General features: G+C 62.0%; 48 protein-coding genes, 1 tRNA gene and 2 pseudogenes (2 of these 51 cut by a window edge). 37 read left to right on the top strand and 14 right to left on the bottom strand.

Annotated elements, in window-relative coordinates; all coding sequences use genetic code 11:
• From NKJ28_RS16680 to NKJ28_RS16650, 7 genes are all read left to right on the top strand, one after another.
• Positions 1-1,146: the 3' portion of a nucleotide sugar dehydrogenase gene (locus NKJ28_RS16680; RefSeq protein ID WP_352636482.1), read on the top strand. Its footprint begins 198 nt before the window's first position; the window shows 1,146 of its 1,344 coding nt (coding positions 199-1,344); its start codon lies off the left edge, out of view; it ends in the stop codon at positions 1,144-1,146.
• A gap of 45 nt (positions 1,147-1,191) precedes the next feature.
• Positions 1,192-2,532 carry an adenylate/guanylate cyclase domain-containing protein gene (locus tag NKJ28_RS16675; protein WP_352636481.1) on the top strand — a complete coding sequence of 447 codons (1,341 nt, stop codon included), beginning with the start codon at positions 1,192-1,194 and terminating at the stop codon, positions 2,530-2,532.
• A 149-nt stretch (positions 2,533-2,681) separates the two neighbouring features.
• Positions 2,682-4,577: an ABC transporter ATP-binding protein gene (locus NKJ28_RS16670; RefSeq protein WP_352577375.1), complete on the top strand. Its 1,896-nt coding sequence runs from the start codon at positions 2,682-2,684 to the stop codon at positions 4,575-4,577.
• The gene (locus tag NKJ28_RS16665) at positions 4,574-6,472 is read left to right on the top strand and encodes an ABC transporter substrate-binding protein (protein WP_352577338.1); all 1,899 of its coding nucleotides are present in this window, start codon (positions 4,574-4,576) and stop codon (positions 6,470-6,472) included. The genes NKJ28_RS16670 and NKJ28_RS16665 overlap by 4 nt, the downstream gene beginning before the upstream one ends.
• A gap of 2 nt (positions 6,473-6,474) precedes the next feature.
• Positions 6,475-7,473: an ABC transporter permease gene (locus tag NKJ28_RS16660; protein WP_352570080.1), complete on the top strand. Its 999-nt coding sequence runs from the start codon at positions 6,475-6,477 to the stop codon at positions 7,471-7,473.
• Complete coding sequence (locus NKJ28_RS16655) at positions 7,470-8,651, top strand: ABC transporter permease (RefSeq protein ID WP_352577336.1); 1,182 nt, start codon at positions 7,470-7,472, stop codon at positions 8,649-8,651. The genes NKJ28_RS16660 and NKJ28_RS16655 overlap by 4 nt, the downstream gene beginning before the upstream one ends.
• 207 nt (positions 8,652-8,858) lie before the next feature.
• Positions 8,859-9,338, top strand: a complete 480-nt coding sequence (locus NKJ28_RS16650; RefSeq protein ID WP_023675968.1) for a class I SAM-dependent methyltransferase — start codon at positions 8,859-8,861, stop codon at positions 9,336-9,338.
• Between the two features lie 37 nt (positions 9,339-9,375).
• Here the strand turns inward: NKJ28_RS16650 and NKJ28_RS16645 are convergent, their stop codons facing one another.
• Entirely contained in the window at positions 9,376-10,791 is a 1,416-nt protein-coding gene (locus tag NKJ28_RS16645) for an adenylate/guanylate cyclase domain-containing protein (protein ID WP_023675969.1), read from the bottom strand.
• Between the two features lie 204 nt (positions 10,792-10,995).
• On the opposite strand from NKJ28_RS16645, the gene NKJ28_RS16640 reads away from it, so the two are divergent.
• From NKJ28_RS16640 to NKJ28_RS16630, 3 genes are all read left to right on the top strand, one after another.
• On the top strand, positions 10,996-11,802 hold the full coding sequence (locus NKJ28_RS16640; RefSeq protein WP_352577334.1) for a hypothetical protein: 807 nt from the start codon (positions 10,996-10,998) through the stop codon (positions 11,800-11,802).
• 91 nt (positions 11,803-11,893) lie between these two features.
• A complete protein-coding gene (locus NKJ28_RS16635; protein WP_023675972.1) occupies positions 11,894-12,418 on the top strand; it encodes a GNAT family N-acetyltransferase in 525 nt (174 codons plus the stop codon).
• A 203-nt stretch (positions 12,419-12,621) separates the two neighbouring features.
• Complete coding sequence (locus tag NKJ28_RS16630; protein ID WP_023675973.1) at positions 12,622-14,007, top strand: hypothetical protein; 1,386 nt, start codon at positions 12,622-12,624, stop codon at positions 14,005-14,007.
• A 64-nt stretch (positions 14,008-14,071) separates the two neighbouring features.
• Here NKJ28_RS16630 and NKJ28_RS16625 read toward each other — a convergent pair.
• Positions 14,072-14,330 (bottom strand): annotated as a pseudogene (locus tag NKJ28_RS16625) (tetratricopeptide repeat protein); the annotation flags it as partial.
• Between the two features lie 216 nt (positions 14,331-14,546).
• On the opposite strand from NKJ28_RS16625, the gene NKJ28_RS16620 reads away from it, so the two are divergent.
• Positions 14,547-17,846 (top strand): adenylate/guanylate cyclase domain-containing protein, encoded by a 3,300-nt coding sequence (locus NKJ28_RS16620; RefSeq protein WP_352636480.1) that lies wholly within the window; start codon positions 14,547-14,549, stop codon positions 17,844-17,846.
• A gap of 19 nt (positions 17,847-17,865) precedes the next feature.
• Positions 17,866-18,546 carry a redoxin domain-containing protein gene (locus NKJ28_RS16615; RefSeq protein ID WP_023675975.1) on the top strand — a complete coding sequence of 227 codons (681 nt, stop codon included), beginning with the start codon at positions 17,866-17,868 and terminating at the stop codon, positions 18,544-18,546.
• An 85-nt stretch (positions 18,547-18,631) separates the two neighbouring features.
• Here NKJ28_RS16615 and NKJ28_RS16610 read toward each other — a convergent pair whose 3' ends face one another.
• Positions 18,632-21,604, bottom strand: a complete 2,973-nt coding sequence (locus NKJ28_RS16610; protein ID WP_352594341.1) for a trifunctional glycosyltransferase/class I SAM-dependent methyltransferase/polysaccharide deacetylase — start codon at positions 21,602-21,604, stop codon at positions 18,632-18,634.
• A gap of 161 nt (positions 21,605-21,765) precedes the next feature.
• On the opposite strand from NKJ28_RS16610, the pseudogene NKJ28_RS16605 reads away from it, so the two are divergent.
• From NKJ28_RS16605 to NKJ28_RS16580, 6 genes and pseudogenes are all read left to right on the top strand, one after another.
• Positions 21,766-21,911: pseudogene (locus NKJ28_RS16605) on the top strand (IS110 family transposase); the annotation flags it as partial.
• A gap of 613 nt (positions 21,912-22,524) precedes the next feature.
• Positions 22,525-23,190, top strand: a complete 666-nt coding sequence (locus NKJ28_RS16600; protein WP_031211579.1) for a DUF3450 domain-containing protein — start codon at positions 22,525-22,527, stop codon at positions 23,188-23,190.
• 169 nt (positions 23,191-23,359) lie between these two features.
• On the top strand, positions 23,360-25,855 hold the full coding sequence (locus NKJ28_RS16595) for an OmpA family protein (RefSeq protein ID WP_352636479.1): 2,496 nt from the start codon (positions 23,360-23,362) through the stop codon (positions 25,853-25,855).
• A 15-nt stretch (positions 25,856-25,870) separates the two neighbouring features.
• Positions 25,871-26,362 (top strand): Rab family GTPase, encoded by a 492-nt coding sequence (locus tag NKJ28_RS16590; RefSeq protein WP_245274668.1) that lies wholly within the window; start codon positions 25,871-25,873, stop codon positions 26,360-26,362.
• 3 nt (positions 26,363-26,365) lie between these two features.
• Positions 26,366-27,436: an adenylate/guanylate cyclase domain-containing protein gene (locus NKJ28_RS16585; protein ID WP_352636478.1), complete on the top strand. Its 1,071-nt coding sequence runs from the start codon at positions 26,366-26,368 to the stop codon at positions 27,434-27,436.
• Between the two features lie 439 nt (positions 27,437-27,875).
• Positions 27,876-30,101 (top strand): mechanosensitive ion channel family protein, encoded by a 2,226-nt coding sequence (locus tag NKJ28_RS16580; protein WP_023675982.1) that lies wholly within the window; start codon positions 27,876-27,878, stop codon positions 30,099-30,101.
• Positions 30,102-30,237: 136 nt separating this feature from the next.
• Here the strand turns inward: NKJ28_RS16580 and NKJ28_RS16575 are convergent.
• Positions 30,238-30,312 (bottom strand) — tRNA-Gly (locus tag NKJ28_RS16575).
• Positions 30,313-30,540: 228 nt separating this feature from the next.
• Here NKJ28_RS16575 and NKJ28_RS16570 point away from each other — a divergent pair.
• From NKJ28_RS16570 to NKJ28_RS16555, 4 genes are all read left to right on the top strand, one after another.
• The gene (locus NKJ28_RS16570; RefSeq protein ID WP_352636477.1) at positions 30,541-31,038 is read left to right on the top strand and encodes a prolyl-tRNA synthetase associated domain-containing protein; all 498 of its coding nucleotides are present in this window, start codon (positions 30,541-30,543) and stop codon (positions 31,036-31,038) included.
• Between the two features lie 85 nt (positions 31,039-31,123).
• Entirely contained in the window at positions 31,124-32,116 is a 993-nt protein-coding gene (gene trxA, locus NKJ28_RS16565; RefSeq protein WP_352458335.1) for a thioredoxin, read from the top strand.
• A 163-nt stretch (positions 32,117-32,279) separates the two neighbouring features.
• The gene (locus NKJ28_RS16560; RefSeq protein WP_023675985.1) at positions 32,280-32,951 is read left to right on the top strand and encodes an LON peptidase substrate-binding domain-containing protein; all 672 of its coding nucleotides are present in this window, start codon (positions 32,280-32,282) and stop codon (positions 32,949-32,951) included.
• 204 nt (positions 32,952-33,155) lie between these two features.
• The gene (locus NKJ28_RS16555) at positions 33,156-33,395 is read left to right on the top strand and encodes a Trm112 family protein (RefSeq protein ID WP_023675986.1); all 240 of its coding nucleotides are present in this window, start codon (positions 33,156-33,158) and stop codon (positions 33,393-33,395) included.
• A 42-nt stretch (positions 33,396-33,437) separates the two neighbouring features.
• On the opposite strand, the gene NKJ28_RS16550 is transcribed toward NKJ28_RS16555, so the two are convergent.
• Genes NKJ28_RS16550 through NKJ28_RS16540 form a run of 3 tightly spaced genes read right to left on the bottom strand, consistent with a single transcriptional unit; the run spans position 33,438 to position 39,236 of the window.
• Entirely contained in the window at positions 33,438-36,746 is a 3,309-nt protein-coding gene (locus NKJ28_RS16550; RefSeq protein WP_352636476.1) for an error-prone DNA polymerase, read from the bottom strand.
• Entirely contained in the window at positions 36,743-38,221 is a 1,479-nt protein-coding gene (locus NKJ28_RS16545) for a DUF6504 family protein (RefSeq protein ID WP_352636475.1), read from the bottom strand. The genes NKJ28_RS16550 and NKJ28_RS16545 overlap by 4 nt, the downstream gene beginning before the upstream one ends.
• A complete protein-coding gene (locus NKJ28_RS16540) occupies positions 38,154-39,236 on the bottom strand; it encodes an ImuA family protein (protein WP_352636474.1) in 1,083 nt (360 codons plus the stop codon). The genes NKJ28_RS16545 and NKJ28_RS16540 overlap by 68 nt, the downstream gene beginning before the upstream one ends.
• A gap of 183 nt (positions 39,237-39,419) precedes the next feature.
• Between NKJ28_RS16540 and NKJ28_RS16535 the strand changes: the two genes are divergently transcribed.
• A complete protein-coding gene (locus NKJ28_RS16535) occupies positions 39,420-39,842 on the top strand; it encodes a metallopeptidase family protein (protein ID WP_023680515.1) in 423 nt (140 codons plus the stop codon).
• A 191-nt stretch (positions 39,843-40,033) separates the two neighbouring features.
• Here the strand turns inward: NKJ28_RS16535 and NKJ28_RS16530 are convergent, their stop codons facing one another.
• Together NKJ28_RS16530 and NKJ28_RS16525 are read right to left on the bottom strand one after the other, a co-directional pair.
• On the bottom strand, positions 40,034-40,240 hold the full coding sequence (locus NKJ28_RS16530; RefSeq protein WP_352458330.1) for a DUF1737 domain-containing protein: 207 nt from the start codon (positions 40,238-40,240) through the stop codon (positions 40,034-40,036).
• Positions 40,241-40,268: 28 nt separating this feature from the next.
• On the bottom strand, positions 40,269-41,150 hold the full coding sequence (locus tag NKJ28_RS16525; RefSeq protein WP_352636473.1) for an HpcH/HpaI aldolase/citrate lyase family protein: 882 nt from the start codon (positions 41,148-41,150) through the stop codon (positions 40,269-40,271).
• 278 nt (positions 41,151-41,428) lie between these two features.
• Between NKJ28_RS16525 and NKJ28_RS16520 the strand changes: the two genes are divergently transcribed.
• Genes NKJ28_RS16520 through NKJ28_RS16505 form a run of 4 tightly spaced genes read left to right on the top strand, consistent with a single transcriptional unit; the run spans position 41,429 to position 46,441 of the window.
• The gene (locus tag NKJ28_RS16520; RefSeq protein ID WP_352577309.1) at positions 41,429-42,973 is read left to right on the top strand and encodes a DUF4153 domain-containing protein; all 1,545 of its coding nucleotides are present in this window, start codon (positions 41,429-41,431) and stop codon (positions 42,971-42,973) included.
• 4 nt (positions 42,974-42,977) lie between these two features.
• Entirely contained in the window at positions 42,978-43,670 is a 693-nt protein-coding gene (locus NKJ28_RS16515) for a response regulator transcription factor (protein WP_352636472.1), read from the top strand.
• Complete coding sequence (locus tag NKJ28_RS16510; protein ID WP_352636471.1) at positions 43,658-45,244, top strand: ATP-binding protein; 1,587 nt, start codon at positions 43,658-43,660, stop codon at positions 45,242-45,244. The genes NKJ28_RS16515 and NKJ28_RS16510 overlap by 13 nt, the downstream gene beginning before the upstream one ends.
• A gap of 30 nt (positions 45,245-45,274) precedes the next feature.
• Positions 45,275-46,441 carry an NAD(P)/FAD-dependent oxidoreductase gene (locus NKJ28_RS16505; protein ID WP_352636470.1) on the top strand — a complete coding sequence of 389 codons (1,167 nt, stop codon included), beginning with the start codon at positions 45,275-45,277 and terminating at the stop codon, positions 46,439-46,441.
• 17 nt (positions 46,442-46,458) lie between these two features.
• On the opposite strand, the gene NKJ28_RS16500 is transcribed toward NKJ28_RS16505, so the two are convergent.
• Complete coding sequence (locus NKJ28_RS16500) at positions 46,459-46,884, bottom strand: GNAT family N-acetyltransferase (protein ID WP_352636469.1); 426 nt, start codon at positions 46,882-46,884, stop codon at positions 46,459-46,461.
• Between the two features lie 167 nt (positions 46,885-47,051).
• Between NKJ28_RS16500 and leuD the strand changes: the two genes are divergently transcribed.
• The 6 genes from leuD (at position 47,052) to NKJ28_RS16470 (ending at position 51,279) form a co-directional block, all read left to right on the top strand.
• Entirely contained in the window at positions 47,052-47,657 is a 606-nt protein-coding gene (gene leuD, locus NKJ28_RS16495; RefSeq protein WP_292663076.1) for a 3-isopropylmalate dehydratase small subunit, read from the top strand.
• A gap of 61 nt (positions 47,658-47,718) precedes the next feature.
• Positions 47,719-48,648 (top strand): Ivy family c-type lysozyme inhibitor, encoded by a 930-nt coding sequence (locus NKJ28_RS16490; RefSeq protein WP_352636468.1) that lies wholly within the window; start codon positions 47,719-47,721, stop codon positions 48,646-48,648.
• Between the two features lie 113 nt (positions 48,649-48,761).
• The gene (locus tag NKJ28_RS16485; RefSeq protein ID WP_352636467.1) at positions 48,762-49,145 is read left to right on the top strand and encodes a RidA family protein; all 384 of its coding nucleotides are present in this window, start codon (positions 48,762-48,764) and stop codon (positions 49,143-49,145) included.
• A gap of 51 nt (positions 49,146-49,196) precedes the next feature.
• Positions 49,197-49,547, top strand: coding sequence for a VOC family protein (locus NKJ28_RS16480; RefSeq protein WP_031213189.1), 351 nt, complete (start codon positions 49,197-49,199; stop codon positions 49,545-49,547).
• A gap of 138 nt (positions 49,548-49,685) precedes the next feature.
• Positions 49,686-50,789, top strand: coding sequence for a 3-isopropylmalate dehydrogenase (gene leuB, locus NKJ28_RS16475; RefSeq protein ID WP_352636466.1), 1,104 nt, complete (start codon positions 49,686-49,688; stop codon positions 50,787-50,789).
• A 4-nt stretch (positions 50,790-50,793) separates the two neighbouring features.
• On the top strand, positions 50,794-51,279 hold the full coding sequence (locus NKJ28_RS16470) for a GNAT family N-acetyltransferase (protein ID WP_352636465.1): 486 nt from the start codon (positions 50,794-50,796) through the stop codon (positions 51,277-51,279).
• On the opposite strand, the gene NKJ28_RS16465 is transcribed toward NKJ28_RS16470, so the two are convergent.
• Together NKJ28_RS16465 and NKJ28_RS16460 are read right to left on the bottom strand one after the other, a co-directional pair.
• Complete coding sequence (locus NKJ28_RS16465) at positions 51,269-51,976, bottom strand: DUF805 domain-containing protein (RefSeq protein WP_352636464.1); 708 nt, start codon at positions 51,974-51,976, stop codon at positions 51,269-51,271. The two genes, NKJ28_RS16470 and NKJ28_RS16465, sit on opposite strands and share 11 nt — an antisense overlap.
• 88 nt (positions 51,977-52,064) lie before the next feature.
• Positions 52,065-53,897: a DEAD/DEAH box helicase gene (locus NKJ28_RS16460; RefSeq protein ID WP_352636463.1), complete on the bottom strand. Its 1,833-nt coding sequence runs from the start codon at positions 53,895-53,897 to the stop codon at positions 52,065-52,067.
• 201 nt (positions 53,898-54,098) lie between these two features.
• Here NKJ28_RS16460 and NKJ28_RS16455 point away from each other — a divergent pair, with 201 nt between their 5' ends.
• Complete coding sequence (locus NKJ28_RS16455) at positions 54,099-54,248, top strand: hypothetical protein (RefSeq protein ID WP_352624814.1); 150 nt, start codon at positions 54,099-54,101, stop codon at positions 54,246-54,248.
• A gap of 106 nt (positions 54,249-54,354) precedes the next feature.
• Complete coding sequence (locus NKJ28_RS16450; RefSeq protein WP_023680535.1) at positions 54,355-55,389, top strand: aspartate-semialdehyde dehydrogenase; 1,035 nt, start codon at positions 54,355-54,357, stop codon at positions 55,387-55,389.
• A 279-nt stretch (positions 55,390-55,668) separates the two neighbouring features.
• Here the strand turns inward: NKJ28_RS16450 and NKJ28_RS16445 are convergent, their stop codons facing one another.
• A complete protein-coding gene (locus NKJ28_RS16445) occupies positions 55,669-56,076 on the bottom strand; it encodes an ACT domain-containing protein (RefSeq protein ID WP_352577286.1) in 408 nt (135 codons plus the stop codon).
• 266 nt (positions 56,077-56,342) lie between these two features.
• Here NKJ28_RS16445 and NKJ28_RS16440 point away from each other — a divergent pair, with 266 nt between their 5' ends.
• Positions 56,343-56,747: a DoxX family protein gene (locus tag NKJ28_RS16440; protein WP_502898229.1), complete on the top strand. Its 405-nt coding sequence runs from the start codon at positions 56,343-56,345 to the stop codon at positions 56,745-56,747.
• Between the two features lie 191 nt (positions 56,748-56,938).
• The gene (locus NKJ28_RS16435) at positions 56,939-57,202 is read left to right on the top strand and encodes a YMGG-like glycine zipper-containing protein (protein WP_352636461.1); all 264 of its coding nucleotides are present in this window, start codon (positions 56,939-56,941) and stop codon (positions 57,200-57,202) included.
• A gap of 72 nt (positions 57,203-57,274) precedes the next feature.
• Here the strand turns inward: NKJ28_RS16435 and rpsP are convergent, their stop codons facing one another.
• Positions 57,275-57,671 carry the 3' portion of a 30S ribosomal protein S16 gene (gene rpsP, locus NKJ28_RS16430; RefSeq protein ID WP_352636460.1) on the bottom strand. Its footprint extends 5 nt past the window's final position, so the window shows 397 of its 402 coding nt (coding positions 6-402); its start codon lies off the right edge, out of view; its stop codon occupies positions 57,275-57,277.

Here is a 57,671-nt window from a genome sequence, read left to right as displayed (position 1 = left end):
GCGGTGACGTCGACAGCCCTTGCCGGCCAGGTGGCGAGCGGACGGTTCCGCGCCACTGCGGATTTTGCCGAACTGGCCGTCTGCGATGTCATCATCATCTGCGTTCCGACACCACTGACGAAACACCGCGAGCCGGATCTCTCCTTTGTCAGGAACACCGCAGGCACCATCGCGAAGCATCTGCGTCTCGGCCAGCTGATCGTGCTGGAATCGACCACCTATCCCGGCACCACCGACGACGTGATCAAGCCCATCCTGGAAAAAATCGGCTTGCAGTCGAGGATAGACTTCTTCCTCGGCTTCTCGCCCGAACGCGAGGATCCCGGCAACCGCAGCTTTGAAGTCGCGACGATCCCCAAGGTCGTGGCAGGTGACGGCATTGAAGCGGCGACGCTCGTGCAGGCTTTCTACCATGGCGTGGTCAAGACCGTCGTTCCGGTTTCCACCACGGCGACCGCCGAGGCGGTCAAGCTGACGGAAAACATCTTCCGCTCGGTCAACATAGCCCTCGTCAACGAGTTGAAGATCGTGCTCGGTGCGATGGGAATCGACGTCTGGGAGGTGATCGAGGCGGCAAAGACCAAGCCCTTCGGCTACATGCCTTTCTATCCTGGCCCTGGACTTGGCGGGCACTGCGTTCCGATCGATCCCTTCTACCTGACGTGGAAGGCTCGCGAATACGAACTGCCGACCCGCTTCATCGAGCTGGCGGCAGAGATCAACACGGCCATGCCGCGTCATGTGGTCGATGAACTGGCGAAGGCGCTGGACCGGCGCTGCGGCAAGGCGCTCAGCCGCTCGCGCATTCTCATCATCGGGCTCGCCTATAAGAAGAATGTGCCCGACATCCGCGAAAGCCCCTCATTGCGGCTCATTGAACTCATCGAGGAATGGGGCGGCAAGGCGGAATTCCACGATCCGCATGTTACCGAAATCCCGGCCACACGGGAGCATATGGCGATCAAGGGGCGTCGCTCGGTCGAATTGACCGAGGTGACCTTGAAGGATTTCGACGCTGTCGTCGTTGCAACCGACCACGACGCGATCGACTATCAGGCGATCGCGGATCACGCTCTACTGATCGTCGACACACGCAATATTTTTGGCCGCCTCGGGCTAGCCCGAGAGACGGTGGTGAAGGCCTGACGGCGTCCGAGCCGGCGAATTTGTGCAAGGAGATTTCGAGATAGCATGAGCACAGCGCAAGCAGAAATTTCTGCCATTCTCATGGATAAGGTTGCCGATTGGCTGACCCAATCGGCGTTGGCGGGCGACGACCTGGAAACATTGGTAAGGGGCTTTTGTGAACGGCTGGCTGCTGCCGGCCTGCCGTTGAAGCGGGTGCATTTGAGCTTTTCGATGCTTCATCCGCTTTATGACGCGCTCGGCTTCACCTGGCTCCGCGGCCAGGGCCTGGAAGTGGAAGGCTTCCGCAAGGAGAACGGCGTTCATTCCGACAGATTCCTGACCAGCCCATACTACCATCTGCTCAGCCACAAGCTCGACCATCTGCGGCGCCGGCTCGACCCGTCGGTGCCGTCGGAATTTCCTGTTTTCGATGACCTCAAGCTGATGGGCGTCACCGATTACATGGCTTTCGTCCATCCCTTCAGCGGCAACACCAGTCAGGGCATGATCGGGTCTTGGTCCACCGACAGTGGTGCAGGCTTCAGCGACAGCATGATTTCGGCGCTGCTGCGCATCCAGAACCATCTCGCTATCGCAACCAAGATGGCGGTGCTCACCAAGCTTGCCGACAACATGATGACCACTTATCTCGGCGGCGACGCCGGCAGGCGCGTGCTCGACGGCCAGATCAAGCGCGGCGAGGGTGATACAATCCGGGCGGCACTGGTCATGGGCGACATGCGCGGGTCGTCAAGACTTGCCGAAACCTCCGGCCGCGAAGTCTATATCGATACGCTGAACCAGTTTTTCGACGCCGCTGCTGCACCTTTCAATCGCAAGGGCGGGCAGATCATGAGTTTCATAGGTGATGGCTTCATTGCCGTCTACCCTTGCGCAAGACACCGTTCACAGTCCGAGATCGCCTGCCAGGCTGCTCTTGCAGCAGCGCACAAGGCCACCGCGCGCATGATGGATCTCAATCTGCGCAGAAAGCAGCAGGGATTGAGCGACATAAACTATGGTATCGGCCTGCATGTCGGCAATGTGATGTTCGGCAATGTCGGGCTTACCGACCGGCTCACATTCTCTGTCTTCGGCTCGGCTGTAAACGAGGTCCAGCGCCTCCAGACCCTGACCAAGAAATATCCGCACAGCGTTCTCGCCAGCAAAGACTTCGCCAGCTATTGCGGCGCCAACAACTGGCTGGCGCTCGGCATGGAGGAACTGGCGGGCATCAGGCAGAAGCTAACGGTGCTTTCACCCGATTTGTCGGGTGCTCTCTCGCTCGACGAAGACGGTGCGCTGGAGCCGATTTACGACCGCATATCGGACGCCGAGCAGGTCATGCTGCTTCATCGCAATGCCGCGCGGCCGTCCGCGGGCGACCCGAGGAAGCTCCAGTAACCGCCACGCTCTGATCCGAACGCGTTTGGTATGCAGTCCGGTCGCCGGTTCCGCCAGGGAACTGGCGACTGTTCGAATCCAAGTTGCTCTAGGCTGGCAATGCGATAGTCTCGCCTTCTGGACCTGCCAGAGTGGGGGCTGGTGTGAGAATGAATTTGGGCGTTGATCTGCTGCGGATCGAGGATGTTGGCATCTCTTTTGCCATTATAGGGGGACCGTTGCATGCCGTCAGGCGTGCAAATCTTCGCGTCCTGCCCGGCAAGGTTACCGCGCTTGTGGGCGAGTCCGGTTCCGGAAAATCGGTTCTCAGCCAGGCAGTGATGGGCATTTTGCCGAACACAGCCCATGTTCGCGGCCGTATCCTGTTTTCCGATCCTGAAAAGCCCGGCACGACGCAGGATATCCTGCAGATGCCGCGTGACGGACCCGAAATCCGGGCGTTGAGAGGCAGCCGCATCGGCAAAATATTTCAGGAGCCGATGACATCACTGTCGCCGCTGCATACGATCGGCAATCAGGTGAGCGAATCCCTGCAGATTCATACGCCCATGGCTTGGGTGGAGCGCAAGGCGCGGACCGAGGAAATGCTCGGACTTGTCGGCTTTCCCAACCCCAAGCGCGCCTATGACATGTATCCCTTTGAACTTTCGGGAGGATTGCGTCAACGCGCCATGATCGCCATGGCGCTTATCTGCCGGCCCGCGCTGTTGATCGCCGACGAGCCGACGACGGCGTTGGACGTCACCATCCAGGCGCAAATCCTGCAATTGCTGCGCGAGCTTCAGACGAAGCTGAACATGGCGATGCTGCTGATCACGCACGACCTTGGCGTAGTCGCCAACGTCGCCGACGAGGTGGTGGTCATGTACCATGGCGAGATCATGGAAGCGGGACCTGTGGAGGCGATATTCCGCCGGCCGGGCCACCCTTACCTGAAGGGCCTGATGGCAGCCGTTCCGCATTTCGACCTGAAGCCCGGCGAAAGGCTAAAGGCGCTCCGCGAGGTGCCGGTGAATGTCGGGAACCTGCTCGGCAAGCAGACGGCGCCGGCATCGAAGGGGCCGGACGACATCCTGCTGTCGGTCAGGGATCTGACAAAGACCTTCACGATCCGCAAGTCCGGATGGTTCGGCGGAGATCATCAAACCTCTGTTCGCGCCGTGGACGGCGTGAGCTTTGATATCAGGCGGGGTGAGTGCCTGGGTCTTGTCGGCGAAAGCGGCTCCGGCAAAACCACCGTCAGCAAGATCCTCATGCGGGCTGTCACCCCTAGCGGCGGCTCTGTGATCTTCAATGGCCGCGATGGTCCGATCGACGTCTTGGAAGCCGAGGGAGACGCCCTGCGCATGCTGCGCGCGAAAATCCAGATGGTCTTCCAGGATCCGGTTTCGTCGCTTTCACCCCGCATGACGGTGGAGAACATTTTGAGCGAGCCGCTGGAAATCCATCGACGTGGCAATGCCGCGTCCCGACTCGCCACGGTCAAGAGCCTGATGCAGGCAATCGGGCTCGACCCGCGCTTCATAAAGCGTTATCCGCATAGTTTCTCCGGCGGGCAGCGTCAGCGTATCGGCATCGCGCGCGCGTTGGCGTTGGGGCCTGAACTCCTGATCTGCGACGAGCCGGTTTCGGCACTCGATGTCTCTGTCCAGGCGCAGATCCTGAACCTTCTGAAGGACCTGCAGAAGGAACTGGGCCTGACCTACCTGTTCATATCCCACAACCTGGCGGTGGTGGACTACATGGCAGACCGCATCGCGGTGATGTGCGGCGGGCGTATCGTCGAGCTCGCGCCGCGCGAAATTCTGCTTAGGAAACCGGTCCACCCCTACACGCGCTCACTGGTCGCCGCAGTACCTTTCCCCGATCTCGACAGGCCGATGGATTTCAAGACGCTGAAACTCAGCGGCGCTTCCGACACCAGCGCATGGGGACCGCAATTCCGCGACGAGGGCGACGAGGACATGCTGTCGCCGCTCGATCTTGGCGGCGGCCACCTCGTGCTGGCCCGAAGTTCGGCCGATGTCAGCGAGCTACGCCATTGATCAGCCGGCGCACCGTCCTTGGACTCATGGCTTCGGCATTTCTGCCGGGCACGTTGCGCGCCGGCGATCTGGAGCCGGAATTTCTTGAGCCGCAGCTGAAGGCCAGAGCGCTGCCGGCACTCGCCGAACGCCTGCCCAAGCGCCCGCGCGCGTTGAATCTCGCTGCGATGGGCCGGCAGCCCGGCCAATATGGCGGCACGCTGCGCACGATCATCGGCAGCCAGAAAGATATCCGGATGATGACGATCTACGGGTACGCTCGCCTGGTCGGCTATGACGAAAAGCTTAACCTGCAAGCCGACATTCTCGAAAGTTTCGATGTAGCGGATGATCGTGTCTTCACTTTCAAGATACGAGAAGGACATAAATGGTCTGACGGTAGCCTGCTGACGTCGGAGGATTTTCGCTATTGCTGGGAAGATGTCTGGCTGAACGATGAGCTTTCGCAAGGCGGGCTTGCCCCGGCCCTGCTGGCGGACGGCAAGCCGCCACGCTTCGAGATCGTCGATCCGTTGACGGTCCGCTATAGTTGGGATGCGCCCAATCCCGACTTCCTGCCCAAGCTCGCCGCTGCTTCGCCCCTATCGCTTGTTCTGCCGGCCGCCTATCTCAAGCAGTTCCACAAGAAATACCAGGATCCATTCCGGCTCGCCGGCCTAATGAAGGAGAACCGGGCCCAGAAATGGACGCTCTTGCATATCCGCATGTCGCGGCAGTATCGCCCGGAGAACCCGGAACTGCCGACGCTCGATCCCTGGCAGAACCGGACCAAGCCGCCGGCTGAGCAGTTCGTCTTCGAGCGGAACCCGTTCTTTCATCGAATAGACGAGAATGGCCGGCAACTGCCCTATGTCGACCGGATTGTCATGAATGTCAGCTCGTCGGCGATCATTTCCGCCAAGACCGGTGCGGGCGAGAGCGACCTGCAAGGCATGGGAATTGACTTCACCGATTACTCCTTCCTGAAGGATGCGGAGAAGCGCTACCCGGTGAAGATGCATCTCTGGAAACGCACACAAGGTTCGCGGCTGGCGCTGCTGCCCAATCTGAATTGTGCCGACCAGGTGTGGCGTGGCCTTTTTCGTGACGTGCGCGTGCGCCGCGCACTTTCGCTCGCTGTGGACAGGCGCGAGATCAATTTGGCTGTGTTCTACGGATTGGCGCAGGAAAGTGCCGATACGGTCCTGCCGGAGAGCCCGCTCTACCGGCCGGAATTCGCGAAAGCCTGGGTCGCCCATGATCCCGACCAGGCCAATGCCCTGCTCGACGAGGTCGGGCTTCGGGCGCGTGACGATGACGGCCTGCGGATACTTCCCGACGGACGCTCGGCGCAGCTCGTAGTGGAAACGGCCGGCGAAAGCACGCTGGAAACCGACGCGCTCGAGCTCATCACCGATCACTGGCGCAAGATCGGCATCGCCCTGTTCATCCGGACTTCGCAGCGCGACATCTTCCGCAGCCGCGCGCTTGGTGGCCAGATCATGATGTCGATGTGGTCGGGCATCGACAATGGCGTGCCGACCGCCGACATGAACCCCTACCAACTGGCCCCAACCGTCGATGACCAGCTGCAATGGCCGCTCTGGGGTGCTCACTACTTGTCCCGTGGCAAGGTCGGCGAAGCGCCCGATCTTCCGCCCGTGGTCGAGTTGATGGCTTTACTCAAGCGCTGGAACGCATCGACCGAAGCCACGGAGCGCGCCGAGATCTGGAATTCAATGCTGTCGATCTATACCGATCAGGTGTTTTCGATCGGCACGGTAAACGGAACGCATCAGCCGGTTCTGGCATCCTCGCGGCTGCGCAATCTGCCTGACAAGGCGCTCTACGGCTACGACCCGACCGCCTATTTCGGTGTCTATATGCCGGATACATTCTGGCTTGGAGAGTCCTGAGCGTGCTTCGATATTTTGTCTGGCGCATCGCCGTGATGGTTCCAACGCTGCTGGTCATATCGGCACTGGTGTTCACGATCATCGAACTTCCCCCAGGCGACTATTTCGACAGCTATGTTGCCGAGCTTCGGGCTCAGGGCGAAGCGGTGGATTCCGATCGCATCGAGATGATGCGCAAGGAATATGGTTTCGACAAGCCACCGGTCATTCGCTACTTCTACTGGGTCGGCGGGATGCTGCACGGCGATTTCGGCTATTCCTTCGAATATGAGCTGCCGGTTCGCGACGTCGTCGGGGACCGAATGTGGCTGACGGTGCTGGTTTCCTTCGTCACGATCATCTTTACCTGGCTCATCGCCTTTCCGATCGGCATGTACTCCGCCACGCATCAATACAGCTGGGGCGACTACGGCCTGACTTTCTTCGGCCTTCTCGGCCTTGCGATTCCGAACTTCATGCTGGCGCTGATCCTGATGTATTTCGCCAACATCTGGTTCGGCACGTCTATCGGCCATCTCATGGACCAGCAATATCTCGGCGAGCCGATGAGCTGGGCCAAGGCGAAGTCGATCCTCGCCCATCTCTGGATTCCGGTCTTGATCATCGGCACCGGGGGCACGGCAAGCATGATCCGGCGACTGCGCGCCAATCTGCTCGATGAGCTACATAAGCAATATGTCGTGACCGCGCGCGCCAAAGGCCTTCATCCCTTCAGGGCGCTGGTCAAATATCCGCTGCGCATGGCGCTCAATTTCTTCATTTCAGATATCGGCTCTATCCTGCCGGCCATCATCTCCGGCGCCGAAATCACGGCAATCGTGCTGTCTTTGGAGACGACCGGGCCGATGCTGATCAAGGCGCTGCAAAGCCAGGACATGTATCTGGCAGGGTCGTTCCTGATGTTCCTCGCCTTCCTGACGGTCATCGGCGTCCTGATTTCCGACCTGGCGCTGGCGCTACTTGATCCGCGAATTCGTTTGCAAGGCGGCAGCACCAAATGAACACGCAATCGCCGCTGCCCGCTCCGGGCGCCCCACTGCAACACTACGTTTCCATCGCGCCCTTTGACCTGCAGTCGGTCGAGGCGATGACGCCGGAGCAGTCGAAGGTCTTTCAGGCGTCGCAGCTGCGGCTGATGTGGTGGAAATTCCGTCGGCACAGGCTTGCCCTTGTATCCGGCATATTCCTGGCAGCGCTTTATTGCGGGATACTGATCTGCGAGTTCCTGGCGCCCTACGATCTGCACACGCGCAACATGGACTACATCTATTCGCCGCCGCAGCGGGTGCACCTGTTCCACAACGGCCAGTTCGTCGGGCCGTTCGTCTATGGCCGCCAGATGACGCTGGATATGGACACGCTCAAGCGGAACTACGTCGAGAAACAGGATGATGTTCAGCGGATCCGTTTCTTCTGCAAGGGCGACAGTTACCGGTTCTGGGGCCTTATCGAAGGTGACAGGCATTTTGTCTGCCCCGCCGAAAACGGCCAGCTCTTTCTGGCCGGCACTGACAGGCTGGGGCGCGATGTGCTCTCGCGCATCATCTATGGCGCACGCATTTCACTGACAATCGGCCTCGTCGGCATCAGTTTCAGCTTCCTGCTCGGCATTGTCATCGGCGGACTGGCCGGCTATCACGGCGGTATCTTCGACCTGATCGTCCAACGGATAATCGAAGTTCTGCAATCGATCCCCAGCATTCCGCTATGGCTGGCTCTGGCGGCGATCATGCCGATAACCTGGAGTCCGATCCTGATCTATTTCGGCATCACCGTCATCCTCGGGCTGCTCGACTGGACCGGACTGGCGCGGGCCGTGCGTTCAAAGCTTCTAGCCTTGCGCGAGGAGGATTACGTTCTGGCCGCGCAATTGATGGGCGCCAGAAGCAGCCGCATCATCGGGCGGCATCTCATTCCCGGCTTCATGTCGCATCTGATCGCGACGGCGACGATCTCCATACCCGGCATGATCCTGGGCGAGACGGCGCTGAGCTTCCTCGGGCTCGGCCTGAGGGCACCGATAACCAGCTGGGGCATCCTGCTCACCGAGGCGCGCAGCGTCAGCGTGATCGCGTTCTATCCATGGCTGCTTTTGCCGATGCTCCCCGTCGTTCTCGTCATCTTGGCGTTCAACTTCCTCGGCGACGGGTTGCGGGACGCCGCGGACCCGTACAAGTGACAGCGCTATTCCGCCGCGCGCAGTGCCGCCGACTCCACCCGTATGATCCTTGTCGGCAACTGTTCGCTTGTTGCAGTGTTCATCGTCCGCCTCTACACGCGGCAAGACTCGATCGGGGTTTAATACGTCGGCCTCGGGTTTCAGCCGCGAAACGCTCTGGTCGGGGGCAGTTGATTTCGTGAACTGGTTCTGGACATACAATCGCACATGAGTCGCCTTGACAGTTTCATCCGGAGGATGACCGCACAGCGCGACATACTTGATCATGTCTGCGCCGAGGTGGCGAAGATGGAGGGGCCTGTGCTCGAGCTCGGCCTCGGCAATGGCCGGACGTTCCACCATCTGCGCGAGCGCCTGCCCGGACGCCGGATCGTAGCGTTCGACCGCGCACTTGCCGCACACGCCAGCTCAATTCCCGAAGCTGAAAACCTCGTGCTCGGCGAAATACGCGAGACGGCGAGCAGGTTCATTGGCATCGACGCCGCTCTTGTTCATGCCGACATCGGCACCGGCTATGAAGATTGCGATGCAGTGACCTCTACCTGGCTTCCCGATCTGACCGCGCGCCTGCTTCGCGTCGGCGGCATCGCGGTCAGCGGCACGCCGCTAGATCACCCGCAGTTGCAACGCCTCCCGCCGCCACCTTCGGTTCCCGCCGATCGTTATTTTATCTGTAGGCGCGTGTGAGGGGCCGGGACGAGCCAAATCTTCAGGGGCCAAGCCTTCAGGGGATCGTGTATACTGCTATCTCCCGGCCAATGCCGCGCAGCGAGACCTCGTGGGGCACGGGCGTCAGCGCGTTCCTGTGTAAGAGATCGGCGGTGAGATTGTCGTCGACCACCGCTCGAGTGGCGAAGATCGCCTGTGCGTTGGCAAGGTTCTGGACCCGCGAAGCAATGTTGACCGTCTGGCCGAAATAGTCCTGTCGCTCATTCATAGACACGGCGATGCAGGGGCCGGCATGGACTCCGATCTTGAGCAGCAGATCCTCGCGCCCGCTCTTGTCGTTGAGCGTACGCATGGCATCGCGCATCCTGAGGGCTGCAGCAATCGCACGATCAGGCGTCGCGAAGGTCGCCATCACCGCATCACCGATCGTCTTCACCACCGCGCCTGCCTCCGCCGTGACGATCTCGTGCAGAACCTGGAAATGCTCGCGCACGAGATCGAAGGCTGAAAGGTCGCCCACCCGCTCGTAAAGCTCGGTCGATCCGCGCAGGTCGGTGAACAGGAACGTCAGGCTGGTGATCTTCAGGCGCTGGTTGATGTCGAGTGTATCCGTGCGATAGAGATCGCGGAACGTCTGGTTGGTGAGCAGGCGCTTGGCGGTCAGGAAGGGCCGGCGTTTTCCCAGGAAATCATGCAATGCCTGGCCGGCGATGAAGACCGTCGGCAGCACGCGGGTGTCGGTCCGGTTTTCCAGCGAAATGCGCAACGGGCCGGGTTGCATCTCCAGCGTCTGGTTCTGGACATGGTCGCGGTCGAAGGCCAAAGAGAGGCTCCGGCGCTCCTTTGTTGGTTCGCCCTTCCCGTCGATGAACTGCGCTGAATGGGTGACCGGCTCGAAGACGATGATGAATTCGGACGGAAGCTGTATGGGCAGAACCGCCTTTTCACCGGGCGCAAGCTCGATATCCTCCAGCGAGAACGCTTCTAGCTTTTTCGCGAAATCCTCTTCCGGCAGATCGACGCCGGACGCCCAGTAGATTTGGCGGAAATATTCCGCCACCGGCAGTTCGTGTGGATTGTGGGCGGCAATCCTGCGCACGCGGGGACTGACGGTGAATGTCACCTCGACCATCTCGTCGAGGGTCGGTGAATAGCCCTCGGAGCACAGCGCGCAGGTGTATTCGTCCTTTTGCAGGGTTTTCAGCGTGGCGTTGGTGTCGAGCACGCCGCCACAGCCGGGGCACAGTACATTCCAGGAAATGTCGAAGATACCCACCCGCGCCGCATGGAGAAAGGCGCTTATTGCGCGCTCCTCGTCGAGGCCATGCTTGCTGGCGAAGGCTGGCGCATTGATGCGGCAAAGTTCGCGGTCCTCGCCCTCCGCGATGGTTCGCTTGATCGCGTCGATCGCCTGCGGATCGACATCGGCCGATTGTCGCAGAAGTGAGAACAGATCCTGAGCTTCGTTCATCGTGCAGGCTCCGGAAAATGCACCCCGAGGCGTTTTGACCGGACCGGTCTTTGGTCCGAGTGCTCCATCTTACTTCGAAACGGACCGTACGGCCATTCGAATGGATAAGCCTGGTGACCGTTCAATTTCCATTCGGCGGATTTTAACCGGCCGCAAGCAGCACTATGATGGTCCATGGAGCATTCATCTTTGGGATTTTCTCCCATGCCGACATCCGACAATCCGCCATTTCCCGCGGCCCTGCGCCTTTTTTCTGCGGTGGTCATCATCGTCCTGATCGTAGGCGCCGGCCTGTTTTTCATGCCTGCGCTGGTGAAACCGGGCTGGCCTTGGGCCGTCACGCCGTTCAATGCGCGCTTCCTCGGTGGCTTCTACACCGCCGAAATGGTCGTGATGGCGGCACTGCTGGTCTGGAATCGCTGGTCGCCCGGCAGGCTCGTGCTCGTCATGGCCTTCATCTTCACCGTCATCGTGTCGGTGGCTTCGTTCATCAATCTCGGCTATTTCAACTTCGAGCGCAAAGCACCCTGGCTGTGGTTTTTGGTCTATCTTGCTTCGGTCGCGGTATCCGGGCTGTTCCTGTGGCGGGCCAGGGCCCGTCCTTCTGCAAAAGGCGTGACCTTAAATCCCGCATGGAGCGGCTACATGCCGGCGGAATCCGCGATCCTTGGGCTCTATGGCGTCGGCCTGTTGCTGTTTCCCCTGACATTCAGTGGCATCTGGCCATGGCCGATCGATGCCTTCCACGCTCAGGTCTACAGCGCCATCTTCCTCGCCGGTGCGGGCGGTATATATCTCGTCTGGAGAAGCGCGCCGCGCGAGGAACTGCTGGTGCTCGGGTTGGCGCAGTTTCTGGTTGGCCTGCTTGCCATCCTCGGCGTCGTCATCACCGACGCTGCTGTGCACCGGATCGACTGGACGGCGACCGGGACATTGTGCTGGCTCGCCCTTTTCGGCTGGATAGGCATCAGCGGCGTCTTCAAACTCTACGCCGCCTCCCGGTATTTTTAGCTCGCAATCGGCATCATAGGTCAGAGACGGCTGGATTTTCAGGTGGCGTCCGGTGCATCGTACCGGGCCGATTGCCTTCGCCGGGAACGCCATGACCAGCACGACCTCGCCACCCTCCGAGAAAATCCAGCCGCTGCTGCGGTCCGTCCGGCCAAGCGATGCGGAGGCGCTTTGCGCTATCTTCAACATGCCGGGCTTCCGCTGGGGCACGTTCAGGATGCCTTTCGAGATGGTGGAGCAGGTGGCGCGGCGCATTGCCAAGTCCGGCCAGGAAACCACCTGGATCGTTGCCGAGCTGGACGGCAAGGTCGTCGGCCATGGCAGCCTGGTCGTGCAGGGTTCACCGCGCCGTTCGCATATCGGCGAGATCAATGTTGGCCTTGACGATGCCTTTGTCGGCAAAGGTATCGGCTCTGCCATACTTGGCGCGCTGCTTGACGTGGCCGACAACTGGCGCGCCCTGAAGCGGGTCGAATTGACCGTCTATGCCGACAACGAACCGGCCCTCCGTCTCTACAAGAGCCACGGCTTTGAGATCGAAGGCCGGCATGTGAAGGCCGGCTTTACCGACGGGCAGTACCACGACCTCCTGAGCATGGCCCGGCTGCGGTTCTAAGATCCGCTGTTTGGCGTTAGCTGTTTAGCCAGTCTGACAATTCGTGCGGAGCGAACAGGTGATTGCTCATGGAGAGCTGCGTAGGATACGGCCATTTCGTCTCACGCCATCTTAATCGAGTTGACGATCTATGTGTGGGCCGGCCGCATCCAGCAAGTCTGGTCTCGCTTGGCGTTTGCACCGCAAGCGGCTAGACGGGACCAATGACCGCCGTCTTTGACCCAAGCCCTACCCCTCCGGTGGAAATTCTGGCTGTGCTGTCGCTGCTCTGCCCGGAGGTCGTGCGCGACATCGAGCAGAACTGGAATGCACCGGTTTCCGACTACGCCCGCCATCTTTGGCGGCCGGTGGCAAGGCCTGCATCGGGCCCGGCGATCGCTGCCCGCTCGATCCTGCGCGAAGTCCTGCATCAGCGCCTCGGTAGGATCATGCAGCCTGACGAGATCGGCAAAGCCCTCGACGAGTTCGAGCACAGACCGGTGATTCAGTCCGGCCTGCACTGCCTGCTTCTGATGGACCGGATCACCTTCGATGCCCTCCTGCTTGCCTGGCTCGGCGCGGTCGAAAACGGGCTGTCGGCCTTCGTCGGCTTCATGGGAACGACAATGACCATGGAGACAGTTGGCCGGGAGGGGCCGGGATGGCTCGACGTCGGCGACGACAAGATCAACCTGTTTGGCATGGGGCGCCACAAACTGTGCCGCAAAAGCGCCTGCGTGGCCGGTCCCGTCTCCCTCAACAAGCGCGCGCTCGAAGCGGTGGGCGACGAAACGGATGCCAGCCGCTGGCTGGGCACACTGCTTGCCAGCCAGGACAAGGTGTTTGAAACCGCCGCCGATGCGCTGACTGCCCTGAACCAGGATCTGGTCGCCAATTGGGATCGTGCCGGCATGGCCCTGCCGGTTTTCATCGATGATCGGGCCGCCGCGGCTGCCATGGCGCGGCATCTGGAATATGACGGCAGCCTTCTTTCCAGGCTGCTCATTGAACCCGCAAGACGCCAGCGTCTCGAACATGCCTGGCAAGAGGCCGCATCGAGCCCATTTGGCAGATTCCTGCCCAATGCCACGGACTATTTCTGGGGAATCCGCGAGGAGCGCGTGCGCAAGCTCGTTCTCGAGAACGGGCACCTGATCGAGCCTGACAGGCCGCAAGGTCTTTCCATCCCGTTCGAGCGGCCACATCTCAGGCGGGCGCTGCTGGAAGGCGTGCTGCTGCCGAACTTGTTCCTGACGTTCCTCGTCCTTGCCATATTGCCGCGCGTGCGGGTCGTGGGCGGCCTGAGACAGATTGGCTACGTAGCGCTTTTCCACTCGATCCTTCTGGCCGTGCTGGACGAAAACGCGCCGGAAGAGCGCGATCTGGCCGCGGAGCTGCAGGTTCGGGAAAATGCCTGGGGCATGCGGGTCATCGATGAAAAGATCTCAGTCCGCGAGCAGCTTGCCGGCCTGCCGGAAGTGGCGCTCTTCCCAAACCTGCTCCGGCAATACCGATTGCGGACATTTGCCGAGACGACCGACGACCTGAAACTGGTTCGCGAAAACGCCAGATGGCGCAAGATCGGCCAGGCAGAGATCAAGCCGACCTGAGACTAGTGCGCAACCGCAAGCGACGGCGATCTATCGGGGAGCCTCTAGCGTCTGATCCGGCCGCCTAGGCCTCACCTGTCATTGCACCGCACCGCCCCTTGCGGAGCCCATCCACCACGTGTTCGAAATCGACCGGTTCTTGTAGGGCAAGACTTTGCGACGGTATTCCAACGAATAGTCGGGATTGACGCGAAGCACCTCCTGCCATGCCGCGCGGGCTTCGGCGAAACGGCCCAGATGGCCGTAGCTGCGGGCCGGAAGCGCGCGAGACGTCGGTGACAGCGTTGCGAGTCAGCCCGTTGCATCAAGAGGTCAACGGCCTCTCATCTTCATGATAGCAGGAAGACGGAGGGTAAGAGGGAACTTTCGCAGACGACGGCCACGCAGCCGCCCGAATGGGCAGCGCTCTGCCACCGGACCCACACGGATCGCTCGCTGCCGCTTGCCCGTCGACGACTATCGGTGCATCCTTGTGAATAGTCTGGCCGTGAAGTGCGGGCGAGATCACGCCGTCACGGCCACTAGTGAGGTCTTGTTCGATGGACTGCTCGGGCTGCGGTTTCGAGATTGAGGGCGGTTACGCCTTCTGTCCGAGGTGTGGCAGGCGCCAGCCCGTGCCATGCGCCAGTTGCGGCTACACCTGCGCACCTGATTTCGAGTTCTGTCCGAAATGTGGGGCAAGCGTCGGTGCGCCCGCAAAAGCCGTCGAACGGCCTGCTCCGGCACCAAGCCGGACCATTGTGCCGCCTTCTCGAACTCCGTCGCTGCTTCCGAACATCGAAAGCGAAGAAGGGCTGCATCCCGTCTCTGACGCCGATCGCCGGACGGTAACGGTCCTGTTCGCCGACCTTTGCGGCTTTACGACACTCAGCGAGCAGCTCGACCCCGAGGTCATGCAAGCGCTGCAGAACAAACTGTTCAAGGAATTGACGGCGGCCGTGCGAAACTTTGGTGGTTTCGTCGACAAATTCATCGGCGATGCACTGCTCGCTTTGTTCGGTGCGCCGGTCGCGCATGAGGACGATCCGGAACGTGCGCTTCGCGCCGCTCTCGACATGATCGCCCGGACGGCGCGGCTCGGCGAAAGCACCCCCCACTCCGGCTCGCCTCTGTTACTCCACATCGGCATAAACACTGGTCCGGTCGTTACTGGCGGATTGGGCATCGGCACCGCCAGATCCTATTCCGTGACCGGCGACACAGTGAATACGGCGCAACGCCTGCAATCGCTGGCCGCACCGGGTGAGGTGCTGGTAGGCGAGCTCACTCACAGGCTGACCCGGCATGCCTTCTCTTACGAGTCGCTGGGTGATGTCGTGTTTCGCGGCAAGGCTGGCAGCGTGCTCGTTCATCGACTGGACGCACCGCTAGCGGTGCCGCGTGCAGCGCGCGGGCTCGAGGCGCTCGGCCTCAGTGCGCCGCTAATAGGTCGTGGTGCGGAGCTCAATAGAATGATGGCGAGCCTTGACCAGGCGTGCGGCGGCTCGGCCCAACTTGTCCGCCTCGTCGGAGAAGCCGGCATCGGGAAATCGCGGCTGGTGAAGGAGTTCGTCGCCCGCGTCGGCGACGAGGAGCGTTTTCGCAACGTTGCCGTGCGGCAGGCCACGTGCTCACCGCGGGGTGAACAATCTTTTGGCGCCTTGGGCGCAGTGGTGCGCAGCGCTGCCGGGATGATGCAAAACGACAATGGGGACGAAATGCGGGGGAAGCTCGCAGGCTTGCTTGCCGATCTCGGCCTGCAGGGCGAGGAGGCGAAGCGGCTGATGCCTTTGCTCTACCATGTGCTTGGCCTTGGCGACCCCGATGCCACCTTGCAGCATGTCGAGCCCGAGCAGCTGCGGCGGCAAATTCTCTACGCAGTCCGCACAATCATCGAACGGCGGCTTGCGTTGTCGCCGCTATTGATTGTCGTCGAAGACCTGCACTGGGCCGACGCCGTGTCGCTCGAGGCACTACGTTTCGTGATGGACAGATTGGAACGCACGCGGTTGATGTTGCTGGTCACGCATCGTCCGGCGCCGGACAACGACCAGCTCGACTCAAGTCGGGTCAGTCACACAGCGCTCAGGCTTCCGCCACTCAACAATGATGACGGACGCAGCCTGCTGGCAGCGCTTTTCGGCGAGAGTTGGGTAAGCTCCGCGGGAGGGCTTGTCGACCAGATCCTCGAGCGCGCGGGCGGCAACCCCCTTTTTGTAGAGGAAATCGTTCGCGGCCTTATCGATCGCGGTGTACTGATGCGAGAGGGCCAGCGATGGCGGACTGTGGCAGGCGAAGTCGCAACCGGCATCCCCGCCACTATCCAGGCAATGTTGCTTGCCCGCGTCGACCGGCTGCCCCAAGAGGTGCGCCGGTTGGCCCAGGAGGCCGCGGTAATCGGCCCGCGCTTCGATGCCACACTTCTGAAAACCGTGACAGCCGATCCCGGCCGGCTCGAAGCCGGCTGCGAACTGCTTTGCGATGCGGAAATCATCGAGGAAGTTGCCGGATCAGGCTCGGTCTCGTCTCAAAGCTACCGCTTTACGCAAACATTGCTGCAGGACGTGATCTACCAGAATCTGCTCCTGCAACGCCGGACCGAAATCCACGGGCGGATCGGTGCTGCCTTGGAGCAACTGGGCGGCGACGAGCCGGAACGGCTCGAGGATTTGACCGTGCTCGGTCATCATTTTGCACAGAGCGCCGAGCGGGAGAAGGGCGCGCATTACCTGCAGGCGGCAGGCGATCGCGCTCGCATGATATATGCCAACGACGACGCCCTTCGTTTCTACGAGCGAGCACTGACTGCGTTGGGCGCGATCGGGCAAACACCGCTCAAACTGGCAATTGCAGAGCGCATTGCCGATTTGAGCGGCCCGGCAGGCCGCCGCGAGATCGCGCACCACCACTACGAGACGGTGTTGCAGGCATACCGCGAGTCGGCCAATCGCGTCGCCTCGGCGCGAGTTTTGCGTAAGATCGGTCGGCTACTCTGGGATGTCGGCAAGCGGGACAAGGCAGAACCCCGCTATGCTGAGGCGGCAGCGCTCCTCGATGGAGCGGATGCCCCGATCGAGCAGGCGCATCTGTGGCAAGAACGTGGCCGACAGGCGTTCCGTAGCGGAGATCACGCTCTCGCGGCAAAATGGGCAGACGCGGCGCTGGATTGCGTAGGCACACTGACAACGGAGCATGTCTCCGAGGTAAGGTGTGATGCCACTCTTGTGACCGCCGAGGCACTCAATACCAAGGCTGTCGCGCTGGCTCGCCTTGGGCGAAACCGTGAGGCCGTGCGTCAGGTTGAGCGTAGCATTGAATTGGCCGAAGCCGCCGGTCTGCTGGGCGCGGCCTGCCGCGGCTACACCAATCTCGGCGTGCTTTACACGACCATCGATCCCGCAAAGGCGATGGAGGTCTGTCGGCGCGGTCTTGAAGTGGCGCGCCGTATTGGTGATTTGGGTTTCCAGGCGCGCCTCCTCGCCAATCTGGCGGTCGCTTGTTGTACTTTCACGGATCGCTGTCCAACGGAGGGCGTGCCTGCTGCCGAGAAGGCCATCGAGATCGACCGGGCGCTCGACCAGCGCGAGCACCTGCCGGTGCCGTTGATCGTGCTTGGGCAGATCCACCAGTGCAACGGCCGTCCGGACCTGGCGGTTGGGTTGTTCCACGAAGCACTGGACGTAGCTCGCGAAACGGGCGAACCCCAACTGCTGTTTCCGTGTTATGATGGTCTTGCAACGCTTAATCTCGACCTCGACAATCTGGCCGAGGCCGAACGCTACTTTTCCCTGGCGCAGGGTATATGCGCCCAGCACGGGCTCGACCCGGAAGCGCTTGTGGTGCTGCCTTTTCTCGACTAGCCGGGGTTGGAGGTTGGAAATGTCCGCGCGTAGTGACTTGGTGCCGCTTCAACCGGGCGACCGTGCGCCAAACGTGGTACTCGACGCCATTACCCAGGAAGGCAAGATCGCGCTTGACGATTTTCGCGGCCAAAAACCGGTGCTGGTCGGCCTGTTTCGAGGTCTGCATTGCGCGTTTTGCCGGCGCCATATCGCCGCCCAGGCGCGGCTTGATCCGGAGCTGCGCGAAAAGGGCGTGGAGAGCCTGACGGTGGTCAACACGCCGATCGAACGGGCGCGTCTCTATTTCCGCTACCATCCGATGCCGAATCTGCTTGCGGCCTCCGATCCTGAACGCGCTTCACATCGTGCTTTTGGACTGCCCAATCTCGAATTCACCCAAAACGAGACGAACTGGCCGTACAAGGTCTCGATGGCAGCGGCAAAGGATATGCGGGTCGACATACCAGGCGAGTTGCCCGGTCCTATGGATCCTCTTGCGGCCAGCGAAATCCTCAACAAGAGGGACCATTACGAGCTGACCGAAGCCGACGAGCAGATGCTAGCAACGGGACACGGACAATTGGTCGGTCAGTTCCTGCTGGACCGGCAGGGGATCGTCCGCTGGAGCTTCACGGAGGTTCCAGAGGGTGGGCGATACATGTTTGGGGCGCCAAGCCCGCAGGAGCTGATGTCAGCCGTATCCCAAGTCGCCCAATAGACTTGCGAACGAGGTAAGCGGGCGGGACACCGAATAAAAAGCGGAACCAATTTGTTACAAATCTAGATACTGACAAGTTCACCGTTCATGCGAGCACGGCCTCGACTTTGCCAACAAAGTCATCGAGCAAGTGATCTCCGCGAATCTCGATGCGCGGAAGGTCGATGGGATCGCAATCGAGGTCCGCCGGCCCGTGTCTGCCGCCGAAGCCGATTCGATAGCCGCACTCCTTGGCCAGCCTGCCAAGCCGTCGGTCGGTGACAGAGAAGGGTGCCGCGAACGCCGTGGTTGGCCGACCGGTCCATCGTTCGATGAACATACGAGAGCGCAGGAGCTCGGCGGCCAAGTCAGAGCTCGACAGACCATCGATCGCGCGATGCGTCGCCAGATGGCTTCCGAAGAACGCACCTTCGCCGGCGAGGCGTCGCACCGTCCCGGCGTCCATAAGCTGCGTCGGCGGGCCGCTGTAGGCGTCCCATTGTGCGCTTTCACCCACCAGGTCCGTCACCAGGAACACTTCCGCGGTCAGGTCGTTCGTGCGCAAGGCCGGCCAGGCATGGTCGGCAAAGTTCTGGAAGCCGTCATCGAACGTGATGAGCACTGGGCGGCCAACGAAAGGCTGACGGTTGACGATGAACCATTCCAGCTGCTCGGACCTAATCGCGTGAAAGCCATTGGCGCGCAGCCATGCCATTTGGCTGGCGAATGCGGCGGGCGCGAGCCGAAAACGGGCGAGCGCGGCCGGACCATCATCGGCGACGCTGTGATACATGAGGACGGGGATACGCTGCCGCCGCTCGCTACGTGCCACGTCGCGACGCAAGGCCCGCGCCCCGCCCCAGACGATATTTCGCGCGACCCCGATTTCAACGGGTGCGCGGATTGGCACATGATCTACCATCGGTTCCGTCGCCACGTCGCCTGGTGACAAGCGGCGGAAGCGATCTATGCGGTAGAGCTCGGTCTGGATCGATTGCTCGAGGACGAGGCCGTCGGTCGCTGCCAGCGTCTCTGAGATCGCTTGTGCACCGAATGTGTTCCAGTCGAAGCCCGTCCTTCCAACATTGTCTCGTAGCACGAATGCGTGTGCGCTGATGAAACTGCCGCCAGGCGCCAACGCCTCAATGAGTTTTTTGGCGATGCGCCGCACATCGGCGAGATCATCCAGGTAGTAGAGCACTTCCGAACACACGATCAGATCCATTTCGCCCGGCAGCGTGTCCGCAGAGAAATCCAGTACGCCGAACTCAACATTCGGCTGATCGCTGCATCGCGCGCGCGCCCGTCCGACGGCTACGGCGGAGATGTCAGTTGCGGTCAAATGGCCCACGCGCGGCGCCAGCTGCCGCGTGAAGTGGCCCTCCGCGCAGGCCAGCTCAAGCGCCCGTCCGATGGGACCGGCAGGCAGAATTTCGAGCTGCCGCTCATATTTTTCCTGCTCATAGGGCGAACCGTAGTTCCAGGGATCCTCGGTCGCGAAATGGCGATTCCAGAAAGATGTGCGATCATTGTCGCGCCCATCCGCGGCCCGTGCACGGCGCGGCGCTGTAAAAGGCTCTTTAGTTTCGGCGCTCGACCGAACCAGCGCCTGCGCTTCCGCGGCCAATCCCGCGAGTTTGCCGAAATGGCTGTCCCGATCAGACCGGCGTCCCGCCATGGACAACAATACCTCGGCTGCAAACATGTTTGACTTGTCGGCACCGGCGCCCTTTTGCGGTGCATCTACAGGCGATCGCCTCGCAAGTCGCGCGGCACTGTGCATAGGCCGCTCAGGGGGCACGAAATTCAGGATCAATTCAATCCAATGACGCCTTGTCACTCTCCCGAGTACGCCGAACTGCACGAGAGCCTCGATCTGGCCATCCATCATCAGATGGGCATAGATTTGATCGATTCCTTCCGGCACTTCGATCGAGGCCGGATTTCGCGCGTCGACACGAATTCCAAGTGTCCGCGCCAGCCTGCGCGGCGCGGCAAGATCGTCGACATCGAGCAGCATTTGCTCAAAGTGATACTGCACGCGGCGAGCCGCGTCGGGATTATTCCAGACCTTGCCGAGTTCGATGATCAACTCGGTGAGGGAGCCGCCGAACCTGTCCCACCTGGCAGCCAATTGCGCTGGCACCGACAGGCTTCCTACCATAAGGCCATCGACGGCCACCTTGGCGATCTCACGCGCCCACTTACGTCCTGCCGGGAGCGTGCGCAGGGACTGCGGGTTGATCGAGCGCGAGCCGCAGCCGCAATCCGATGCGGCGTTCCACAACGCGAACCACGCGAGTGCTTCTGAAGCGGTGTGGCCGTTCGCGTCGGTCGCTCCATTGGCGTGAGCCGATGCCGGGTGTTTGACCCTGGGATCGGCGGAAAAGCCGCGGGCGATCACGATTTCCGCATCTGCCAGCACCTGCGTCGAATTGCGGCTGAGCGAGTTGGGGCTGACCCGATAAAAAGCGAGCGGCTCGTCGACCATCACCCAATTTTTGCCTAGACGTGCGAGGCGCTGCCACAGATCCCAGTCCTCGCAGGTGCGCAGCGACACGTCGAAACCGCCCAACTCGACAATTATCTCCCGATCGACCAGCAGCGCGTGAGTGCGGACGGCACACCGGCGGGCGAATGTTTCGAAGGGCTGGATCGCAACCTCCGTCGCGATGCTCGACGCCGTGAGTTCGCCATCGGGCATCACGCGTCGGGAACCGCAATAGGCAGCCACTGCATCGGGAGCGGATTTCAGTGCGGCCAGCATTTTGGCAAGGAAGCTGGCACCCACCCAATCGTCCGCATCCAGAAACATGAGCCAGTGGCCGCGCGCTGTCGACATCCCGCTATTGCGCGCGCCAGCGGCGCTATACGCGCAAGAGCTCAATGTCCGAAACCGGGCATCGTGCTCCACATAACCGGCGATGATCGCGGGGGTGCGGTCCGTGGAGGCGTCGTCGACGATGATCGCCTCCCAATCCACTATTTCCTGATCGAGAAGGCAATCGAGTGCGCGCGCCAGCGTTACCTCCGCGTTGTGCGCAGGAACCACGATTGAAACCAAGGGATTATGCGCCACGCCGTGTAACCCGCGCGTTGGTTCGAAGGTAGAACAAGAGTCCCGAAACATAGCCGGCGATTTCCTGCCAAAGGAAACGGTCCTCAGGGACGCTGCGTCCAAACAGTCTCCTGCGAACTCTTCCGAGCCGCCGCGACGCCGCCATTTGGCTGCAGAGCGAGCTTGCTCCTGTCGTGCTACCGAAGTTGGAAGCCTGGCGCAGCATTCGCATCCGTGCCGCCGAGCTTGGGCGCCAGCTGTCGCAGATGCACGTCAAAGCCAAGCATGCCGCATACTCATGTCGATCCCCGGAGTCGGCGCCATGACCACAGGCGGCGGTCCCGGGCACCGTATGAGTGCAATAGCTATGGCAACCTGACGTCTTTTGCAATTGGGGGCGCAACAAATGCCGCCCACTGAAGCTTTGGTGTGAATGACTGCAGTTATTGGGACTGTCGCTCCCCTCCTATCGACCGAAACGCCTCGATTCCGAGGTGCATTCTCGAACAGCCATTCTCCGTGCGAAAGAAGACCTTCCTTCTACCGTTGGGGCCCGCATCGGAAGCTGATCGTCGCAGTATACAGCCGGGTGCGAGACGGTACGTGCACCGCCAGACCAGCTACTTTAGACACTTCTAATGAGTCTGCGCTACTTAATTGCGCTCCAGTAGCTATAGCCTGACATTGTATTACTCATTTCGATAGTAGATTGCGTCCAATGATCGATTAGATTAGCCGGTTATGGCTGCTATCACAAAGAGATGCGAGAGCGACATCAATCGGAACTCGTGCATTTGCTGCTAGTCCAAGAGATGTAAAAGGGAGGCACGAATTGGCTTAAGCCAAGAAGATTCCGGCTTGCGAGCCGGGTATTTTGCTGGCATGCTTGCTGGTTTCTGAGTGGTGCACTGTGGCAATTGTTCAAAGAAGGGGGCATAAAGATGGCCAAGGAATCTTCGAATACCGCTTCTTCAGCAAATAAAGCGGACGCAAATCTGATAAGTAATGCAGACGGAAGCGGGCTGACCTTCATGGCGGGCCAGGCTCGCGAGAGCGGGGCCCCCGGCGACGCTGTAGGTGTCGACAAGATACGTGATCTGCTGTTCGGCAACCAGATGCAGGACTATGACCGCCGCTTTTCCAAGCTTGAAGAACGGGTCTTGCAGCGCTTCAAGGATGTCGAATCCGAGGCCAAGCGCAATCTTGAAATGTACGAGTCAAATGCGAAGAAGCAGGTCGACTCGCTTGCGGCGCAATTGCGGAACGAAAAAGACGCGCGAGCCGACGCCGATAAGGAGATTGACCGGAATCTTCGCGAGCAAAATCAGGCGCTCGAAAAGCAGGTGCGCGCGTTGTCGGATCAGTTGAGCGAGCTTGAGCGGGAAGTTGCGGACCGGATAAATCGAAACGATCATTTGCTGCGTGAGGAAATCAAGCAAAAGAATGAAAGCATTCAGATGCTGATGGAGAAAATGTTTTCCGATCTTGGCAATGTCAAGACCGACCGAAATCTTTTGGCTGGCCTGTTTGTCGAGGTTGCAAAATGTCTAAATCAGGATCCCGTCGGCAGCAAGAACAACTCGGAGCGTACCTGGAAAGTGAGTTGATCGGAACTTGACGTCGACTGTCGACCCAATCAGCCTCCCTCAAAGAGCAGCTTCGAACGATACAGAGATTGATCGCGAGGCTCTGGCTCGCCTTTTGATCGAAATTGCCCGGAACGTTGATCCGGACTATCGTGCGCGTCTCGACGGAATCCCAACCACCGACCCTCGCATGGAAACGCTGCGCCAGTTGCTGGTCGGCCGCGAAATTTCGGAGCTTTCACGAGTTACGCACCTGCTCGACGAACCCGAGCAGCTTGCGGCTGCAGTGGGGAGCGTTCTCCCCCGTGCAGCCGCACGTGCGCCTCATGCGCAACTCGGAGAGGCCCTTGCGCCAGCTGTCGAGAGGGCCGTGCAACGGTCCATCCAGAAGAGCCCGCGTACGCTGACGGATATATTGTACCCGGTGTTTCTGCCGGCTATTCGCAAGTCGATCGGCGAAAAGATCGACCAGACCTTTCAATCGCTGAATGAAACTTTAAGACATATATTTACCTGGCATGGGCTCAAGTGGAGACTTGAAGCTTGGAGGACAGGAGCAAGCTTCTCAGAAGTTGTTCTTAAGCATTCTCTTGTCTATCGTGTGGAACATGTGTTTCTCATCAACCGCAATTCCGGGCTTTTGATAGCGCATGTAACTGCCGATAATGCAACTAGCGAAGACCCTCAACTCATTTCTTCTATGCTTAGTGCAATTCAAGATTTTGTAAAAGACTCATTTAACGAGAAAGAACAGAGTGGCCTGGACACTATTCGTTTCGGAGAGCTTCGTCTCTGGTCGGAAGTTGGACCGTTTGCGACCTTGGTTGCGGTGATCCGGGGAAATCCGCCGGAGGAATTACATGAAATAATTCGCGATGTATTGCTTCGCATCCATGATGAATGCTCACAGGCTCTAGAGCAGTTTGACGGCGACAGTTCGCAGTTGGCCGGCGTAGAGACGCAGTTGCAGACCTGCGTTGAACTGAAGCAGGAGGAATCAAACCAGGGATTTCCGTGGCTGGTAGTCGCTGCAGTCCTGCTGGTTTTGATTCCGGCAGGCGGTTGGTTCTTTCTTTCTTGGCAATCCGGGCAGCGCTGGCAGGCCTATGTGTCGCGACTGGGGACCCAGCCGGGCATCATCGTTGCCGAACAAAAGGTGCGCGATGGCCAATTCTATATTGCCGGCCTGAGAGACCCGCTTGCCGCCGACCCGCAGGCTCTGTTGGCCGGAACGCAGGTCGATCCCGCCCGCGTTCATTCGCAGTGGCAATTCTATCAGAGTCTTGATCCGGAGTTCGTGTTGAAGCGGCTAACGGCGTCGCTGGTTCCGCCGGATTCAGTACGACTTTCGATCGTCAATGATCGCATCGTTGCCGAGGGTGAGGCTCCCGACACCTGGATAGATCGGGCGCGCGCAGCGGCCCAACAACTTTCGGCAGGCGGACCGGAATTCGATATCTCCAGGGTTCGTGATGTGAGCCCCGAAGCACGCGCGGCGGAGCGCTGGCAGGCCTATGTGTCGCGACTGGAGGCCCAACCGGGAATCATCGTCGCCCAACAAACGGCGAGGGGCGGACATTTCTATATTTCCGGCCTGAGAGACCCGGAGGCCGCCGACCCGAAGGCTCTGCTGTCCGGAACAGGGGTCGATCCTGCTCGCGTTCATTCACAGTGGCAATTCTATCAGAGCCTTGATCCGAAGTTCGTCCTGAAGCGGCTGGTGGTGTCGCTGACCCCGCCGAAATCGGTTCGGCTTTCGATCGTCAATGATCGCATCGTTGCCGAGGGTGAGGCTCCCGACACCTGGATAGATCTCGCACGCGCAGCGGCCCGACAGCTTTCGGCAGGCGGACCGGAATTCGACATCTCCAAGGTTCGTGATGTGAGCCCCGAAGCACGCGCGGCGGAGCACTGGCAGACTTATGTGTCGCGACTGGAGGCCCAAGCGGGAATCATCGTCGCCCAACAAACGGCGAGGGGCGGACATTTCTATATTTCCGGCCTGAGAGACCCGCAGGCCGCCGACCCGAAGGCTCTGCTGTCCGGAACAGGGGTCGATCCTGCTCGCGTTCATTCACAGTGGCAATTCTATCAAAGCCTTGATCCGAAGTTCGTGGTGAAGCGGCTGATGGCGTCGCTGACTCCGCCGGATTCAGTACGGCTTTCGATCATCAAGGATCGCATCGTTGCCCAGGGTGAAGCTCCTGCCGCCTGGATAGATCGGGCGCGGGTCGCCGCCCAACAGCTGTCCGCGGACGGACTCTCTCTAGAAATCTCCGAGCTGCGTGAGTTGACCCCTCCGCAACTCACTCATTTGAGGGAGGCTATTCAAGCGGTCGACATTTTGTTCGATTCTGGCAAGGCTGTACCGGGACCAGAGCAACTGCCGGTTCTCGACAAATTGGCGAATCAGTTGAAGGAATTGGCCAAGGCCGCCCGCAAGGCAGGCGTAACAGCACAGTTCATGTTGACCGGCCATTCGGACGAGACGGGCCGTGAAACGGCCAAGTTGTCGATCAGCGCCGCGCGCGCGGAAACAGTTCGTGCGCTTCTCAAGAAGCGCGGCGTCGATCCGGAGTTGCTCTTGGTTCGCGGCGCGGGCACCTTTGAGCCAGCGGAGATTGAAAATAGCCGAACCGGGAACTCCGCCAACCGCAGAGTTTCGGTTACGGTAAACTTCCACTAGGCGGAGCCCAGGATATTGCAAAAGAAGATCTGCATGTTGGGCGGGTTCGCTGTCGGAAAGACCAGTCTGGTTCGCAGGTTTGTGCAAAGCATCTTTTCAGAAACCTACTTGACCACGGTGGGAGTGAAAATCGACAAGAAGAGCGTCGCATTCCCGGACAAAACCGTGGATCTGATTTTGTGGGATTTGGCCGGCGAAGACGATATCGGCTCATTCCGCGTCAGCTATGTGCGAGGTGCGAGTGGGCTCGTGCTTGTCGTCGATGGAACACGCGCTGCTACTCTTGCCGTGGCGCTCACGTTGCGCGAGCGGGCCGAGGCTGAATTCGGCGCTATGCCGTTTGTATTGCTGTTCAACAAATCCGATCTGGCCGATCGGTGGGCAATATCGGATAGTGAAATTGACGAACTGAGGCAACTTGGATGGCAAGTCTATCTAACAAGTGCGCTTTCGGGTGAGCATGTTGATGATGCGTTTCGTCAACTTGCTTCGATGGTCAGCAAATAAACCATGCACGTCTTGCCAAGAGAAGTTAAAAGCTGGATTTACGATTTCTTCTACAACGAGCGCTCGGTCGCATATCTGAAAATCGACGCCCAGCTTTGCATAGCTGCGAAGGGCGGTAACGTTAAACATTACGGACTCTCGTCAGTTCGCATAGGTAAGCCTGTTGCCGAGCAGCTTGAATTCATGGAAGGTTTGTTGCCCTGCCCGGAGCTTCCATATGATATGGCCATGGTCGAACTTCCCAGCGGGCGTGTCGCGGACCTCCATCTTTTTGCTGACAATGCCTGCGTGTGGCTGCTCTTTCTTGACGCCACTGCCGAACGCGACAATAGGCAGCGACTTCAACAGAAGGCTTATGAAATGACGCTCCTGCAAGAGAGGGAGCGTCAACTCAACGAGAAATTACAATCGATGAACGAGGCGTTGAGGGCGAGCCAAGAGGGATTGTCGCGTGAATACCAGCGCGCCGAAGCCCTGCTCCTCAACATTCTTCCGGCGTCTATCGCGGAGCGGCTAAAAGCGCACGAAGAAATTGCAGACAACTACGCAGAGGTGAGTGTGCTTTTTGCCGACATCGTCGGTTTTACGGAACGAGCGCGGAACGTCGGAGCCGTGACGACGCTCGCTATTTTAAATTACTTCTTCAAAGCGGCGGATCTGCTCTCGGAGCGATACGGCTGCGAAAAGATCAAGACAATCGGCGATTGTGTGATGGTGGTCGCTGGCCTGCCCGCCGCGCGATCCGATCATGCGGAAGCCCTTGCGCACTATGCGCTTGAACTGCGGAAGGCGGTTAAGCTCGAACGCTTCGCAGGAGAACCGATAAGACTCAGAATTGGAATTCACTCAGGACCAATCGTGGCGGGCGTCATAGGCAAAAGGCGGTTTGCCTATGACCTATGGGGCGACACCGTTAATCTCGCCGCACGTATCCAAACGTCCGCGGAGCCCGATGAAATCCGTATTTCGGATGCAACTCATCAACTGCTTGGACCAAATTTTGCTTGCGACCCGCTCGAGGAAACGGAATTGCGTGGTACAGGTCGTGTGCGAATGTGGCGGCTCCCGGCCTGATTTGCCGCATGGCAGTGCCGACCCGGAAGCGCATTGCATCTCAAGCAACATCATGGTTTCGAATGTCCGCAGCGGTGCGCGAAGCAGTTGACCACCGAGCGACCGCCAAAGGTCTGTCCTGGTCAACTCAGGAAATCAGTTCCTGAGATTTAACGTCGATGCCCAGTTCATAGAACGGCCGGAGGCCTGGGCCGAGGTCGGAATGCCCTGCCCCCGCGGCTAAATAAACACCGCCAAGTACCCGGCGCAACGGTCTGGCTCGGAACGATGACGTCTTGCACCGCAACATCGGTTTCTTCAAGGTAGGGCAACAACGGACATAGATGTCGTTGCTCGCCGATCTGACCGGAAGGTTAACAGCACGATGCCACTCATGACTCGACGATTGGGAGCCAGGAACCTGGCGCGCCCGGCACGGCGTCTCGGAGACCTGACTGCGATGTTTGCCCTGATTGCCAGGCCGCTCGTCTTTGGGATCGCCCTTTTGTTGGCTGGTCAGGCGCAGGCGCAGGCGCCGGCGACCGTCCCGCCTGAAAGGGTCAAACAGTTGTTCGAGCTTCTCGACGATCCGTCAGTGAAGGCCTGGGTGGCCGAACAGCGAAATCAGGACGCCGGGTCAACGGGAGCGCCCGCCGAGAGAGGGGCTTCGCCGACCGACGCATCGTCCGGCGCCGTGGCCGCACCAGGCCAGATGAATACGATGGCATCCTCGACGCTCGATGGGATCAGGCATCATATCGAAAGAATCGTGCGAACTTTGCCCTTGCTGCCAGGCCAGTTCGCGCGCGTTCGGGCAGAGACGATGGAGGATATGTCCAGCAAGGGGCCTGCCGGCGTATTTGTGCTGATTGCAATGTTCATCGCTGCCGGCCTGGCACTCACTTGGGCAACGTTCAAGCTCACCCGTCCATTTCGTCTTTGGATTATCGCGCAACCGAAGGATACGCCCGTTGGGCGAGCCAAGAAGATTGGTGGCCGCCTGCTTTATTCCAGCATGCTGATAGTCTCTTTCGCACTGGGCAGCGCCGGCGCGTTCATGTTGTTCGACTGGCCGATGCTTATCCGCGAGATTGTACTGACATTTCTGATGGCGGCAGTCGTTACATGGGGTGTGCGCATGTACGTCATGGCGATGCTCGTCCCTTCCTTCATGAACGTCGAGAACGCCGTCGAGGTTCGTGCTTTGCCGATCACCAACGAAGCGGCTGACCATTGGTCCTATTGGCTACCCCGGATCGTCGGCGTCTTCGCCTTCTTCGGCGCCGCGTTTATCCTCTTGCCAGGTCTCGGCATCGATCAGGACGGAATGATGGTCCTGTCACTGGGCGCCGATTTCGTGCTGCTGTTGCTCCTGCTGCTCGCCATTTGGCGTCGGCCAAGAACGCAGCGAGACGGTGCGCGCCACATCGGTCACACGGAAGCGACATGGCTATTGACTGCTTATTTCGTCGTCCTGTTCCTGCAGCGTATCGCCGGCCTTTATACATACTTCTGGTTCACCTTCGCCGCATTCTTCCTGCCTTTGGCAATCGTGGTGACGCAGCGCGGGGTTAATTTCGTTCTGCGGCCAGGTTCGGAAGATGTCGGCCGGCCCACGATCCCGGCGGTGACGATCGCTGTCATCGATCGCGGAATCCGAATGATTTTCATCCTGGCGGCGGCTTACCTTCTCGCACGTGTCTGGGGTCTGGACATGCAATCCATGCGGGACAGCGATACGACGACGACGTTCATATTGCGCGGCTTGATCAATGTCGTGGTCATTGCCCTCGCCGCCGACTTCGGCTGGTCGATCATCAAAGCTTTGATCGAACGAAAGCTGGGCATCGAAACACCGCACCCTGTGATCAGCGACGAGGACGTCCCGATCCTCGATCCGCAGCAGGCACGGCTGCACACGCTCTTGCCGATCCTCCAGAATATTCTGCTCGCATCGATCATCGTGATGGCGGTGCTTATGATGCTCGCCTCGCTGGGTATCCAGATCGGCCCATTGATCGCCGGCGCTGGCGTCGTCGGCGTCGCCGTGGGCTTTGGGGCACAAACCATTGTCAAGGACGTCATTTCAGGCGTGTTTTTTCTGCTCGATGATGCGTTCCGTGTTGGCGAATACATTTCATCGGGCAATTACAAGGGTACTGTGGAAAGCTTTTCGCTGCGCTCGGTGAAGCTGCGCCACCATCGTGGTCCGCTGTTCACGATACCTTTCGGTGAACTCGGGGCAGTCCAGAACCAGAGCCGTGACTGGGTTATCGACAAATTCAACATTACCGTTGGTTATGACACCGATATCGACTTCGCTCGCAAGCTGATCAAGCGGATCGGCCTCGAACTGGCGGAAGATCCCGAGTTCAAACACTGGGTGCTCGACCCGATCAAGATGCAGGGCGTACAGGAGTTCGGCGAATACGGCATCGTATTGAGGGTCAAGGCCACAACCAAGCCGGGAGGCGCCTTCGGTATGAAACGCAAATTCTATGTACGCCTCCGCCAGGTCTTCAAGGAGCAGGGCATCGAACTCCCATTTCCGACCGTCCAGGTCCAGGGGCTACAGAACCAACATGGGGCAGAGAATGCACCGTTGGAGATCACGCCCGAGTTGAAAATGGCCGTCGCGCAGTCGCACACTATTCGGCGCAGAAAAAAAGCTAGCACAACGGAATAGAAAAGCTGCGACACCTGCTGGTCACAGCGCGGCTTTCCGCGCATCGCTCATGGCAGGCAGGGACACTCTTTTCGCCACGTAAGCAAAAGGCGCCCCGAAAGGCGCCTCTTAATCGCTTGATTCCCCTCAAGGAAACTGGAGCGGGTGAAGCGATTCGAACGCTCGACCCCAACCTTGGCAAGGTTGTGCTCTACCCCTGAGCTACACCCGCTCGCGCGGCTTTTGGGCCGCAAGCCGCGCCTATATGGCTGAAGAGCGCGGCGATTGCAACAGGGAATTCGCAGGCTTTTTGCTTCGTCGGCAATGCGGACAAGCCTCCTGCGAGACGTCGCAAGGCAATCGCCCCGCGTTGCGCGACGGGCTTGTCTTGGCAGCATCATTGGCCGTAAACGGCGTTAGCCGAACAAGCCGTTGAAAGCGACCATCAGAAGAAAGACCGATGCCGAAGACCGAAGCCGAACTTTTCGCCTTTCTCGCCGGACTCGGGATCGAGGTATCGACGCGGCGGCATCCGCCGCTGTTCACGGTCGCCGATTCGCAGGCGCTGCGCGGCGAGATCGCCGGCGGCCACACCAAGAACCTGTTCCTCAAGGACAAGAAGGACAATTTCTTCCTGGTCAGCGTCGACGAGGAGGCGGTGGTCGATCTCAAGCAGATCCACCATCTGATCGGCGCTGCCGGGCGCGTGTCTTTCGGCCGGCCGGAGATGCTGATGGAGCTTCTCGGCGTCGTCCCGGGCGCGGTCACGATGTTCGGGCTGATCAACGACACCGAGCGAAGGGTCAAGGTCGTTTTGGACCAGGAGCTGATGAGCCATGCGGTGGTCAATGCCCACCCGCTGACCAATGAAGCGACGACTTCCATCGCTGCCGCGGACCTGGTCAAATTCGTCGAGGCAACCGGACATGATGCTGTTATCTTGAAAGTCTCGGCATGATCGCCACATGGGTGACTGAAACCGGGTTCTAAAGAAGGATTTTGCGCCCGTCCCTTGGCCGGCGGCGCGACCGAAAGGCGACAAGATGAGCGATAGCAACCCCTTTGGCGGCCCATTTGGCAGCAATGGCGGCCGGTATGCCACCACCGTGCAATATGGCGGCACCGATGCCGCGCGTGAGAAGGTCGCGCTTGCGGAGGCGCCGGCCGACGTCATCAAGGACACAACGACCGCTGGATTTGCCGCCGACGTGATCCAGGAATCGCGTCACCAGCCGGTGCTGGTCGATTTCTGGGCGCCGTGGTGCGGCCCTTGCAAGCAATTGACGCCGCTGCTGGAGAAGGCGGTGAAAGCCGCCGGTGGCAAGGTCAAGCTGGTCAAGATGAATATCGACGACCATCCATCGATCGCCGGCCAGCTTGGCATCCAGTCGATACCGGCGGTCATTGCCTTCAAGGACGGCCAGCCGGTCGACGGCTTCATGGGCGCCATTCCCGAGAGCCAGATCACGCAATTCATCCAGAAGGTCGGCGGCAAGAACGGCGGTGCGCCGCAAGTTGCCGAGGCGCTGGCCGCGGCCGCCGAAGCGCGCGACGCCGGGGACGTGCAGACGGCGGCCGACATTTACGATGCCATCCTGGAACAGGCGCCGGAGACGATCGAGGCGATCGCTGGCTTGGGCGATCTGCTGTTCGAGGCCGGCGATGCCGAAGGTGCCGAGGCGGTGCTGGCGCGGGCGCCGGAAGCAAAGAAGGATGCGCCCCAGCTCGCCGCGCTGCGGGCCAAGATGGCGCTCGCCGCGCAAGCAGCAGTGCTCGGCAATCCGGCGGAACTGGAACGGCGGCTGGCCGAAAATCCCGGGGATCACCAGGCACGGTTCGAGCTTGCCATGATCCAGAACGCCAAGGGTGATCGCATGGCGGCGGCCGACAATCTGCTGGCGATCATCAAGGCCGACCGCTCGTGGAACGACGACGGCGCCAGAACCCAGTTGCTGCAGCTCTTCGAGGCATGGGGCATGACCGACGAAGCAACGCTGTCGGCACGGCGCAAACTGTCGTCGCTGCTGTTTTCCTGAGCCGGCGCAGACTGTTTTGTCGCGCGGGCTTGCGGTGGGCCGCGGCTGCGCCAGATTAGGTTTTCGGACGGCGTTCGATTTCAGGTTTCCGGTGTTGCGCCTTGTGCCGGCCGGGAGGAGACGGATTTGGTGCGCTTCCTGACAAAGCGATCGGAGGATTGAGGTGCAGGCGGGAAACGCGCATTACCGGCTCGCTGCGGACTTACCGTCGACCATGCCGATCTTTCCGCTTGAGGGCGCATTGCTGCTGCCGGGAGGCCGCATGCCGCTCAACATCTTCGAGCCGCGCTATCTGCAGATGGTCGACGAGGCGATCGCCGGGCCGCGGCTGATCGGCATGATCCAGCCCAGCCTTGACGGTGCGCTGCGTCCCGACGGCGAGCCGGAGCTCTGCAATGTCGGCTGCGCCGGGCGCATCATTGCGCTGTCCGAGAGCGGCGACGGCCGTTACCTGATTTCGCTGCAGGGCGTGTGCCGGTTCCGTATTGTCCAGGAGCTCACGGTCAAAACACCGTTCCGGCAGTGCCGGTTGGCACCCTTTCTCGCCGATCTCGACGAGGAGCAGGCAGACGCCGAGATCGACCGGCCGGCGCTGCTCAAAGCGTTTCGCGCCTATCTGCAGGCTAACGATCTGGAGGCCGACTGGGAAAGCGTCAGCCGCGCCGAAAACGCCATGCTGGTCAACGCACTGTCGATGATGGCGCCCTACGGGCCGGCCGAGAAACAGGCGCTGCTCGAAGCGGCCGATCTGAAGACACGCGCCGAGACCCTGATCGCCATCACCGAAATGGCGCTGGCGCGCGACAATGAGGATTTCGGTTCGAGTTTGCAGTAGGTTCTTGCCTTCTCCCCTTGTGGGAGAAGGTGGATCGGCGCGCAGCGCCGAGACGGTTGAGGGGTACTGGACGGAGTGCCGTCGGTGCCAAGCTGGAACACCCCTCATCCGACCGAGCTTCGCTCGGCCACCTTCTCCCACAAGGGGAGAAGGAAGTTCGCGCTCGAAACCTTAACCCGATTTGCCCAGATAAGGACAAACCAAATGGCGGATGGACGTGACGGGAACAGGACTGTCGACCCCAAGCTGCTGGAACTCTTGGCCTGCCCGCTGACCAAGGGGCCGCTTGCCTGGGATCCGGAGCGCGGCGAGCTTATCTCGCGGGTGGCAAAGCTTGCCTATCCGGTGCGGGACGGCATTCCGATCATGCTGCCATCGGAAGCGCGTGTCATCACCATAGATGATGCCATGCCACCGCCGCCGCGCCTGGGTGGAACGCCCTGAGCGCTGCGGTTCAGAGCCGCTCCGTCGCGATCTTTCGCGCCTCTATTGAAAATTGCGCCCTTTGGGCATGACCTTCTCTGCCTTTCCCAGTAGTTCCGTTTGCGCGATGCTGCCAGGCTGAGCCTCGTCTGCACTGCTCGACAGTCTGTCCGCAGGCCTTGCCTGCTCAAGCAGCACCGACAGCCACGGCGTCAGATCCTCGACCTTCTCGGCGACGATATGGATGACGTCCGATTCCGATTGCAACTTGCCGGTGACGCGGATGAGACGCGCGCCCATGACGATGGGGCGGAAGCGGTCAAAAGTCCTTTCCCAGAAAATAATGTTGGCGACCGCATTCTCGTCTTCCAGCGTCAGGAAAATCGCCTTGCCATTGCCCGGCCGCTGCCGCACCAGCACGAGGCCGGCGACCGAAACGCGCCGGCCGTCCCGCACCTGGCCGAGCCGCACATTGGGCGTGACGCCGGAACGATCCAGCCTTTGACGCAGGAAGGCGACCGGGTGCGCCTTCAGCGACAGGCCAAGCGAGCGGTAGTCGTGGACGACGTGCTCGCCGAGCGGCATTGTCGGGAGCCTGGTTGCAGGCTCCAGATCGCGCAAGCGGATCGCCGGCTGGTCGAACAGCGGCAGCTTTTCGGCGGCACTCTTGCCGTCGAGCGCGCGGACCGCCCATAGAGCGTCGCGACGGTTCAATCCAAGCGACCGGAAAGCGTCGGCCTGCGCCAGTTTTTCGATCTCGTCGACGTTGAGGCCCGAGCGCAGCCAGACGTCGCGTACGGATGCATAGCCGGCGCCGCGCCTCGACACAAACGCTTCCATGCGCTCCTTCGACAGGCCCTTGACCTGGCGAAAGCCGAGCCGGACGGCATGGCTGGTCCGGATGACGCCGCGCATCTGGGCATGGCGGTCAAGGATACGATCCGGATCGAAAGGCGATTTCTCCAAGGCGCAATCCCAGCCGGAAAAATTGACGTCGACCTCGCGGATCTCGACGCCGTGGTCATGCGCGTCGCGGACAAGCTGGGCCGGCTGGTAAAACCCCATCGGCTGGGAATTCAGGATCGCGGCGCAGAACACGTCGGGATAGAAGGTCTTGAACCAGCAGGAGGCATAGACCAGCAGGGCGAAGGAGGCGGCGTGGCTCTCGGGAAAGCCGTATTCGCCAAAACCCTCGATCTGCTTGAAGCAGCGCTCGGCGAAGTCTTTTTCGTAGCCCTTGGCGACCATGCCGTCGACCATTCTCTTGCGGTAATTGCCGATCGTGCCGGTGCGCTTGAATGTCGCCATGGCGCGGCGCAGTTCATCGGCCTCGCCCGGCCTGAAGCCGCCAGCAACGATGGCGATCTTCATCGCCTGCTCCTGGAACAGCGGCACGCCCAGCGTCCTGCCGAGTATTTTTTCCAGTTCCGGCTTGGGATATTCGGGTTTTTCCTTGCCTTGCCGGCGGCGCAGATAAGGGTGGACCATGTCGCCTTGGATCGGGCCGGGCCGCACGATCGCCACCTCGATGACGAGGTCGTAAAAGCTTTTCGGCCGCAGCCGCGGCAGCATCGACATCTGCGCGCGCGATTCGATCTGGAAGACGCCGATCGTGTCGGCACGGCAGATCATGTCGTAGACATGCTTGTCCTCGGCAGGCAGAGTGGCCAGCACATAGGGCAGGCCGTACTCGTCCCGCGCCTGCGGATAATGATCCTGGAGCAGGGTGAAAGCGCGCTGCAGACAGGTCAGCATGCCGAGCGCCAGCACGTCCACTTTAAGGATTTTCACCGCGTCGAGATCGTCCTTGTCCCACTCGACCATCTTGCGCTCGTCCATCGCCGTCTTGACGATGGGCACGATCTCGTCGAGCCGGTCCCGGGTGATGACGAAACCGCCGACATGCTGCGACAAATGACGAGGAAAGCCCATGATCTCGTTGGCGCATTCGATCACATGCCTTGTCGATGGATCGGTCTGATCGAGGCCGCCGGCCTTTGTCTCCTTTTCGCCGAGCTCCGAGGTCGACCAGCCCCAGATCGAACTGGACAGCGCGCCCCGGACGTCGTCCGACAGGCCCATCGCCTTGGCCACTTCGCGCATCGCCGAGCGGCCCCGGTAGCTGACGACGGCGGCGGCCAGCGCGGTGCGCTTGGTGCTGTATTTGGAATAGATGTACTGGATGACCTCCTCGCGCTTTTCATGCTCGAAATCGACGTCGATGTCGGGCGGCTCGTTTCTTTCCTCGGAAATGAAGCGTTCGAAAAGCGTTTCGATCTTGTCCGGGCCGACTTCGGTGATGCCAATGCAGAAGCAGATGATCGAGTTGGCGGCAGAGCCGCGCCCCTGGCAGAGAATGTTCTGGCTGCGGGCGAATTTGACGATGTCGTGGACAGTCAGGAAATAGCGCGCGTAGTTCAGGCGCTCGATCAGAGCGAGCTCCTCCTCGATGCGCTGCGTCACAAAAGCGGGCACGCCCGAGGGGTAGCGGATGGCGGCTCCCTCCTTGGCCAGCCTTTCCAGTTCGGCCTGCGGCCCAAGACCCGATTCCGTCGGCTCGTCGGGATAGTTGTATTGCAGGTCACTGAGCGAGAAGGTCAGCTCGCCGGCAAAACGCAGCGTTTCCGCCAGCGCTTGCGGATGCCTGCGGAAAAGCCGTGCCATCTCCAGCGGCGGCTTTAAGTGACGCTCGGCATTGGCCGCCAGCTCCAGGCCCACCTCGGCGACGGGCACATTGAGGCGGATCGCCGTCAGCACGTCCTGCAGCGGGCGCCGTTCCGACGTATGGTAGAGAACATCGTTGGTCGCCATCAACGGGATGCCGGCCAGCTCCGCCATCGCCGCCGCCTGCTCGATACGGAAGCGGTCGTTGCCGCGGTAATCCGGCGAAACCGCAAGCCGCAGGTTTTCACCGAAACGATCCGTGAGCCGGCTAAGGAGTGCGAGGCTGGTTTCCGCGTCCGCCGACACATCCGGCAGTATGGCGAGCGACAGGAGATCGCCCCATTCGAGAAGATCGCTCTGTTTGAGGAGCGTCGCCCCTTTTTCGTTCTCGTCACGCAGATTGGCCTGCGTCAGCATGCGGCAGAGATGCCCCCAGCCCTTGCGATCCTGCGGGTAGGCGAGGATGTCCGGCGTGCCGTCGCAAAAAACCAGGCGGCAGCCGGGATGATAGGAAGCACCCTCCACCTTGGCCTGCTGCCAGGCGCGCACCACGCCCGCCACCGTGTTGCGGTCGGCGAGACCGATCGCCGAAAACCCCAGGAATTTTGCCGCGACCACCAGCTCCTCCGGTTTCGAGGCACCGCGCAGAAACGAGAAGTTCGACTGGATGCCGAATTCGGCATAGGGGTTGGCCGTCAGCGCATTCATGCGAAGATCCCATGCATGAACCAGCGCGGCGAGGGCTGCGAGGCGCTGTAAAGGCCCTGGCGATAGAGCCAGTAACGGCGGCCGTCGGCATCCTCGATGCGGAAATAATCCCGGGTCGGGGCATCTTCTCGTCCCGCCGCCCCTCGCCACCATTCCGGCGCGATGCGCTCCGGCCCTTCGGCGCGCGCGACCCGATAGAGCGCGCGCCGCCAGCGGAAGTTCAAAGGCGGGCCTTCCGGCATTTCGGTGGCCGGCACCTCGATCGGCTCGGGCGAACGGAAAAGCCGGATCGGCCGTTCCGGCTGGAAGACGGTCGAGGGAGCGTCCTTCGCCTTGTCCGGCTGCTTCGGCGGCGAGCTTCTCTGCGGCGCCTCCGTGAAGGGAAGGGTGGCGACGGCGCGCTCCGGCAAATGGCTCTCGACGGCGACCGGCTTCAAGACCGCGCCTTCGCCGAGCCGGGCGCGAATGCGGTCGGCAAAAAGCGCGATATCGGCACCGTCGTCGCTCGTCTCGCCGGCAAGGTCGGCCTGCTGCATGTCGAAGGCGGCGGCGGTCAGCACCGAAAGGCGCACGAGATCGAAGCCATAGCCGGCGTCGATATCCTGTTCGAGCGCGGCAAGCCTTTCGTGGAACAATTTCTGGATCAGCCGCGGCTCGCGCAGAGGCCGCGAGGTGCCGACGGCGATGCGGCTGACGCCGCCATCGACGCGGAAAAGCAGCAGCGCCAGCCGCCTTGCGCCCTCGCCGCGACGCTCGAGGTCGCTCTTCAAGGTGGTCGCCAGCATGCCGGTCAGCCGCTCGATGTCCTCGGTCAGCATGATCGGCTCGGCAAGGTGACGCTCGACCGAAAGCGGTGCCACCGGCAGGCGCGGCGACACGGCCTCCTCGAGGCGGCCAAGCGCCTGGTCGAGACGCAAGAGCAGCGATGCGCCGAAGCGGCGGGCCAGCGGCGCGCGCGGTGCCGCCATGACGGCGCCCGCCGTGCGCAGGCCGACGCTTTCGAGGCTGGCGCGTACCTCCGGGTCGATGCGCAGCGCCGCCAGCGGCAAGGGCGCGAGAAGCGCTTCCTCCTCACCATCGGGCACGATGCGGTCGCCAGCAAACCGCGCCGCCGCCCAGGCAGCACCAGGCGTGGCGGCAAGCCCGGCGCGGACATCGAAGCCCTGATGGAAAAAACGCGACAGGATATCGTCCAGCATCGAGCGTTCGCCGCCGAAAAGATGGGTGCAGCCGGTGACGTCGAGATAGAGGCCGTCGGTCCCGTCAAGCGCCACCAGCGGGGTATAGCGGTCGCACCAGTCGGCGAGGCCTTCGAGCAGGCGCCGGTCGGCCTCCGGATCGGCCTCCACGATGTCGATCGAGGGATGCATGGCGCGTGCGTCGGCTATGCCCATGCCGCGCTTCAGATTAAGCGCCTCGGCCCGCTCGTCGAGGGCGGCGATGCGCTGGGCGTTCCGGTCGCGGTGACTGATCACCAGCGGCAGGTGATCCGACGGCCGGGAACGCCAGGACCGCCCCAGACGCTGCCGCAGGATCCTCTCGGCGGCGAGATGCGGAAACCACAGGGATAGGAGTCTTTGGCCGTTCTGGGGCCCATTCCTGAGACCTTCCTTGCTCGCCCCGTCTTTCTTCGAATATGCGTTCATCGGGGTTCCACTCCAGTGTGAATTTTCCGGGCAAGGCCGTGCAGCTCTTGCCGATGGCGACGGTGAAGGCGGGCCGGCCGATCGAGCCGGCGAGCGGCCCGGCAAGCGTCTTACGCGTTGCCGCCGGTGCCGCCGACAGGATGAGGCGGACGGGCGCTGCCGTCGGTTCGGGCTCGCCGGCCTGGCGCAGCAGGAACAGCGGCCGGCCCGCACTCTGCGCGCGGGCGTGCAGCCGCCGCGTCGCGGTGAGGTCAAGCCGCTGCGGGCTGCCGCGGATTTCGAGGATGACGGCGGCCAGCGCCGTCATCCGGGCAGCCTCCTCGGCGATCCACAGCGCATCGAGCAGCCTTGGCGCCTCGGAAAACAGCAATTGCTCCGGCTCGATGCCGAAGAAGGCGTGAAGCCCCCTGGCATAGGGAAAGCCGGCCTCGCGGAAAACCTCTGATGTGCCGATCCACAGCACCGGCAATCGCGGCCCCTGGCTTAGGATCAGGCTGACGAGCGACAAGGCAAAACCGGCAACGGCCCCGGCATCGCGGGTCGCGGCGCCATGAAACTCGCTCACCGCCGCCTTCGGCAGGCCGCCGCTCAGCGCAGCATCGAGGCGCTCGGCGCCGGTGCGCAAAAACGCATCGGGCGGCGCCACGGCAAGGCCGCGCCGGACAATGGTCAGATTCCGAGCGGGTGTCGGATGCCGAGAGGGTGTCAGACTCTGACGAGGGACATCCGCGTCAAACGACGAACTGGCCGGCGCCTCCAGGCGCTCGGGCAAGGTCCCTTCGATCTTCGCGATCTGGCGGCGCAGGGCAAAAACAGTCTCCCGCGCCACGGCGCTTGTCGCCATGACGGTCAGCTTCCACTCACAATTGTTCCTGCTATGTTCCCTAGGATTCCAGAGGCCGCCCGAAGAGTCAAGCGGAGTCATGGGGAATTTATTCCTGTAGTGGGGGCATGACACGGGCACTCCAGCCCGACCATTTGCCGAGTCCGGCCTGAAAGCCTATATGCCGGGATCAAAGGACAAAGCATGGCTCGCATCTACCAAACACGCATCTGGCACGACCAGCTTTCGCCAACGATGGAGGAAATCGAGCTCCTGGCGCTGGAGGCCTATGCCCATCTGCCGGAGGACTTTCGCAAGCTGACCGGCGAGATCGTCATTCAGATCGCCGAATTCCCGACCGACGAGATCATGGACGACCTTTCGCTGGAAACGCCCTTCGACCTGCTCGGCCTGTTCGAGGGGCGCGGCATCGCCGAGCGCTGGAATCCGCAGACCGGCGAGGGGCCGAACCGCATCACGCTCTATCGTCGCGCCATCCTCGACTACTGGGCCGAGAACGAGGAAACGCTGGGCGACATCGTCACCCATGTGCTGATCCACGAGATCGGCCACCATTTCGGCCTGTCGGACGACGATATGGAGAAGATCGAAGAGGCAGCGGAGTAGGATGTGCTGATATTCAGGTGATGCCGGCCTGCGAACGGCGGCTTCCCGCACTTCCGGTGTTAACGTCCCCAAAAGTACGCTCCGCTCCGGTTCTCGGAAACCACCCAGTCTGGTCGCTTCGCGCCCGTCTTCGACTCCGGCGCGGCCTGACCTGAATCTCAACACACCCTGCTTCGGCGCTTTTGCAAAGCCTACCAATCGCTGAGCTTGGTGTCGGGGCCGTATTCCTGGCCCTCGATGTCCTTCACCACGGCCTGGCCGCAGCGCATGGTCTTGGCCTCCTTGTCATAGGCATAGGTCGGCGAGCCGAACAGGTGCCAGCCCTTGTTCAGCGCCGCCGTCACCTTGTGGCAGAAGCTGGCATCGTCCGGGCCGGACAGAAAGCGGTAGAGTTTCATTCTTCAATCCTGTCGTCAGTTACGTTAGTCATGCGCGAACAGCGGCGGCCTTCGCCAGCAGTTTTTCGGCCTGCGCCAGATGCAGCCGCTCGACCATCTTGCCGTTCAGCGCAACTACCGCCCTACCGGTATTTTCGGCGAACGCGAAGGCATCCTTGACCGCGCGCGCCTCGGCTATTGCTTCGGGCGACGGTGCAAAGGCGCGGTTCGCGGCTTCGATCTGAGCTGGGTGGATCAGCGACTTGCCGTCAAAACCCATGGCGGCCGCTTCCGTGCACTCGCGCGCAAACCCGTCCATATCGCGAAAATCATTGAAGACGCCATCGAGCAGGTCGAGGCCGCCGGCACGCGCCGCGAGCACCATTTGCATCAGCCATGGCACGAGATAGCGCCGATCGGGCGTGGCGAGAATGCCGGTGTCCTTGATCAGGTCGTTCGTTCCGGCAACGAAACAAACCAGGCGAGAGGCTGGGTCGCGGCCGAGCTCGGCGATCGGCCCGATATTGAGCAGCGCCTTGGGCGTCTCGATCATCGCCCACAGCTTGACCTCGTCCGCGATAAAATTGTCGTCGAGCACGTCGCCGGCCTCGAGGATGTCGCGCGGCGTGTCGACCTTGGGCAGCAGGATGGCGTCGGGCGTGCATTTTGCCGCGGCCGGCAGATCGTCGGCGCCCCATTCGCTCGACAGCGCATTGATGCGCACCACCATCTCGCAGCGCCGGTTGGAATGGCCGGCGAAAATCGCCGCCAGCTTTTCGCGCGCGGAAGGCTTGTCGGCCGGGGCGACGGCGTCCTCGAGATCGATGACGACGGTATCGCAGGCCAGCGATTGGATCTTGGCCAGCGCCTTGTCGTTCGAAGCCGGGACGTAAAGCACCGAGCGGCGCGGGCGGTAGCTTTCGGTGGTCATCTCCGATCTATGCCGTCTGCAGCCGGCCGAGGCAAGCCGTGCATAAAAACTGCGCGCAATTTCGGAAAATCTCCTCGTCTCCGCCCCGCTTGCCACCCGACCGGATGCGACAAGGGCGGCATGCAAGAGCGAACGAACTCCCGTTGGTCCCTGCCATACCGGCTTCGCCGCGAAAGCTGGTGGCTCGTCGATCCGCCCCGGACTTCGGTAAACCTCCTCCCTTTCGTCCGGAAATCCCCGCCCACCGGCCGCATCAAAGCCGCCGAGAAAGCCCGATCATGATAGTATTCCTCTCGGCGGCGCCGAGCTATTGCAACCGCTTCGGCGTTGCCGTCCTGCTCGTCGCGCTGGCCGATTTTTTCTTCTATGGCCAACCGGCGGGCATCACGCTTTTCCTGTTCGGCGTTGCGATTGCAGCGGCGAGCATGGCTCTCCATCCTCTCGGCGCCTTCAAGGATGGCAGGTTCTGGTTCAAGCCGGTTGCGCTGTTTATGGCGCTGCTGCCGCTTGTGGAAAATGTCAGCGCACTGTCCGTCTCCATCGCGCTGGCGGCGACGGCCATCTTCGCGCTTTCACTGGCCGGACGGTTGCGGCGCGGCCTTGCCCGTATTGCCGGCCAACTCTCGCTGTTCCTGCTTGCAACGCCATTTCGGCTCGTCCTTGATTTCTTCCGCTGGCGCATGGCGGCGCGGCGGCTTGGCCGGCGGCGCGTGCGCCTTGCGGCGATCGCCGTCTGGGTCATGCCGCTGGGCCTCGGCGCAGTGTTCCTCGCGCTGTTCGGCGCCGCCAATCCGGTCATCGAATATTGGTTCTCGCTGATCGACCTGATGGCACTGCTCGACCTCGTCCAGCTGCCACGTCTCGCCTTCTGGCTGTTCGTGCTTGCCTGCGTCTGGGCCTTTCTGCGGCCGCGCCTGCCGCGCTTTCTCCGCCGCCGCAGGGTGTCGCCAGCCAGCGCACCGGCGACGCCGGCCACCAGGACCACCATCGAGGACATCGTCTTCGGCAAGGCCGCTATCCTCCGCGCGCTCGTCGTCTTCAACATCCTGTTCGCGGTGCAGAGCGCACTCGACGCCACCTATCTGTGGGGCGGCATCGCGCTTCCCGACGGGCTGACCTATGCCGCCTACGCGCATCGCGGCGCGTATCCGCTGATCGTCACGGCGCTGCTGGCCGCCGGCTTCGTGCTGGCGGCGCTGCGGCCGGGAAGTGCGACCTCCGGCGATCCGCTCATCCGCCGGCTGGTTTATGCCTGGGTGGCGCAGAACATCCTCCTGGTGATCTCGTCGATCCTGCGGCTCGATCTCTATATCGGTATCTATGCGCTGACCTATTGGCGTGTCGCTGCGTTCGTCTGGATGGGGCTGGTGGCGGCGGGCCTTGTCCTGATCATAGCCCGCATCGCGCGCGAAAAGTCCAACGAATGGCTGCTTTCCGCCAATCTTCTGACGCTATCGGCGACGCTCTATGCCTGCTCGTTCATCAACTTTGCCGCGCTGATCGCCAACTACAATGTCGACCATTGCTTCGAAATGACCGGCCAAGGCACCCAGCTCGACGTCTGGTACCTGCGCTCGCTCGGGCCCGGCGCCTTGCCGGCGCTCGATCGCTTCGTCCAGCACCAGAGCAGGACGGTTTCCGCAGAGGATGCCTCCATCCGCGAACTCGCCGGCTGGTATGCACAGGACGAAGCACGCTTCCGCGCCGGCCAGGAAAACTGGCGGGGCTGGAGCTTTCGTGACTGGCGGCTCAACCGCGCCCTCGACAGGCGTGGCCCGTTCGTGGTTCCTCCGATGTCCGAACCCTTCATGCCGGGCCGCTGATTTGATGCCGCACCACATACTGGTCGCCGACGACGACCCGCACATTCGCGAAATCATCTGCTTCGCGCTGGAAAAGGCCGGCATGAAAACGCTGGCGGTGCCGGACGGCGCGGCTGCCTTGCAGGCGATAGAGCGCCATGAGCCCGATCTCGTCGTGCTCGACATCGGCATGCCGGAAATGGACGGGCTGGAAGTGTGCCGGCGGCTGCGCCACACATCCGACCTGCCGGTGCTGTTCCTGTCCGCGCGGGATGAAGAGATCGACCGCGTCCTCGGGCTGGAGATGGGCGGCGATGATTATGTCACCAAGCCGTTCAGCCCGCGCGAGCTGGTCGCCCGCGTCAACGTCATTCTGCGCCGCGCCCGGCCCACGCCGGAACAAGCCGACGACCGGCAATTCTCGCATGGCAGACTGTTGCTGGTTCCGGCAAGCCATACAGCCAGCTTCGACGGCAAGCCGCTGGCGCTGACGTCGATCGAATTCGCGATCCTGAAAGGCTTTTTGGCGCGGCCGGCGCATGTGCTTGGCCGCGACATGGTGATGGCCAACGCCTATGCGGCCAATATCCATGTCGCAGACCGCACCGTCGACAGCCATATCCGCAATATCCGCGCCAAGCTGGCGGCCGTCGGCTGCGTCGATGCGATCGAGACGGTGCACGGCGTCGGTTTTCGGCTGGGCGGATGCGGCGCGTGAGCGCCCAAGAACTGATTGGCAGCAAATGGCGGCCTCGCCTCGCCACGGTCGTCATCGCCATCCTGATCATGGTGATGGCGCTGCCGCTGGCTGGCCTGTTTTTCTTCCGGCTCTACGAGAACCAGCTGATCAGGCAGACCGAGGCCGAGCTGATCGCCCAAGGCGCCGCCCTTGGCGCGATCTATGCGCAAGAGGTTCGTGAGGCCGGCCTTGCCCCGGAAAAGCTCGGCGCACCCGTGCCTTCACCCAACACCAGCGATCGGGCTTCTCCCTACCAGCCAATCGAACCGCGCCTCGATCTTGCGTCCGACAGGATCCTGCCGACCCGGCCCGCGGCCACCGCGGCCATCGCCGATCCCGCCTTCGCTGCAATCGGCGCACGCCTGTCGGGCATTCTTGCCGAGACGCAGAAGACCACGCTCGCCGGTTTCCGGCTGCTCGATCCCAGAGGCGTGGTCATCGCCGGCCGTGAGGAGGCCGGCCTGTCGCTCGCGGCTGTCGACGAGGTTCGCGCAGCGCTTGCCGCCCGCTACGCCAGCGCGCTCAGGCTGCGGGTTCCCGACCAGCCGTCGCCGCCGCTCTATTCGGTCAGCCGCGGCACCAAGGTTCGCGTCTTCGTGGCCATGCCGGTTGCGGTCTCCGGCAAGGTCGCCGGCGTCGTCTATCTGTCGCGGACGCCGAACAACATCGTCAAGCATCTCTATGGCGAGCGCGGCAAGGTGGCGCTGGCGGCAATCGCCATCCTCGGCGGCGCGCTGCTGATCGGGCTGGTCTTCCTGCGCGCCGTCAGCCGTCCGATCTATGCGCTGATGGAACGCACGAAACGCATCGCCGCCGGCGACCGCGCGGCGATCAGGCCGCTCGATCACCACGGCACGCGCGAAATGGGTGAACTCTCTGCTGCTTTCCTCGACATGGCCGAAAAGCTGCACGCACGCTCCGACGGCATCCAGACCTTTGCCACCCACGTCTCGCACGAGCTCAAATCGCCGCTGACGGCGATCCAGGGGGCCGCCGAACTGCTGCGCGATTCGGGCAGCGCGATGGACGAGGCCGAGCGGCGGCGGTTTTCGGACAATATCGTCACCGATGCCGGCCGGCTCAACCTTCTGGTGCGCCGCCTGCTCGACCTGGCGCGCGCCGAAAATCTCGAGCCGAGCGGCGAAAGCACGTCGCTCGGTGCGGCACTGGCGCTGCTGCCGGCCGACGACAGGCTGGCGGTGCGCGTCGAGGCGGGCACCGAGATCGGGCTGCGCATATCGGCCGAAAACGCTGCGATCGTGCTGGCCAATCTCATCGACAATTCGGCGCGGCACGGCGCGACGCTGGTATCGGTCACAGCCGCAAAAGCGGACGGCAAGGCCACCATCGTGGTCGCTGACGACGGCGCCGGCGTTTCGCCCAGCAACCGAGGCCGCATCTTCGAGCCGTTCTTCACCACGCGCCGCGATTCCGGCGGCACCGGCATGGGCCTCGGCATCGTGCTGGCCCTCCTGAAAGCGCATGATGGCACGATCCGGCTGGTTGACTCGGCGAGCGGCACGCGCTTCGAAATCATCCTGCCGGCGGCGTGACTCGGCGGTTCAGATCGGAAGGGCCAAAAGGTGCATTACGACATCGTCATCATCGGCGGAGCCATCGTCGGCTCCTCGGTCGCCTATTATCTGCGCGAGGAAGGGTTTTCGGGCTCGATCGCGCTTGTCGAGCGCGACCCGCAATTTTCCCGCGCCGCGACCACGCTGTCCTGCGCCTCCATCCGCCAGCAGTTCTCGATCCCGGAAAACATCCGGCTGTCGCAATTCACGCTGAAACTGTTCCGGCGGCTCAGGGAAGAGTTTGGCGCGGACGCCGATATCGGCTTTCGCGAAGGCGGCTACCTCATCCTTGCCGGCGAGAACGGGCTGCCGATCCTGCGGGCCAACCACGAGGCGCAGATGGCCGAGGGCGCCGACATCGTGCTCGAGGATGCCGAGGCGCTCGTCCGCCGCTTTCCGTGGCTGTCGGTCGAGGGCATTTCCGCCGGCGCCTATGGCCGCAGCGGCGAAGGCTGGTTCGACGCGCATGCTATGCTGATGCTGTTCCGCAAGGCACTGCGAAGCAAGAACATCGATTTCATCACAGCGTCGGTGACCGGTATCGAGCGGCAGGGGAAGCGCGTCGCCGGTGTGACCCTCGACAATGGCGAGCGGCTCGAGGTCGGCACCGTCGTTAACGCCGCCGGGCCGAATGCCGGCAAGGTGGCAGCAATGGCCGGGCTGGCGCTGCCGGTGGAGCCGCGCAAGCGCAATGTCTTCGTCTTCGAGGCGCGCGAAAAATATGACGACATGCCGCTGCTGGTCGACCCGAGCGGCATCTATGTCCGGCCGGAGGGCTCGGTCTACATCACCGGCGGCGCCGAGCCGGAAGAGGGCGAAGGACCGGCCGACCCCGCCGACTTCGACCCCGACTGGCCGCTGTTCGAAGAGGTGATCTGGCCGGTGCTGGCGACCCGCATTCCGGCCTTCGAGGCGATCAAGCCGACGCGCGCCTGGGTCGGCCATTACGACTACAACACGCTCGACCAGAACGCGGTGATCGGCCCGCATCCCGAGGTCGGCAATTTCCTCTTCGCCAACGGTTTTTCCGGCCACGGCTTGCAGCAGGCTCCGGCGGTCGGCAAGGCGCTGGCCGAACTGATCGTGCATGGCGGCTATCGCACGGTGGATTGCTCGGCGTTCGGGTACAGCCGGATCGCCGATGGGCGGCCGTTTCGGGAATTGAATGTAATCTGAGAAGTCCGCGGCAGGCGTCAGCGCTTGCGGCCGAACCAGAATGCGTTGGGCATGCGCTCCATGCCGATACGCTCATAGAAGCCGACGGCGTCGGGTATGGAGATCAGGCTGATGGCAACGGAAGGTCCGAGTTGCCGGCGTGCCTCATCCATCAGGCCCTTGCCGATACCCAGCCCTTGCGCCGATGCAGAAACAGCGAGCTCGGAGATATAGCAGACCCAGGAAAAGTCGGTGATGCCGCGAGCGACACCAACCAGTGGCTTGCCCGGTGCATCGATGCGCGCGGTGAGCACCAGGTCGGCACTGGCAAGCATCGCCTTCAAACGGGCATGATCATCGACGGGCCGTGTCTCGCCGAGGCCGGATTCCACCAGAACGCGGCGGAACTCGGCGATGCCGAGGCCCGGTTCGCTGGCGTAAAGGATCGTGGATCGCGTTGTCATGTCGACAAAAGTGCACCATGGGCCGGTGGTTTTGAAGCTGTTTTGTACCGATTTTGTGTTTCGATCGACGACGGAAGTCCAAAAACAGCCGTCTTTTATTTGCCCGCGGCATTGTGTAAACCGGGCGCCAGCAATTCCCCGCAACGAGAAGAAGACGGGCAAGAACCATGGAAAAATTCACCAAGCTCACCGGTGTCGCCGCGCCGATGCCGATCGTCAATGTCGACACCGACATGATCATCCCCAAGGATTATCTCAAGACGATCAAGCGCACGGGGCTCGGCACCGGCCTGTTCGCCGAAATGCGTTACAAGGACGACGGCTCGGAAAACCCGGACTTCGTGCTCAACAAGCCGGCCTACCGCAAGGCGCAGATCCTGGTCGCCGGCGACAATTTCGGCTGCGGCTCGAGCCGGGAACATGCGCCGTGGGCGCTGCTCGATTTCGGCATCCGCTGCGTCATCTCGACCTCGTTCGCCGACATTTTCTACAACAACTGCTTCAAGAATGGCATCTTGCCGATCACCGTCAGCCCGGAAGACCTGGAGAAGCTGATGGACGATGCCTCGCGCGGTTCCAACGCGACGCTGTCGGTTGATCTCGAAGCCAAGGAAATACGCGGGCCGGACGGCGGCGTGGTCAAGTTCGACCTCGACGAATTCAAGCGCCACTGCCTCTTGAACGGCCTCGACGATATCGGCCTGACCATGGAGAAGGCCGGCGCCATCGCTTCGTTCGAGAAGAAGAACGCCGAGCTGCGGCCCTGGGCCTGAGCGGTAGGATGACCTGGCCGCGACAGGCCGGGTTCGTGGCGGCTGAACGGAGGGGACAGTCATGACACGTTCGCTTCTTGCCGGGGCCTGCGCGCTGGCGTGGATTCTGATGCCGGTGGCAGGGGCGCATGCACAGACCGACATGGTGCTCGTGCCGGCTGACGATTCGTCCGGCGGGGCCGCCGACCAGGGCGCGTTGAGCAATGCGGCCCTAGCCGACAATGACAAACAGGCGCCGATCCCGTTCGAGGGCGGCCAGCTGACCATCACTCAGGAGGAAGAGTACGGGGAACGGGTACTCGCCTTCGACGGCAAGGAACTGGCGCGCAATTACGACGTCTTCTTCGACAAGATCGTCGAGGTCGGCGGCGTCAAGGTGGCGCTGGTCGATGTCGGCGACGGCGGCAATCAATGCGGCCCAGCCAAGGTGATCGTTTGGAAGCCGGAAGGCGGCACGATCCAGACGGTCACGGTCGAGCAGGATGAATGCGGCGCGCCGCCGGCCGCGATCTCCGACAGCGCCGTCTATTTCGTACCCTATCTTTTGCCGGGCGATTCCAAGCCGGCGCTGCAATGGTCGCCGACGGCCGGACTGACGATTTCCGGCAATCTGACCTACATGCCGGAGCCGGGCACCGACTGGAAGGACGTCGATCCGTCGAAATACGACAACATCATCGACGCCTTCCACAATGAAGCGGTCTACAAACTAGCCGAGACACTGCTTGGCAGGGACATGCCCGACATGGCGACCAGCCTGCTGGTCGGCGGCGGCACGGAAAAAACCGCGTCGGGCGCCTTTTTTGCCAGCGGCTGCGTGCCGCATGATTGCGGCGGCAATGACGGCTTCATGGCGGTCGACCCGGTCAACCAGAAGCTCTATTTCGCCCGCCGCGGCGACAAGCCCGAGCCGGACGCGTGGCCGGCGGTGGGTACATGGCCGGCCGACGTCAAGGAAGCGCTGGACAAGGCGCTGGGGTCGGCGAATTAGAAATCGTTCTGCCGCGATCTTTCGCGCGCCCCGGACATCTCCCCACTTGGGGGGAGATCGGCCGTCACCGCCGCTTTCGCCAAACCGCCTACGCTGCAAAAAAGGAGGACACCATGCGAAAACTGATCTCCACCGGTTCGCCCTTCGAGAACACCGCCGGCTATTCGCGCGCCGTGGTGCAGGGCGACTGGTGTTTCGTGTCCGGAACGACCGGCTACGATTATGCGACCATGTCGATGCCGGAGACCGTAGAGGCACAAACGCGCAATTGCTTGGCGACGATCGCCAAGGCGCTCGGGGACGGCGGTTTCGACGTGGCCGATGTGGTGCGGGCACATTACTATATCACCGATGTGGCTTTCGTGGATGTGGTGTTCCCGATCCTCGGCGAGGCCTTTGGCGAGATCAGGCCGGCGGCAACGATGATCGTGTGCCAGCTCAACAAGCCGGAGATGAAGATCGAGATCGAGGTGACGGCGCTGCGGCGCACAGCCTGATGCCTGTCACGGTTGCGAAAACGACACGGTTAGCACGAGGATCGGCCCATGGTGAAGGTCAGGCGCATCGTTGCAAACATAGACACGCAGGATATCGCGGCGGCAAAACCCTTCTATCAGGATGTGCTCGGCCTCGATCTCAAGATGGATATGGGCTGGATCTCTACCTATGGCTCGCAAGAGACGATGTCCGTGCAGGTCAGTTTCATGGCCGAAGGGGGATCAGGAACGCCGGTGCCGGACATCTCTATCGAAGTCGACGACGTCGATGCCGCGCTTGAAAGCATGAGGACGGCCGGCTTTGCCATCGAATACGGTCCGGCGGACGAACCCTGGGGCGTGCGGCGCTTCTTCGTACGCGACCCGTTCGGCAGGCTGGTCAATATCCTTTCGCATCTGTAGGCGTTTTGTCTTGAGCATCGGATTCTCCCAAACCGGTTTCCACCTTTGGGTCCGATGCTCTGAACCGCGGGCTTGCGCGCCGGCTGCTTGGCGTTTAGCAAGGCCGCGTTCATGCGCTAAACGATTGGAACGGTTCTCATGGCTTCGAAAAATCTTCTCCTGCTTGCCGGCGACGGCATCGGCCCCGAGGCGATGGCCGAGGTGAAGAAGCTGATTTCCGCCATGAACGACAAGCTCGGCAGCGATTTCGTCACCGATGAGGGCCTTGTCGGCGGCTGCGCTTATGACGCGCATGGCGCGGCGATTTCCGATGCCGACATGGCCAAGGCAATGGCGTCGGACGCGGTGCTGTTCGGCGCCGTCGGCGGACCGAAATGGGATGCGGTGCCTTACGAGGTGCGCCCGGAGGCGGGTCTGCTGCGGCTGCGCAAGGACATGGAGCTGTTTGCCAATCTCAGGCCGGCCATCTGCTATCCGGCGCTGGCGGCGTCCTCCTCGCTCAAGCAGGAGGTGGTCGAAGGGCTCGATATCCTGATCGTGCGCGAGCTCACCGGCGGCGTCTATTTCGGCGAGCCTAAGCAGATCATCGACCTCGGCAACGGCCAGAAGCGCGGCATCGACACCCAAATATACGATACGTTCGAGATCGAGCGCATTTCGGGCGTTGCCTTCGAATTGGCGCGCACGCGCAAGAACCACGTCACCTCGATGGAAAAGCGCAATGTGATGAAGTCGGGCGTGCTGTGGAACGAGGTCGTCACCCAGACGCACAAGGCCAGGTATGCCGACGTCAAGCTCGATCACATGTTGGCCGATGCTGGCGGCATGCAGCTGGTGCGCTGGCCGAAGCAGTTCGACGTCATCGTCACCGACAATCTGTTCGGCGACATGCTGTCCGACATCGCCGCCATGCTGACCGGCTCGATCGGCATGCTGCCGTCGGCCTCGCTCGGCGCGCCGGATGCGAAGACAAAAAAGCGCAAGGCGCTCTACGAGCCGGTGCACGGCTCGGCGCCCGACATCGCCGGCAAGGGCATCGCCAATCCGATCGCCATGATCGCCTCCTTCGCCATGTGCATGCGCTATTCCTTCGGCATGGTTGAAGAGGCCGACCGGCTGGAAGGCGCGATCGCCGCCGTGCTCGATCAGGGCTTGCGCACCAGGGATATTCATTCGCCGGGGATGACCGAGGTCGGCACCGCTGAGATGGGCGACGCGATCATCGCCAAGTTCCTGGGCTGATCCTATGGCGGTCGACGTCCGCTGGGCGACGACTGGGGATGCGGCGGCACTCGCCACCGTGCTTTGCGAAATGGCGGTGCATTACCGGCAACCGCCATTCGACGCCAGCCAGGTTTTGTCGGCGGCGCAGAAATGGCTTGGCGACGAAAGCCCATCCTATCCGCATTTTGCGCTCGCCTTCGTCGATGGCGAAGTTTGCGGGCTGGCCTCGGTTGCGATCGCGCATCCCGGCATCGATCTCGAGCGGCTGCTGTTCCTCAAGGACCTGTTCGTGCGCGATACCGCCCGCGATGACTGTGTCGGTCGAGCGCTGATGGCATTCCTCGCCGGCAATTGCATGCGCGAAGGCATCGGCCGTATCGATCTGACCACGGAGGACTGGAACGAAGGCGCGCTGCGCTTCTACGTCGGACTCGGCGCGGAGCGCCAGGGCCAGAAGGTCTTCCTCAGGCTTTCGAGCGAGGTGCTGAAGGCGATCGCTAAACCCTGACGCCCGCCGGCACCGGACCCCACTTGTTCTCGCGCGGCTGGGTCGGGATCAGCGCAAAGATCAGGATGATCACGGTGCCGAAGGTCGGGATCAGGAAAAGCAGGAAGAGCCAGCCGGTCAGGCCGATGTCGTGCAGGCGACGCACGTTCAGCCCGAACCATGGCAGGGCTGTCGCCAGCAGAAAGAGGCCGAAAAGGCCGACCGTCACTGCCGGCAGTTCAGCGGTATTGCCCATTGCGCCATCGATAAAGACACCGATGCCTATGACCACGAGCAGTGCGATCGTCCAGAACAGGCAATAGCCCCAATACTCTTTGCGGCGGGCACGGCCGGCGAAGTTGAAGTAATTCTCGGTCAGACCCAGCCAGAAGTAGCTCCACAGGCCGGCCGATTCGGCCGGACTTTGTTCAGCGGAACGGCCGAAATGTTGCGGCTGACGTGCCGCTGGCGCATTGCCGGCCTGAGACGGCGCGGCGGTTGCAGTGGAGGCGTCGGTGGGCGCGCTGGCAGGTTGGGCGCGGATCGAAAAAACATCGCGTGCCCGTCCGCCAGCCGGCTGGAATTCGACGGTCGTACCTCCGGCAACCGATGCTTCGCGGCGCAAATCTTCGCGCGCCAAAGTGTAGCGGTTGCCGTCGGCTCCGGTGATGAAGCCGAAACCCTGGTCTTCGTCGTAATGAAGAACTTCGCCGCGCATGTCCTGCCCACCCCCATTTCCCCGCCCCAGACTGTGCAAAGTTCCGGCAGACCGCAAGGGGCGTGCGGAAATGGAGAGTGCTGGCTATTTACCCCGGCCGTTTCTTCGATTTCTTGTGTTTCGCAGGTCCGCCTTCGAACTTCGCCTTGGCCGGTTTCCCGGCCCAGGGCTTCGCCTCGAATGGCGGGCGCTGGTCGGCCGGTGCGCGCTTCTCGAATTTGGGCGTGTTCTGATCGAAGGTGCGCTTGCCGCGGTGCGGCTTCTTGTCGGGCCGTGGTTCCTGATAGCCGGCCCGCGACAAATCCGGCGTGCCGTCCAGCCGCTTGACCGCAATGTTGCCCTGCAGCTTCCGGTCGGGGCCGATCGCAGCGAGGAAACGCTCGGCCCAGTCCGCCGCGATCTGCACGAAGGTTTCTTCCGGCTGCATCTTGATGGCGCCGATCTCGCGCTTGGAAATGCCGCCTGTCCGGCACAGCATCGGGATCAGCCAGCGCGGCTCGGCATTCTGCCGGCGTCCGACCGACAGCGAGAACCAGACGCTGTCGCCGAAATCGTCGCGGCGGCTCGGTGTCTCGTCCCGGCGCGCAAATTTTTCGCCCGACGGCGTGAACGCTGCCACGTCGAGAAGATCCTCCGGCGCCGAGTGGCTGGAGCGGCACATCCGCACGAAGGCGGCGGCAACCTGTTCGGGCCCGTGCTGATCGAGAAGCGCCTCGACGAAGCCGCGCTCCTCATCCTTCATAGGCTCGCTGAAGACCGGATCGGCGAGAATGCGCTCGTCGTCGCGCCGTATCACGTCGTCGGCCGACGGCGGGCTCGCCCACGTTGCCGCAAGGCCGGCACTTTGCAGCAGCCGCTCGGTGCGCCTGCGGGCACTATTGGGCACGATCAGCGCGCTGACGCCCTTGCGTCCCGCACGACCCGTGCGTCCGCTTCGGTGCAGGAGCGTTTCCGGGTTGGTCGGCAGGTCGGCATGGATCACCAGCTCGAGATTGGGCAGGTCGATGCCGCGTGCCGCGACGTCGGTGGCGATGCAGACCTTGGCGCGGCCGTCGCGCATCGCCTGTAGCGCGTGGCTGCGCTCGTTCTGGCTAAGCTCGCCGGACAGCGCCACGACGGAAAAGTTGCGATTGTTGAAGCGCGCCGTCAAATGGTTGACGGCGGCGCGCGTGTTGCAGAACACCAGCGCGTTCTTGGCCTCGTAAAAGCGCAGCACGTTGATGATGGCGTTTTCGCGATCCGCCTGGGCGACGCTCAGCGCCCGGTATTCGATGTCGAGATGCTGCTTTTCCTCACCGGAGGCCGAGATGCGTACCGCATCGCGCTGGTAGCCTTTGGCCAGCGTGGCGATGGAGCGCGGCACGGTCGCGGAAAACATCAGCGTGCGGCGATCGGCGGGTGCGGCATCGAGGATGAATTCCAGATCCTCGCGAAAGCCGAGATCGAGCATCTCGTCGGCCTCGTCGAGCACCACTGCCTTGAGCGCCGACATGTCGAGCGAATTGCGGGTGATGTGGTCGCGTAGGCGGCCGGGCGTGCCCACGACGATATGGGCGCCGCGCTCCAGCGCGCGCCGTTCGGTGCGCATGTCCATGCCGCCGACGCAGGACGCCACCGTGGCGCCGGTCAGTTCGTAGAGCCATTCCAGCTCGCGCGTTACCTGCAGGGCCAGCTCCCGCGTCGGCGCCACGGCCAGCGCCAGGGGTGCCGCCGCGTGGGAAAAGCGCTCCGCGCCATCGAGAAGGGTCGGCGCCAAAGCCAGACCGAAGGCGACGGTCTTGCCGGAGCCGGTCTGGGCCGAAACCAGCGCATCGGCCTGGCCAAGCTCGAGAACGGCCTTCTGCACCGGCGTCAGCTCGACATAGCCGCGTTTTTCCAGCGCCTTTGCCAGCGCGGGAACAATAGCTTCGAAATTGGACATCTTGCTCTTTCGAAATTCGGATTCTGAATACCCGGCGACGGGTCAAATGTCGGCAAGCGCCACAGACGGGCGCCGCGAGCCAGACGATGCTCGTTCGTACTTGGTGCCGCCGTCATTGTACAGGGCGGGCGGGTCGGCCTGCTTGCGATTGACTCTAGACGTAAACCGCGTAAAAGCCGGCACCGAACGGGATAGTTTTCGATGCGCGGCCTTTTGATGGCGCTTTCTGCCTTCGACATCCCCGGCCCCAATGCGAACCATTGGGCCGGGCGCGTCGCTGCGTCTCCTCATTCCAGCAAAATCACGTTCTTGCTCAAAAAAACCGGCAAAACGACCACCAAAACGGTCTGATTCCCTTGGCCTAACCACCCTCTCCCGGGTCCGGCCCGGGGGTTGAAACCCGCATCGGCCGGCGGGTTTTCTCCAGAAACCGAGCGGAGAGGGACAGGAGATTTCGATGAGTTTCAAGGTTGCGATCGTCGGCGCCACGGGCAATGTGGGCCGGGAAATGCTCAACATACTGGAGGAACGCGGCTTTCCGGTGAGCGAGGTGGTGGCGCTGGCCTCGCGGCGCAGCCAGGGCACGGAAGTGTCGTTCGGCGACCGCACGCTGAAGGTCAGGGCGCTCGACCAATATGATTTTTCAGACACCGACATCTGCATCATGTCGGCCGGCGGCAACGTCTCCAAGGAATGGTCGCCGAAGATCGGCAAGCAGGGCTGCGTCGTCATCGACAATTCGTCGGCCTTCCGTTACGACCAGGACGTGCCGCTGATCGTTCCGGAAGTGAACCCGGATGCGATCTCGCTGTTCACGCGCAAGAACATCATCGCCAACCCGAACTGCTCGACGGCGCAGCTGGTCGTGGCGCTGAAGCCGCTGCATGATGCGGCCACCATCAAGCGCGTCGTCGTCGCCACCTACCAGTCGGTCTCCGGCGCCGGCAAGGAAGGCATGGACGAATTGTTCACGCAGACGCGCGCGGTGTTTGTCGCCGACCAGGTCGACGTCAAGAAGTTCACCAAGCGTATCGCCTTCAACGTCATCCCGCATATCGACGTCTTCCTCGACGACGGCTTCACCAAGGAAGAGTGGAAGATGGTGGCCGAGACCAAGAAGATGCTCGACCCGAAGATCAAGCTGACGGCGACCTGCGTGCGCGTACCGGTGTTCATCGGCCATTCGGAAGCGGTCAACATCGAGTTCGAGAAGCCGATCACCGCAGATGAGGCGCGCGAGATCCTGCGCGAGGCGCCGGGCTGCCAGGTCATCGACAAGCGCGAGGACGGCGGCTACATCACGCCGCTGGAATCGGCCGGCGAGGACGCCACCTTCATCTCGCGTATCCGCGAGGATTCGACCATCGACAACGGCCTGTCGATGTGGATCGTCTCCGACAATCTGCGCAAGGGCGCGGCACTCAATGCGGTGCAGATCGCCGAGCTGCTGGTCGAGCGCGGGCTGATCCAGCCGAAGAAGAAGGCGGCATAGTTCGCTCACGGCCGTATCGCTGCTGTCGCGGCTGGCCCTCCGCGGGGGCGCCGGACGACCGGCGGCCTGCGGTCGCAGGCTCGGCCTTCGGCGGTTGTTTCGCTCACGGCCGTATCGCCGCTACGCGGCTGGCCTCCGCGGGGGCGCCGGAAGGCCGGCGGCCCGCAGTCGCGGGCTCGGCCTTCGGCCGTTAGCGCCCTTCTCCCCGTTCACGGGGAGAAGGTGCCGGCAGGCGGATGAGGGGTACAGGCGTCTCAAATAGGCAGCAAGGCGACGGCGTCACAGCCGGTTCTCCTCCGCTAGGTCCAACAGCAACTCCAGCGCCTCCTCCGCCCGGTCGGCGGGCACGAACAGATGATCGTGGTAGAAGGCCGAGACCGGATTGACGCCGATGCCGGCGGTGGCCAGCCGCGCGGTGATGGCGGCGAGGAAGCCGACCGCTTCCAGCGACGAATGGATGTTCAGCGTCAGCATCCGGCAGCGGAACACGGTTTTCAGTCCAGCGGCCTTGGCATGGTCTTCAAGCACGATCAGCGTCGTGCCCTCGCGCTCGCGAAATAGCATCACCGGGTGGAGCCTGTCGGGAACGGGCGCATCGGGTGGCAACGTGGTGAAGACATGAACGCCGGCAAGCAATTCCGGCGTCATTGCCGCCAGCAACTTTTTCAGGTCGGTCTCTCCGGCCATCGGTTGCTTTCATTGTGCGATCAGGCGGTGGTTGCCGTCGAGCGCTCGGAAGACACCTCTACGGATTTTCAATAACGCCCTCCACCTCACCCCGCAAGGTGGACTTGGCCAGGTTCGTTGCTGACTGAACTTGCACATCCAAGGTCGCCGTCCCCCGGAGCTGAAAAAGAGCTGGAGGCGTGTCGGATCGCCGTCATGGGCCGCGTCCTTGGTTCGAGCTGGCGAAGGAGCCAGTGCTCACAACGACCGGAGGAACATCAATGACCATGTCTCGGGCAACACCCGTCTCACCGCGTGCCCTGTGGGCCGGCCGCGTGCTCAGCGCCGTCATCGTGCTGTTCATGATCTTCGACGGCGTCATCAAGCTACCGCCGCTCGAAATCGTCACCCAGACCATGGTGCAGCTCGGCTGGCCGGCCGATGCCAATGTCTCGCGCATGCTCGGCACCATTGGATTGGTCTCGACAGCGCTTTACGCGCTGCCACGCACCTCGGTGCTCGGCGCCATCCTGCTCACCGCCTATCTCGGCGGCGCCGTCGCCACGCATGTGCGTATCGGCAGCCCCTTGTTCTCGCACATACTGTTCGGCGTCTATCTCGGCGCCGTCCTCTGGGGTGGCCTGTATCTGCGCGATCCAAGGGTGCGCGCGTTGTTCCCGTTCAGCCAATAGCGGCGACATCGAAAGCCGTTCGATGGTGGCCACGCCGCCAGAGCGGGCGCGGTCTGCCGCCGCCTTTCTACTCTTTGGATCAAATTGAGCGCCGCCGGGCGGCAGCCGATCTTCTTCTTTGGATCAAATCGCCTGGTTGCGAGTTAGGCGGTGCAGCGGCGAGGACGGCACCCTGTTGGAGAGGAACGACAATGAAAAAGGTGATAATCTTGATGGCCTTGCTGGTCCCGCTCGGTGCCTGCTCCCGTACTGAGCAAGGCGCGGCAGTTGGTGGCCTGGGCGGTGCGGCGGTCGGCGCTGCTGTGGCCGGCAACCCGACCAAGGGCGCGGTGATCGGCGGTGCGGCCGGCGCTTTGGCCGGTGCACTGATCGGCCGTGCCAGCGAAAGCGGCCAATGCCGTTATCGCGATCGTAACGGTCGTGTCTACGTTGCGAGTTGCCCGGAAGGCTATTGATCGGGCCGCATCATATGGATGCAATAGCAAAACGGCGGGCAGGGCCCGCCGTTTCGTGGTTGTGGAGATGATTTATTCGGCGCTGGCGGCTTCCGCCTCGGCCGGCGCGGCTGCGGCGGCGGCAGCGGCCGCGGCGGCATCTTCCTGCGCCTTCTTCAGCAAGGCTGCGCGCTCCTGCGCCTTCTTGCCGGGCTCGGCCTTTTTCGGGTTGGCGCGCGCTTCGCGCTTGGCGATGCCGGCTTCATCGAGGAAGCGCAGCACGCGGTCGGTCGGCTGGGCGCCATGCGACAGCCAATGCTTGACGCGCTCGGCGTCGACCTTGACGCGTTCGCCGTCCTTGGGCAGCAGCGGATTCCATGAGCCGAGCGACTCGATGAAACGGCCGTCGCGCGGCGAACGCGCGTCGGCGACGACGACATGGTAATAGGGACGCTTCTTCGAGCCCGCACGGGCCAATCGGATTTTCAGT

It is taken from the genome of Mesorhizobium sp. M0145 (assembly GCF_040322355.1).
GTDB lineage: Bacteria > Pseudomonadota > Alphaproteobacteria > Rhizobiales > Rhizobiaceae > Mesorhizobium.
Note: the sequence above shows the minus strand (reverse complement) of the source record. Positions and strands in the feature narration are given on the sequence as shown.

Excerpts from the sequence above, each read along its gene's own strand:
- NKJ28_RS16675 (WP_352636481.1), top strand. The coding sequence starts at position 1,192 with ATGAGCACAGCGCAAGCAGAAATTTCTGCCATTCTCATGGATAAGGTT.
- NKJ28_RS16670 (WP_352577375.1), top strand. The coding sequence starts at position 2,682 with ATGAATTTGGGCGTTGATCTGCTGCGGATCGAGGATGTTGGCATCTCT.
- NKJ28_RS16655 (WP_352577336.1), top strand. The coding sequence starts at position 7,470 with ATGAACACGCAATCGCCGCTGCCCGCTCCGGGCGCCCCACTGCAACAC.
- NKJ28_RS16650 (WP_023675968.1), top strand. The coding sequence starts at position 8,859 with ATGAGTCGCCTTGACAGTTTCATCCGGAGGATGACCGCACAGCGCGAC.
- NKJ28_RS16645 (WP_023675969.1), bottom strand. The coding sequence starts at position 10,791 with ATGAACGAAGCTCAGGATCTGTTCTCACTTCTGCGACAATCGGCCGAT.
- NKJ28_RS16640 (WP_352577334.1), top strand. The coding sequence starts at position 10,996 with ATGCCGACATCCGACAATCCGCCATTTCCCGCGGCCCTGCGCCTTTTT.
- NKJ28_RS16635 (WP_023675972.1), top strand. The coding sequence starts at position 11,894 with ATGACCAGCACGACCTCGCCACCCTCCGAGAAAATCCAGCCGCTGCTG.
- NKJ28_RS16630 (WP_023675973.1), top strand. The coding sequence starts at position 12,622 with ATGACCGCCGTCTTTGACCCAAGCCCTACCCCTCCGGTGGAAATTCTG.
- NKJ28_RS16620 (WP_352636480.1), top strand. The coding sequence starts at position 14,547 with ATGGACTGCTCGGGCTGCGGTTTCGAGATTGAGGGCGGTTACGCCTTC.
- NKJ28_RS16615 (WP_023675975.1), top strand. The coding sequence starts at position 17,866 with ATGTCCGCGCGTAGTGACTTGGTGCCGCTTCAACCGGGCGACCGTGCG.
- NKJ28_RS16600 (WP_031211579.1), top strand. The coding sequence starts at position 22,525 with ATGGCCAAGGAATCTTCGAATACCGCTTCTTCAGCAAATAAAGCGGAC.
- NKJ28_RS16595 (WP_352636479.1), top strand. The coding sequence starts at position 23,360 with ATGGAAACGCTGCGCCAGTTGCTGGTCGGCCGCGAAATTTCGGAGCTT.
- NKJ28_RS16585 (WP_352636478.1), top strand. The coding sequence starts at position 26,366 with ATGCACGTCTTGCCAAGAGAAGTTAAAAGCTGGATTTACGATTTCTTC.
- NKJ28_RS16580 (WP_023675982.1), top strand. The coding sequence starts at position 27,876 with ATGTTTGCCCTGATTGCCAGGCCGCTCGTCTTTGGGATCGCCCTTTTG.
- NKJ28_RS16570 (WP_352636477.1), top strand. The coding sequence starts at position 30,541 with ATGCCGAAGACCGAAGCCGAACTTTTCGCCTTTCTCGCCGGACTCGGG.
- trxA (WP_352458335.1), top strand. The coding sequence starts at position 31,124 with ATGAGCGATAGCAACCCCTTTGGCGGCCCATTTGGCAGCAATGGCGGC.
- NKJ28_RS16555 (WP_023675986.1), top strand. The coding sequence starts at position 33,156 with ATGGCGGATGGACGTGACGGGAACAGGACTGTCGACCCCAAGCTGCTG.
- NKJ28_RS16550 (WP_352636476.1), bottom strand. The coding sequence starts at position 36,746 with ATGAATGCGCTGACGGCCAACCCCTATGCCGAATTCGGCATCCAGTCG.
- NKJ28_RS16540 (WP_352636474.1), bottom strand. The coding sequence starts at position 39,236 with ATGGCGACAAGCGCCGTGGCGCGGGAGACTGTTTTTGCCCTGCGCCGC.
- NKJ28_RS16535 (WP_023680515.1), top strand. The coding sequence starts at position 39,420 with ATGGCTCGCATCTACCAAACACGCATCTGGCACGACCAGCTTTCGCCA.
- NKJ28_RS16530 (WP_352458330.1), bottom strand. The coding sequence starts at position 40,240 with ATGAAACTCTACCGCTTTCTGTCCGGCCCGGACGATGCCAGCTTCTGC.
- NKJ28_RS16525 (WP_352636473.1), bottom strand. The coding sequence starts at position 41,150 with ATGACCACCGAAAGCTACCGCCCGCGCCGCTCGGTGCTTTACGTCCCG.
- NKJ28_RS16520 (WP_352577309.1), top strand. The coding sequence starts at position 41,429 with ATGATAGTATTCCTCTCGGCGGCGCCGAGCTATTGCAACCGCTTCGGC.
- NKJ28_RS16515 (WP_352636472.1), top strand. The coding sequence starts at position 42,978 with ATGCCGCACCACATACTGGTCGCCGACGACGACCCGCACATTCGCGAA.
- NKJ28_RS16510 (WP_352636471.1), top strand. The coding sequence starts at position 43,658 with ATGCGGCGCGTGAGCGCCCAAGAACTGATTGGCAGCAAATGGCGGCCT.
- NKJ28_RS16500 (WP_352636469.1), bottom strand. The coding sequence starts at position 46,884 with ATGACAACGCGATCCACGATCCTTTACGCCAGCGAACCGGGCCTCGGC.
- leuD (WP_292663076.1), top strand. The coding sequence starts at position 47,052 with ATGGAAAAATTCACCAAGCTCACCGGTGTCGCCGCGCCGATGCCGATC.
- NKJ28_RS16490 (WP_352636468.1), top strand. The coding sequence starts at position 47,719 with ATGACACGTTCGCTTCTTGCCGGGGCCTGCGCGCTGGCGTGGATTCTG.
- NKJ28_RS16485 (WP_352636467.1), top strand. The coding sequence starts at position 48,762 with ATGCGAAAACTGATCTCCACCGGTTCGCCCTTCGAGAACACCGCCGGC.
- leuB (WP_352636466.1), top strand. The coding sequence starts at position 49,686 with ATGGCTTCGAAAAATCTTCTCCTGCTTGCCGGCGACGGCATCGGCCCC.
- NKJ28_RS16470 (WP_352636465.1), top strand. The coding sequence starts at position 50,794 with ATGGCGGTCGACGTCCGCTGGGCGACGACTGGGGATGCGGCGGCACTC.
- NKJ28_RS16465 (WP_352636464.1), bottom strand. The coding sequence starts at position 51,976 with ATGCGCGGCGAAGTTCTTCATTACGACGAAGACCAGGGTTTCGGCTTC.
- NKJ28_RS16460 (WP_352636463.1), bottom strand. The coding sequence starts at position 53,897 with ATGTCCAATTTCGAAGCTATTGTTCCCGCGCTGGCAAAGGCGCTGGAA.
- NKJ28_RS16455 (WP_352624814.1), top strand. The coding sequence starts at position 54,099 with ATGCGCGGCCTTTTGATGGCGCTTTCTGCCTTCGACATCCCCGGCCCC.
- NKJ28_RS16450 (WP_023680535.1), top strand. The coding sequence starts at position 54,355 with ATGAGTTTCAAGGTTGCGATCGTCGGCGCCACGGGCAATGTGGGCCGG.
- NKJ28_RS16445 (WP_352577286.1), bottom strand. The coding sequence starts at position 56,076 with ATGGCCGGAGAGACCGACCTGAAAAAGTTGCTGGCGGCAATGACGCCG.
- NKJ28_RS16440 (WP_502898229.1), top strand. The coding sequence starts at position 56,343 with ATGTCTCGGGCAACACCCGTCTCACCGCGTGCCCTGTGGGCCGGCCGC.
- NKJ28_RS16435 (WP_352636461.1), top strand. The coding sequence starts at position 56,939 with ATGAAAAAGGTGATAATCTTGATGGCCTTGCTGGTCCCGCTCGGTGCC.